This is a genomic window from Yersinia sp. 2466 StPb PI, assembly GCF_041538325.1.
Classification (GTDB): Bacteria; Pseudomonadota; Gammaproteobacteria; order Enterobacterales; family Enterobacteriaceae; genus Yersinia; species Yersinia enterocolitica_E.
The window spans coordinates 1,153,429-1,211,099 of sequence record NZ_JAULSL010000001.1; the positions used below are offsets into that span (position 1 = coordinate 1,153,429).

The following is a 57,671-nucleotide window of genomic DNA, read 5'->3' on the forward strand; positions in this document are numbered from 1 at the left end:
TATTATCTTTCGATAGTTGTAATGTAATCCATATGGCGTCAGCACCATTAGACAGTGCTTTATCGATAGCCGGTAAGGTATTTTCTGGCGCATCAGCCGTTCCTGCACGGTGGGCAATAATTTGTGGCGCTGCAAGGGTAACAGATTGGGCGTTAACAACAAAGGTAGCGGAAAGGAGTAGGGTAGCCATTATATAATTTCGCATAATATATAGTTTCCATTCATTATCTAATAATGAATTTTATGAGGTGAAGGTTAATCATATAACTAACATTTTTCGACCTTGTCGAATTTAATGGTTTTTTATTAAAAATAAATGACAAAATGCAAAAAAAAACCAATAACAGTATTCAATTCTGTTATATACGTAATTAGTTGGTGTTTTGATTAGGATAATTATGACTCATTGCGGTGGTTATCTTGATATGAATAAATAGGGTGGTATTCATCAACGATAGAATTACATACTGATATTGATGATGTTTATTCCCTGTCGCGGAGTGAGAAAATTCTGTATAAATCTTAAAAACCATTAGTTAAGCAGACAAAGATTGTATTAGTGTGAGGTGAGATTTCACTGGGTTGTTGCACCTTTAAGTGCCAGATTTTAAGAAGGAATACTGTGTGTCGAAATTGCGGGTTGGTGTGATTTTTGGTGGTAAATCGGCTGAGCATGAAGTGTCGTTGCAGTCGGCTAAAAACATCGTAGAGGCGATTGATAAGGAAAAGTTTGATGTCACGCTACTGGGTATTGATAAACAGGGGAAATGGCATGTTAACGATGTATCCAGCTATTTGTTAAATGCAGAGAATCCAGCGCTGATCTCCCTGAATCACTCAAACAGAAATGTAGCGTTGATTCCCGGTCAAGAGCGCCAGCAACTGATTGCGGCGGATAATGCCACAGCATTGGCGCAACTGGATGTTATTTTCCCGATAGTACACGGTACATTAGGCGAGGATGGTTCTTTGCAAGGCTTGCTGCGCATGGCCAATATCCCCTTCGTTGGGTCCAGCGTGCTGGGATCTGCGGTCAGCATGGATAAAGATCTCACCAAGCGGTTACTGCGTGATGCCGGGTTGAATATTGCCCCTTTTATTACGCTGACACGGACAAATAAAGATAATTACAGTTTTGAGCAGATAACGGCAAAACTTGGCTTACCTTTATTTATCAAACCGGCAAATCAAGGCTCCTCGGTTGGGGTGAGTAAAGTACGCAATGCGGCTGAATACCAGCAGGCTGTTACGCTTGCGTTTGATTTTGACCATAAGGTATTAGTTGAATCAGCTATTGTTGGGCGCGAGATTGAATGTGCGGTACTGGGTAATGATAACCCTCGAGCTAGCCTGTGTGGTGAAGTGGTCGTCAGTGATGAATTTTACTCCTACGATACCAAGTATATTAATGAAACCGGTGCTCAGGTGGTTATCCCTGCAGTGATAGACAATGCAGCCAGCGACAATATTCGCGCAGTAGCATTAGCCGCGTTTCGTACGCTTGAATGCCGTGGTCTGGCACGGGTAGATGTCTTTTTAACGCCAGAAAATACCGTTATTATAAATGAAATCAATACACTACCTGGTTTCACTAATATCAGTATGTACCCCAAACTCTGGCGCGCCACGGGAGTCGGTTCTACAGAGTTGATCACAACACTGATTGAACTGGCGTTAGAACGGCATCAGCAAGATAAGTCATTGAAGAGTTCTATTTTTAGCGACCACTAAATGAAGATTGTGGTTGAACCCAGCGGTTGCCTGTAGGCAGCCGTTGCGTTTGGTGATCAGTTCGATCTGCGCGGCAAACGGGCTGGTGTGATTCTTTCGAGAGGTAATGTGGATTTAGGCCGTCTAGCCAGCTTTATCGGCGGGACTTGCTGATATTGGAGAGGACTGAGTAAACAGCTAGCAGGCTAGCCTCCGATAAGCAATCTGAGGCGGGTTGAGGATTAGGATAATCTTGAATTTTTCCGATTTAACTGTATCTTTATACAGTGGTTTGGTTGGGGAAAGATAACATGCGTAAGATTATTCATGTCGATATGGATTGCTTCTTCGCGGCAGTGGAAATGCGCGACGATCCCAGTTTGCGTGATATTCCCATCGCGATTGGCGGCAGCCGCGATCGGCGTGGAGTGATCAGTACGGCCAATTACCCTGCCAGACGTTATGGTGTTCGTAGTGCTATGCCAACGGCGATGGCACTTAAACTCTGCCCACAGCTTAAAGTTATTCCTGGCAGAATGGCGGCTTATAAAGAGGCGTCGCTGCATATCCGCGAAATTTTCGCTCGCTATACCCCGCTGATTGAGCCGCTCTCGCTGGATGAAGCCTATCTGGATGTTTCTGATTGCTCCGCATGCAGTGGTTCTGCCACTTTAATTGCTCAGGAAATCCGTCAAGCGATTTCTGATGAACTGAGTCTGACCGCCTCCGCCGGTATTGCCCCGATAAAATTTCTGGCCAAAATTGCGTCAGATCTGAATAAACCGAATGGTCAATATGTCATCACCCCTAATCAGATTCAGCCTTTCCTGCATGATTTGCCGTTGAGTAAGATTCCTGGCGTGGGGAAAGTGACCGCTAAACGTTTACAAGAACTCGGGTTGGTTACTTGCGGCGAGGTACAAAACTATCCGCAGGCTGAACTATTAAAGCGTTTTGGCAAATTCGGTCATGTGTTGTGGGAGCGTAGCCACGGTATTGATGAGCGGGAAATATCCCCGGACAGATTGCGTAAATCGGTCGGTGTTGAAAGAACGCTGGCGGAAGATATTCATGACTGGGAAAGTTGTGAGGCATTGATTGAACAGCTTTATATTGAACTGGAAACTCGATTACGTAAAGTGAGGCCGGATCTGCATATTGCGCGTCAGGGTATTAAATTGAAATTTCATGATTTTCAACAAACTACGCAGGAGCATGTCTGGCCGGAACTGAATAAGACTGATCTGCTACAAGTGGCGCGCACTGCATGGAATGAACGGCGAGCCGGGCGGGGAGTTCGCTTGGTAGGGCTACATGTCACTTTACTGGATCCACAACTTGAGCGGCAATTATTGCTTAGTTGGGAATAGTATATGCAATAAAAAACGGCGGGTCGAAGCACCGCCGTTATCACATAAAGATCAATCAGATTTGTTTATGCCCGTTCTGGAATGGCTTTTAGCAGGGCGGTCAGTAACTGCCAATATTGACCCACGCTTTCGATATGAACTTGTTCATCCGGTGAATGTGGGCCGGTCATGGTTGGCCCAATCGACACCATATCCATATCCGGGTAAGGTTTTTTGAATAAACCACACTCCAGACCCGCGTGGATAACCATGATGTTCGGTGTTTTGTTGAACAGTTTTTGGTATGTTTCCCGTACCAATGCCATGACAGGAGAGGTTGGGTCCGGCTGCCAGCCAGGGTAACCGCCTTTCGGTAGCGTTTGTGCACCAGCTAACTGACCAATTGCCGTCAGCATGCTCACCACGTAATCTTTGCCGCTGTCGATCAGGGAGCGAATCAGACAGATGATTTCTGCTTCGTTCTCATTCATGGTAACCACACCGACATTCAGTGAGGTCTCAACCACGCCTTTAACGGCATCACTCATGCGAATTACACCGTTTGGCGTGGCATTCAGCAGTGCCACTAAACGCTGCTGTGTGTCTTTAGTCAGCGCTTTTGTCTCAGTGGATACCGGTTCGAGCAGGAGTGCCAGATTTTTTTCCACCGCCGCCAGCTCGTTTTTCAACGTTGCCAGATACGCCTGACTAAGGCTTTTCAATTGATCGACTTTATCTGCACTAACTGCCAGGATCACCGAACCCTCACGCGGGATAGCGTTACGCAATGTACCGCCATTGAGATCCAATACGCGCAGATCCAGATCTTTTGCGTGTTCAAACAGGAAGCGGGCCAGCAGCTTGTTGGCATTGCCTAAACCTAAATGGATATCCGCACCGGAGTGACCACCTTTAAGGCCTTTTAAGGTCAGTTTCAGGGTTTGGAACCCAGCAGGAACGGCTTCGCGCTTCAGGGCCAGAGTGGTGATAAAATCAATACCACCAGCGCAACCCATATAGATTTCACCTTCCTGTTCAGAATCGGTATTAATCAGAATATCGGCTTTCAACCAATTAGGTTGCAGGCCGAAGGCACCATCCATACCGGCTTCTTCGGTCATGGTCAGTAACACTTCCAGTGGGCCATGTTCAACGCTGTCATCAGACAATACGGCCAGCGCAGAAGCCATACCAATGCCGTTATCCGCACCCAATGTGGTGCCACGGGCTTTAACCCATTCACCGTCGATATATGGTTGGATAGGATCTTTGGTAAAGTCATGTACCGTATCATTATTCTTCTGCGGAACCATATCCAGATGAGCTTGCAGCGCAACTGGCTTACGGTTCTCCATCCCTTTGGTAGCAGGCTTACGCAGCAAGATATTACCGACCTTGTCACGCTCAGCGTGCAGACCTTTTTCTTTGGCCCACGTCATAATGTGCTGCGCCAGCGCTTCTTCATGGTAAGACGGATGGGGGATTGAGCAGATTTTTGCGAAAATATCCCACAACGGCTGAGGCGAAAGTTGAGACAGTTCAGACACTGTAAGTCTCCTGTAACAGCATGCTCATATCGGCAACCTCAGGATGAAGATGTCAGAGATGCTATCGGGTTGATGACTAAAGATTTTAAGGGTAGTGACAAACCGCCATCGGAATGGCGAGATGGTTTGAGAATATCACTTTCATCGGCATTACGCGCGTTTCGCCGCACAATTACCGCATTAGACCCGATTAATTAACCCGATAATTGCTGGTTTTTATCCGGCTGGCTCACTATAATCTCGCGCAACCTTTTTTCCCCTTCTGATACATGGCAAGCCACTCCTTTACTGGCTGGGATTACACTTTATGAGCGAAAAATACGTCGTTACCTGGGATATGTTGCAAATTCACGCCCGCAAACTGGCACAGCGTTTACTGCCAGCCGATCAATGGAAAGGGATTATTGCGGTAAGCCGTGGTGGTTTGGTGCCTGCGGGTATTCTGGCGCGTGAGCTGGGTATTCGTTATGTCGACACCGTTTGCATCGCCAGTTATAACCATGATAACCAAGGCGAGCTTAAAGTCCTGAAACGTGCTGAAGGTGACGGCGAAGGCTTTATTGTGATTGATGATTTGGTTGATACTGGCGGCACTGCGAAAGCTATCCGTGAGATGTATCCGAAGGCACACTTTGTTACTATTTTCGCCAAACCTGCTGGTCGCCCATTAGTTGATGATTATGTGGTTGATATTCCTCAGGGCACCTGGATTGAGCAGCCGTGGGATATGGCTGTAACCTTTGTTGCTCCTTTAAGCGGTAAGTAATTTAGTTGGCTTTAAACGCCTGGTCAGCTCCGGGCGTTTCATTTTCTCCGCAGTATGAGTACACTTGACCCCATCTGACCAGCCCTTATCGGGCCTGAATCACGGCTTATGGAGGCTATCGTTACCATGGCACAAGCCAACCTCTCTGAAATTCTGTTTAAACCAAAGTTCAAGCATCCTGAAACTTCAACTCTCGTGCGGCATGCTCACTGCAACCATCCTATGACGGTACATTCTGCCTTGGACGGTGATACCACCAGCCATTGGTATCGGATGATCAACCGTTTGATATGGACCTGGCGCGGTGTTGATCCCCTTGAAATAGAAGAAGTGTTGTCACGCATTGCCTGTTCAAAGGCAGAACACAGCGATAACGAACTGCTAGATACCGTGGTGGGCTATCGCAATGGTAACTGGATTTATGAGTGGGCCCATCAGGGGATGCTGTGGCAGCAAAAAGCCATGGAAGAGACTGACCCATTGAATGCTGGTCAATACTGGTTAAATGCGGCCAATTTATACAGCATTGCGGGTTACCCACATCTGAAAGGTGATGAGCTGGCCGAGCAAGTCGAGGTGTTATCAAACCGCGCCTATGAAGCCGCCGCTGAACACCTGCCGTATAACCTGAAAGAGCTTAATTTCGCGATTTCAGATGGCGGTACGCTGGCGGGGTTCCTGCATATGCCGACTGTTGGCAGTGCGCCATTCCCAACGGTATTGATGTGTGGTGGGTTGGATACATTGCAAAGTGACTATCATCGCCTGTTCCGTGACTATCTGGCCCCGAAAGGGATAGCCATGTTGACGGTGGACATGCCATCGGTGGGGGCTTCGTCGCGTTGGAAGTTAACGCAGGACACCAGTTATCTGCATCAGCAAGTATTGCAGGCATTGCCGGATATCCCTTGGGTTGATCATCAGCGAGTCAGTGTTTTCGGTTTCCGTTTCGGTGCCAACGTAGCGGTGCGCCTGGGGTATTTAGAGCCGCAGCGGGTGCGTGCTGTGGCATGCCTTGGGCCGATTGTGCATTATCTTCTGTGTAACGCTGACAGCCAGCGCCAGGTGCCAGATATGTATATGGATGTTATGGCCAGCCGATTGGGAATGGCTGATGCGGCAGATGAAACGCTTAGAACAGAAATGAACCGCTATTCGCTGAAAACACAGGGGTTGCTGGGGCGGCGTTGCCAAACACCTATGTTGGCGGGCTACTGGGAAAATGATCCATTCAGCCCGAAAGAAGAGGCGAAGTTAATCTGTTCTTCCTCGGCGGATGGCAAGCTATTACCTATATCATCAACGCCGCTGTACGACAATTTCCACCGTGCATTATTGCAAGCCAGTGAGTGGTTAGAAGATAAAATGCGTTAATGAGTTGCTAATTTTTAACAGTTTGCTAAAAAGGATCGTCTATATAAGGAGATTTAAGAATGACGTCGACCAGTGCTCATCCTAAAAGTAAGCTTATGAAACGTTTTGCCGCTTTAGGACCATATCTGCGTGAAGGGCAGTGCCAGAGTGACCATTTTTTCTTTGACTGTTTAGCTGTTTGCGTCAATGTGAAGCTTGCCCCCGAGAAACGTGAGTTTTGGGGCTGGTGGATAGAGTTGGAACCGGCAGAAGACCATTTTACCTACGTTTACCAGTTCGGCCTGTTTAATAAAGAAGGCAGTTGGAAAGCGGAAAAGATTAAAGATCCTGAAATACAAGAGAAACTGGAGACCACGCTGCGTGGTTTCCATAAACGCCTTGCTGAGATGTTGACTTCAATTGAAATGAGATTGGAGCCAGCGCAGCATTTTAGCGATCAGCCGCTGAAGTTGTCCGCTTAGAAGTCTGTTTGTTAATGCCTAATTAAATAGAATATTCCCCCTTTAGCACAATAAAAGGGGGAATTTCTCATTCTGACTGTTGGCATTATGCCTCCCGCCTGCTACAAAGACCCATCCCCTTCGTACATAGAGCCGCAGGGTTGTTAGCTACGTTCATTCACCCGAGTCACATTTGTTCTTACATGAATAAGCTCATCGGGATGAGTTCGCTGGCAGCCATACTGCAACTCCAATTACTTTGGGTATATATTGTTTCTTTAATTCATCCCAATGGCAGAAAAATTATGAGTGGCAGCCAGACATTGGTTGTGAAATTGGGGACGAGTGTTCTGACCGGCGGTTCCCGTCGTCTTAACCGTGCCCATATTGTTGAACTGGTGCGCCAATGTGCCCAGCAACACGCAAAAGGTCATCGTATTGTTATTGTCACCTCCGGGGCGATTGCCGCCGGGCGTGAACACTTGGGTTATCCAGAATTGCCTGCCACTATTGCCTCAAAGCAACTGTTAGCCGCAGTCGGGCAAAGCCGGCTAATCCAGCTCTGGGAACAGCTGTTTTCCATCTATGGCATCCATATCGGTCAGATGTTACTGACCCGTGCTGATTTGGAAGACAGAGAGCGTTTTCTCAATGCCCGTGACACCATGAATGCCTTGCTGGATAACCGCATCGTGCCGGTAATCAATGAGAATGATGCTGTCGCCACCGCTGAAATCAAAGTAGGCGATAACGATAATCTCTCGGCACTGGCAGCCATTCTTGCCGGTGCCGATAAGCTACTGTTACTGACCGATCAGGCGGGGTTATACACGGCTGATCCGCGTAACAATCCTGAAGCTGAGCTTATTCGCGAAGTGCATGGTATCGATGATGCTTTGCGCGGAGTTGCTGGCGATAGTGTCTCAGGCCTTGGCACTGGTGGTATGGCCACTAAACTGCAAGCAGCAGATGTTGCCTGCCGCGCTGGTATTGATGTGATTATTGCCGCGGGCAGTCAGTCCGGTGTTATTGCGAATGTGATTGATGGCACGCCGGTTGGTACTCGCTTCCATGCACTGGAAACCCCGTTGGAAAACCGTAAACGCTGGATTTTTGGTGCACCGCCAGCGGGTGAAATTACGGTCGATGATGGGGCTGTAGCCGCTATTATGGAGCGCGGCAGTTCGCTGCTGCCCAAAGGTATTCGCAGTGTTCAAGGGGATTTCTCCCGTGGTGAAGTGATCCGTATCCGCAATCTTGGCGGGCGGGATTTGGCCCACGGTGTATCACGCTATAACAGCGATGCGCTGCGCATGTTAGCGGGGCATCACTCGCAACAAATCAGTGAAATCCTCGGGTACGAATATGGCCCGGTGGCGGTTCATCGTGACGATATGATTGTTAGCTAAGGAGCGAGCATGAGCATGCTGGAACAGATGGGGAAAGCCGCCAAACAGGCTTCCTGGCAGTTGGCAATGTTGAGCACGGCAAAGAAAAATCAGGCGCTGGCAGTAATAGCTAACCTGTTGGAATCTGAAAGTCAGGCTATTTTGCATGCCAACGAGCAAGATATGCAGGCTGCACGTGATACGGGCATGAGTGAGGCGCTGCTCGATCGGCTGTTATTGACCCCGGCACGCTTAGCGGCTATTGCTAATGATGTGCGTCAGGTATGCCGCCTGAATGACCCTGTGGGCCGCGTTATTGATGGCAGCCTACTTGACAGTGGCTTAAAGCTGGAACGCCGCCGTGTGCCTCTGGGGGTGATTGGTGTCATTTATGAAGCGCGTCCTAACGTTACGATTGATGTCGCCAGCCTCTGCTTGAAAACCGGCAATGCCGTGATTTTGCGGGGTGGCAAAGAGACTCATCACACTAATCAGGCAACCGTGAAGGTTATCCAGCAGGCACTGGAACAGTGCGGCTTACCCGCGGCGGCAGTGCAGGCGATTGAAAGCCCTGATCGGGAATTGGTAAATCAGTTACTGCGTATGGATCGCTATGTCGATATGTTGATTCCACGGGGTGGGGCTGGTTTACATAAACTGTGCCGTGAGCAATCAACCATTCCGGTGATTACCGGTGGTATTGGGGTTTGTCATACCTTTGTGGATGAAAGTGCTGATTTTGAGAAAGCGTTATTAGTGATTGAAAACGCCAAAGTTCAGCGGCCAAGTGCGTGTAACTCATTGGAAACCTTGCTGGTTCATCAAGCTATTGCAGAGCGCTTCCTGCCTGTACTCAGTACCCGAATGCATGCCTTTGGCGTGACACTGCATGCCAGCCCGCAGGCGCTGCCGTATCTGACCGAAGGTAAGGCCAAGGTAGTGGCTGTTGAAGCTGCTGATTATGACGATGAATGGTTATCTCTGGATTTGAATGTGGAGATTGTGGCTAATATCAATGCTGCTATTGACCATATTCGCGAGCATGGCACCAGCCATTCTGATGCTATTCTGACCCGCTCACTCAGTAGCGCGGAACATTTTGTCCGGGCGGTGGATTCATCGGCAGTTTATGTCAATGCCAGCACCCGTTTCACCGATGGCGGCCAGTTTGGTTTAGGCGCTGAAGTGGCAGTAAGTACGCAAAAACTTCATGCCCGTGGCCCGATGGGGTTGGATGCATTGACAACCTATAAGTGGATTGGTTATGGCGACGATTTAGTGCGTAGCTAATTACCAGATAAAACATATACAGTAAAACGACATCTGGCTGCTGCTGCTGTCGTTTTATTTTTTTCTCTGGTTAATCTCCCTGTGAAGTATCAGCCTTTAAGTGTGAAATAGATCATTATTCGATGTAACGCGTTTATGGCTATTCATCAATTTACCTACCCAAAAATAGACAACCAAACACTTGTTGGGTTGCTTCTGCGTGTATTGTTATCCTCTTGATTATCTATCTTTATTTTTAGTGGAATATACTTCCTGTCAGAATATTACTATTTAAAACTTATTTTCCTATCGGAAGAACTTGAGTTACCTCACAGAAAATGTGCTGTAACTGCTTGAAAACACGCTTACGATCGTTCTCTCAACTTTGAAATAGAGTAATAAAATACGCTTTACTCTATTTAGTCAAAATAATAAAACAAGCACATGTTTAAAAACAAACAAGTGTCCATTATGACCAGCCGAGAAAAACAAATATTGCAGCTTCTGAGACGAGATCCATTGATCCCCCAGCAAGAAATTGCCGATATTCTAGGCATTAGTCGCTCGGGGGTGGCGGGTCACATTATGAATCTAATGCAAAAAGGTTATATCAAAGGAAAGGGATATATATTATCTGAGCACAGTTATGTGGTGGTGGTTGGCTCGGTAAATATGGATGTTTGTGGTTATGCAGCCAGTAAGCTCATTTATGAAGATTCCAACCCAGGGAAAATAAAATGCACCCCAGGCGGTGTTGGGCGAAATATTGCTGAAAATATTGCGCTATTAGGCAAAGAGTGCCATCTCATCTCGGTGGTGGGAGATGATTTTTATGGTGCGACCCTGATTGATGAGGCTAAACGCGCCGGTGTCAATGTCAGTAATTGCCACAGTTTGCACGGTGAAAATACCTCTACTTATGTTTCGTTACTCGATGATGGTGGCGAAATGTTGGTGGCGATTAATGATATGCGCATATTAGAAAAACTAACGCCGTCATTATTAGCAACCACCAAAGAGATAATTCAACACGCGGGAATATTAGTCGTCGACTGTAATTTAACCGAAGAAGCCCTCTCATGGATATTTACCAATGCCGGTAATGTTCCTGTATTCGTCGATACGGTTTCAGCATTCAAAGCACCCAGAATTAAAAACTGGTTATCCCATATTCACACGCTGAAACCTAATCGTCTGGAAGCAGAGATACTCAGTGGCATGAAAATTAACAGCCACGATGATATTCCGGTGGTGGCGCACTGGTTTCACCAACAAGGCGTCCAGCGCCTGGCATTAAGTATGGGAAAAGAGGGGGTTTATTTCAGTGAAATTGATGGACAGGTTGGCTGGTCATTGCCACTGAATATCAACATTGTGAATGTTACCGGGGCCGGAGACGCGATGATGTCTGGTTTAGCAAGTTGCTGGCTGGATGACATGGAATTTGCTGAGAGTATCCGTTTTGCTCAAGGGTGCTCAGCATTAACGCTCTCTTCGGAACTGACTAATAACCCCAATCTGTCAAATGGCAGTGTTAAAAAACTATTGGAATTACAACCATGACAAATAACGCAATGGCACAATCTTATTTAGATATATCACCAGAGGTTGCACAGGCTTTGGCGCAAAATAAAGCCGTCGTCGCATTAGAATCTACCATTATTTCTCATGGGATGCCTTACCCACAAAATGTAGAAACAGCGTTACTGGTAGAGCAGAAAATTCGTGAGAATGGCGCTGTGCCTGCCACTATTGCCGTTATAAACGGCCGGATGAAAGCGGGCCTATCCCGTGACGAAATAGAATTGCTGGGCAAGGAAGGCCATAGCATTATGAAAGTCAGCCGTCGTGATTTGCCTTTTGTGATAGCAAATGGACAACATGGTGCTACAACAGTGGCTTCCACCATGATTATTGCACAAATGGCGAAGATTAAGGTTTTTGCGACCGGCGGTATTGGTGGTGTACACCGTGGTGCGGCCACCACATTTGATATTTCCGCCGATTTACAGGAGTTGGCGAAAACTAATGTGACGGTGGTTTGCGCCGGCGCTAAATCTATTTTGGACTTAGGTCTAACCATGGAATATCTGGAAACTAATGGGGTGCCGGTTATTGGTTATCAGACTCGGTCACTGCCCGCTTTTTTCTGTCGGACCAGCCCGTTTGAGGTCAGTATTACCTTAGACAGTGCTGAGCAAATTGCGGCAGCAATGAATGCCAAATGGAGTATCGGCCTGCGTGGAGGAATGGTTGTTGCCAACCCCATCCCACCACAATATGCTTTACCCGAAGAGATGATCAATGCTGCCATTGATCAGGCAGTAAAAGAATCAGAAGAGCAGGGGGTTATTGGTAAAGAAAGTACGCCATTCCTGTTGGCCAGAGTAGCTGAATTAACCGGTGGTGACAGTTTAAACGCTAACATACAGTTGGTATTTAATAATGCGCAGTTAGCTGCCAAAATTGCCTGCTCCTATCAGAGCATTATTTAATAAAGAACGGTAACACGCTTTAAATATTGTCCTTATTACAAAATACTTGCTCATATCTTTGAGGTGCCCTGACACATTTGTTGTCCGAGGGGCACCTTTTCGAGCATGAGCTATCTATATAGGAACTTCGAGGTACTTCGGGGGGGTTATGGATTTATTGCGTAGTTTGGCGGGGATATGCATTTTATTGTTTATCGCCTATGTTTTTTCAGTAAATAAAAGAAAGATAAGATTACGGACCGTCGGGGCTGCATTATTATTGCAAATAACATTGGGTGCAGTCATGCTCTATGTTCCTGCTGGAAAGTGGTTTATCTCTTCGATTGCTAATACAGTGAATAGAGTTATTTCATATAGTGACGCAGGTAGCGCATTTATTTTTGGTGGTTTAGTTAGCCCAAAAATGAATGAGTTATTTGATGGCGCCGGTTTTGTTTTTGCTTTTCATGTCCTGCCGGCCATTATTTTCATCACTTCATTAATTTCTATTCTTTACTATCTCGGCATTATGGGATGGCTAATTAATATTCTCGGTTCTATATTTCAAAAGTTACTCGGTATCAGTAAAGTAGAGTCATTTGCCGCTGTCACCACTATCTTCCTTGGTCAGAATGAGATCCCAGCGGTAGTTAAACCCTTTATTAATAAGATGAACAGCAATGAACTGTTTACCGTCATCTGTAGCGGTATGGCGTCCATTGCAGGTTCTATGTTGGTGGGCTATGCCGGGCTTGGGGTCCCGATTGAATATTTATTGGCTGCTTCGTTAATGGCTATCCCTGGCGGGATATTATTTGCGCGTATTATCAGCCCGGCGACAGAAGAGTCAAAAGTTGAATTCAACGAGATGACATTCAGTGACAAACGCCCTGCCAGTATTATTGAAGCGGCAGCCAGTGGCGCGATGCTGGGATTGAAAATTGCGGTCGGGGTTGCCACCGTGGTGATGGCATTTGTTGCATTGATTGCGTTAATTAACGGCATTATTGGCGGAATTGGCGGCATCTTTGGTTTCGAACAGCTCAGTCTGGAAAGTATCCTTGGCTATGTGTTCTCGCCTCTGGCTTATATTATGGGCGTATCTTGGGAACATGCTTCACTGGCGGGTGGTTTTATCGGCCAGAAATTAGCCATTAATGAGTTCGTAGCCTATTTGAGTTTCTCTCCTTATCTGAAAGAAACCATAGCGACATTAGATGTAAAAACGATTGCAGTTATCTCTTTTGCGTTGTGTGGTTTTGCCAACTTTGGCTCAATTGCTGTCGTGGTGGGCGCTTTCAGTGCTGTTGCACCCGAAAGATCATCTGAAATTGCGCGCTTAGGATTCCGTGCGCTACTGGCGGCAACATTATCTAATCTGATGAGTGCCACAATCGCCGGGCTATTTATTGGTTTGGGGAGTTTATTACCGGGCTAGGCTTATTGATATTTCTTCTGGTGCATTAATCTACTGATAAAAAGGATTAATGCACTAATCAACCCTTTAATCTAGCGGATGGCGCTTGAGATAGTAACTGACTTTATAATCAACCGGATTAAAGGTTATCACCGAAAAATCTACCACGACTCCGTCAGTTCCATTGGATACGGCGAGTAATTGCAGCAGCAGGGTACGTGGGTCGCAATGGAGTTGCAGGGCAAACTCCTGACTGGCGACAATAGGTAAAAATGTCTGCCGGCAACCTTCAATCTGATAATTAGCATGTTTTTCAATAAAGTCATATTTAGATGATTCAAGATGATGGTAAGTTAAATCCGGCATCAGAGAGACTGGCAGATAACTCTCTTCTATCTGAATAATCTGTTTGTCAGCATAACGTAATCGTTTGATATAATATATTTTATCGTCTTGATTGATGTTTAACTGACTGGCAATGTCTTGCGATGCCCTAATAATTTTGAACTCAGAAACTTCAGTATGTGGTGTCTTGCCGAGCATTTTCATCTGTTCGGTGAAACTGTTCAGATGATTATTATCATGTTTAAGATCTTTCCCGATAATAAATGTCCCTCGCCCTTGTTGCCGTTCCAGTAAACCATCTTGAATTAAGACATCCAGTGCTTTTCTGACTGTCATTCGTGATGCACCAAAACGCTCTGCTAACTGAATTTCTGATGGTAAGCAATCACCCAGCGAAATATCCTGATGATTTATTAATTTTCGAATATTTGTTACCAGATTTTTATATACCATTTTTATACCTATTCAGAGGGCGGCTTGTATCATGAATATTTTTGTAATTCATTGATAATTAATTATTAAAATTTCATTGGTATAAAAAATGACTCAAATGTCTAATTTGAGCGTTAATAATGTACAAGTCAGACTGATGATTTAATGCTGCCTGGATCACAAATTTTTATCAATTGCCACGTTCTCTCTCTAGTGCTCTCCGTTTAAGATTAGTTGTAAAGGATATTGGTCTGGTTCAGTCCAACAGCGTATTCAAAGCCTATGCGGGTTTCTTATATCTTGAAATCCTGGGGTGGAAATTAAACTTTCGGTTTTTTTATAAAAATAATTAAAGTAATTCAAGCATCTGCCGATAACCATACTGATACTTATATGCTCATTAAAATAATCTGGGTAGCCAGAGCAATAAATTAAAGATGGGGAATGGCAGGTGAGCGAAACGTCTAAAGAAAATTTTGTCAAAACGAATAAATTAGCGATCTGTGCAATTCTTCGAGATTTAAAGAAGAACGATACCGCAGTGATGGTTATGCATGCGCGCGGACAATTTATCAGCCGTATTCTGGATGTGGTACCTGAGACGAATCAGTTTATTTTTGATTTTGGTAGTGTAGAACACGAGAACCGTCTGGCCCTTGCTGCTAATCAATTGACTATTATTGCAGAACCTACGGGCGCAAAAATTGAATTTACTTGTAATTCACTGAAAGAAATAAAATATTTATCACTACCTGCCTTTAGCTCGGCTATTCCTGAGCAGCTTTATTTTATCCAACGGCGGGAATATTTTCGTGTAAACATTCCTCAATGGCCCCCTTATTATTGTTCTGGGAAATTTACTGATGGCAGTAATTTCTCGTACACATTAGGGGATATTTCCCTGGGGGGCATGGGTCTGTATGCAGTGAAAGGCAGTGAGTTCCCCCTTCAGGAATGCGGTATATTACGAGATGCCTCAGTGGATTTATGTGGTTTTGGTGTTTTTAAGCTGGACCTGCAGTTTATCCGGGCCATTGATAAACAGGTAGTGAATAACAAAGGTGAAACCCTCACAGTACAACGCTTGAGTTTTAAATTTCCTCGTCTGAGTCCAATCCAAGAAAAAGGGCTGCAACGCGCCATTTTTGAGTTAGAGAAACAGCAAACTGCCAAGGCACGAAAATTTCAAGACAGCATCTAGTTTCTGAAAGTATGGGGTGATTACCAACAGTCTGTGTAATAGTGGCAAGGCGGCAGGTATTTAAATTACAGTACCTGCTGTTAATGTAACCTTTTGATTTATTTCTCTCATTTTATGCCCTGATCCTTAATTTCTCCTTTGGGCTATAGTTAATACTATTCAGCTTTTTTGCTGTCGTACGTTTATTGCGTATCGTCAGCCTTTACTCGCCCCTTTTTTATGACTGGATACTTTGGTGTATCCGTCTTTTGCTTTCCACCTTCACTCGGCATTTTTGACAGCATTCTGCCTGTAAGGCGTTTTCTGCTCAATATCACGCGGCTCGCACGGCTCAGGAAGCTCACCTGAGCAATCCGTTTGGATACGCCTTTTAACGGCTATTCCCGACTTTTCATTATGCAGATTGCCATCAGACTGTATGAGCACCCGACCAGAAAGGTACCTATGAAATTATTTCTAAAGGCTATTCTTGGATCACCCACCGCAGCGACTCCCCCTTGGCATGATACTGCACCTGTAAGGGATGAGCTATTCAGTGTGGAGCGATTGGAACAGCATGCTGAGAGCCTTGCCAAAGCGCAGTCGATAACTACCCACCCACCACGGGTATCTACTCTGCATGCCCGCCTGAATGATAATGCCAATACGCTGCTGGCAGCATATCGGGCCAGTGCCGCAGAACTGGAAAAGGGCCGCGCAGTAGTCCCTGCGGCTGAGTGGCTGTTGGATAATTATCATCTGGTTGAAGAGCAGATCCGCGAGATCCGTGATGATTTGCCGCCGGGTTATTACCGTCAATTGCCGAAGCTGGCCGACGGCCCCTTCGCTGGCTATCCACGGGTATTTGGCATTACCTGGGCTTTTGTGGCGCACACTGACAGCCATCTGGACCCGGATGTATTATGCCGTTTTATTATGGCGTATCAGCGTGTTCAACCGCTGACTATTGGTGAACTCTGGGCGGTGGCGATTACGCTGCGTATTGTGCTGATAGAGAATTTACGCCGTCTGGCTGATCAGATAACTCAAGGTCGTAAAGATCGGGCAGATGCTGAGGCGCTGGCGAATCGCTTATTGGACGCCGGCGATAGCCGATTGGCTCTGGAGTCTGATATTACGGTGCGATCCAGTGAGCCTTTATCTGAGCAATTTGCATCTCAATTGGCAAAGCGGTTACGTGATCAAGACCCACGCACCACGCCAGCATTGGGCTGGCTGGAAGATCGCCTTCAATTACAAGGGCTATCGATTAGTGAAGTTGTACAACGAGCTCAACTACGGCAGGGGTCATCTAACGTTTCGGTCCGAAATGTTATTACCAGTATGCGGTTGATCTCGGATATTGACTGGGCTGATCTGTTTGAGAGTGTAAGCCTGGTCGATGAATGCTTACGCCAGGGCAGCACCTTCGCCAGTATGGATTTTCAAACCCGCAATTTGTACCGCAGTGCCATCGAACAATTATGCCGAGGTTCCACCTTCACTGAACTGGAAATTGCCGCTCTTGCCCTGCAAGTCGCACAGACTACAGCTGAGGCCGCAGAACCAGAGAATGTCGAACGTTGCCGTGACCCAGGCTATCACTTGATTGGGGCGGGAAGGCGTGAATTAGAGAATCAACTCAGATTCAGTCCTTCAATACGTTTGTGGTTTAGCCGCTTGAGCGTCAGCTTTGGTGTTGGCGGTTTTATGGCGGCCATTTTCCTGGTCACTGCCGGATTACTGGCATTGGTGCTGTGGGCACTCTCTTTCCCCGGACTGGCGACGGGCTGGCTGGTATTATTTACCTTAATCGCATTTATCCCTGCGACAGATGTGGCAACTGCCCTGGTAAACCGCGTTATCACCTGGAGCTTTGGTGCCACGATTTTACCGGGATTGGAGCTAACCAGTGGCGTACCGGATGGATTGCGTACCTTGGTGGTGGTGCCCACGTTGCTCACCAGTAAAAGCGATTTATTGGAGCAAATCGAGCAGCTAGAAGTCCATCATTTATCGGGGGCTACAGGTTCTCTTACCTTTGCTCTGTTGTTGGATGGGGTTGATGCAGACCAGCAAGTCATACCGAGTGATGGTCCACTACTGCTATTAGCCGATGAGGCTATTGCACGGCTTAATCAACGATATGGCCCCGGTCCTGCCGGGCCGCGCTTTCTGCTGTTGTACCGTCAGCGAAGGTTTAATGAAAGTGAAAACCGTTGGATGGGCTGGGAGCGTAAACGGGGCAAGTTGCATGAACTTAACCGCCTGTTACGGGGGGCGACGGACACCTCATTTATTGCCACCGCCGCCGGTGAACCACAGGTGCCAACCGATGTGCGTTATGTCATTACGCTGGATGCCGATACCCGACTGCCGCGCGATGCTGCCCTGCGCTTGATTGGCAAAATGGCGCATCCGCTGAACCAACCACGCTTTAGTGCAGACCAGCAGCGGGTCATCGATGGTTATGGCATCCTTCAGCCGCGTGTGACGCTGGCATTGCCGATGGGCAAAGGTGGATCGTTATACCAACGGGTATTTTCTGGTCCTGGGGGGATGGACCCTTACGCTGCCGCAGTTTCAGATGTTTATCAGGATATGTTTGGCGAAGGCTCTTATACCGGCAAAGGTATTTATGATGTTGATGCGTTTGAAGCCTCGCTGGCCGGCAGGGTGCCAGAAAATGCCTTACTCAGCCATGATCTGTTTGAGGGGATTTTTGCCCGTGCCGGATTGGCTTCGGATATTGAAGTGGTGGAAGAGTCACCCGCCCGCTATGACGTAATTACCAAGCGTCAGCATCGCTGGACGCGGGGTGACTGGCAATTATTGCGTTGGGTGGTCAGGAACGACAAAGACAGCAAAAATGTTCCATTGCTGGGCCGTTGGAAAATGGTGGATAACTTGCGCCGCTCACTGGTTGCTCCTTTTGCGCTAATGTTGCTGGGTTGCAGTTGGATGCTACCCATGCCTGCTGCGTGGGTTGGGGTGCTGGTAGTCATCTTGCTGATCGCGTTCCCCTCTTTTCTACCCATTTTGTTCTCATTATGGCCGGCTCAGAATACTCGGCTGAGTAACCATTTACGCTCTTTACTCGATGATACTAAACGAGCAGGCAGTCAGACGTTGTTGTCATTGATTTTCCTGGCTGACCACGCCTGGCAGATGGTTGATGCTATTGGCCGCACGCTAATTCGCCTATTTATTACCCATCGTAATTTACTGGAGTGGACCACCGCCGCACAATCTGCCGGTAAACCCCACCCCGGTGTCGCCGGTTTTTATCGCCATATGGCGGGTGGAACGCTATTAGGTTTGCTGATGGCCGCCATTGCATTGATGGTTTCGCCCTTGGCCTGGCCACTGATTTTACCCTTTGCCATTATATGGTTTTTCGCTCCGGCCATCGCGTTGTGGGTCAGTCGCTCCCATCAGGTAGCACAACATAAACCGATAACGGCGGAAGATATCCCCGAGTTGCGTCTGACCGCCCGGCGCACTTGGCGCTTCTTCGAAACCTTTGTTACGCCTGATGAAAACATGCTGCCGCCTGATAACTTTCAGGAAGATCCAAAACCTGTGGTGGCACACCGCACTTCACCGACCAATATGGGATTGTATTTACTCTCGACTGTGGCTGCTCGCGATTTTGGTTGGGCGGGTACCTATCGCACCTTGATGCGGCTGGAAGCAACTTTTGAAACCTTTCATAAACTGGCGCGTTTCCGCGGGCATTTCTTTAACTGGTATGGCACGCAGGATCTACGGGCGCTGGAACCGGCTTATGTTTCTTCGGTCGACAGTGGCAACCTGGCCGGGCATTTGATTGTGCTGGCCAATACCTGTGAAGAGTGGGCGGCAGAACCGCTGGCGACTAACGGCGCTAAGGGGTTGATGGATAACCTGTTGTTGGCCGAGATATCCTTTAACGCGTTACCCGCGGGTGATGCTGATTTTAAACGTAAGCTGTGGGCAGTTTTAGAACAAATCCGTATGGATTTAAAGGGAGTCGGTGACACTGAAATGTTACCGCTGTCGTTAAAACCGTTATTGGTCAAAGCCTCAGCGATGGTGCATGGTGTCGCACGCTCTATTGATGATAATGCATTTATTGATTTGAGTTATTGGATTGAAGTACTGATTTTGGCGGCCGCTGAACATGAATATGACCAGCAACTCACGCAGGAGATGCAGGAGCAAGTTAATGATCGGTTGTTGAAATTGGCTGCTGAATCCCGCCATATGGCGCTGGCGATGGATTTTGCTTTCCTGCTTGATCCCGAGCGTAAATTATTATCCATCGGTTATTCGTTGGTGGATAACAGCCTTGATCCGAGTTGCTACGACTTACTGGCCTCAGAGGCTCGCCTTGCCAGTCTATTTGCTATCGCCAAAGGCGATGTACCGACCCGTCATTGGTTCCGTCTGGGGCGAGCGGCGACCCCGATTGGTAAAGGGGCTGCGCTGATTTCATGGTCTGGCTCGATGTTCGAATACCTGATGCCCTCACTGGTGATGCGCGCGCCGGCGGGCAGCTTGCTGGAACAAACGAATCAACTGGTGGTTGAACGGCAGCAGGTTTATGGCCGCAGCTTGAATATCCCGTGGGGCATTTCTGAGTCGGCGTACAGTGCACGTGATATCGAGTTTACTTATCAATATTCTAACTTTGGTGTCCCTGGGTTGGGGTTAAAACGTGGTTTATCAGAAAATACCGTAATCGCGCCTTATGCTACCGGGCTGGCAGCTATGATTGATCCACACGGTGCGCTGCAAAACTATGAAAAACTGGCGGAGATGGGTGCGTTAGGCCGCTATGGTTACTATGAAGCACTGGATTTCACCCGCTCGCGCTTACCGGAACATCAGCAGGTGGTAATTGTACGCAACTATATGGCGCACCATCAGGGAATGACCATTGTTGCTATTGCCAATACCTTACAGCAAGGACGGATGCGCAACCGTTTTCACCATGAGCCAATGATTCAGGCTTGCGAATTACTGTTGCAGGAGCGGATGCCTCGCAATGTGGCGATTGCTTATCCTCGGACCGAGGAGGTGTTGCTTTCAGCGGTGGCAGACAGTGCATTACCAACCATTCGCCGCTTGTCCTCACCGGTTATTGGAGCACCCGTGACTCACCTGTTATCCAATGGCCGTTATGCTGTGATGCTGACCAGCGCGGGGGCTGGCTACAGCCGATGGCTGGATGTCGCGGTCACTCGCTGGCGGGAAGATACTACTTGTGATGATTACGGCTCCTTTATTTTCCTGCGTGATTTGCGCAGTGGCCGCAGTTGGTCTGCCGGGGCGCAACTGGCCGCCAGTGATAATTCCCATCGTGAGGTGATTTTCAGTGAGGATCATGCCGAATTTATATGCCGCGACGGTACGCTGACCAGCACCATGGATGTGCTTATCTCCAGTGAAGATGATGGTGAAGTACGGCGGATCTCGTTACTTAACACGGGTCGCCGTGCGCGGGAGATTGAACTGACCTCTTATGCTGAAGTGGTACTCACTGCGGCCGCAGCAGACAGTGCGCATCCGGCATTCGCCAAAATGTTTGTGGTTACTGAATATCTGGCGGAATTGGGTGCATTAATTGCGACGCGGCGGCCCAGAACAGCACAAGAACCGCAAGTCTGGGCGGCGCATTTCTTGGTTGCTGATGGCCTGCCGATGAGTGAGCTGCAATATGAATCGGATCGGGCCAAGTTTATTGGTCGCGGTAACCGGGTTATTAGCTCGGCTGCCATGCAAGTGGGAGTGGCACTGTCAAATACCGTGGGTACAGTGCTGGATCCGATATTCTCACTGCGCCAGAGCTTGCTGGTACCGGCGGGCAAGACGGTTACGGTTTCCTTCTGGACACTGATTGCTTCATCGAAAGAAGCTTTGCTGGATATGGTGGATAAACACCGGGACCGCAGTGCGTATGATCGTGCTAAAACATTGGCTTGGACCCAGGCTCAGGTGCAGTTACGCCATTTGGAGATTAAAGCTGAGGAGGCGGCAGATTTTCAGCAACTGGCCGCGCCTATTTTGTATGCCGATGCCCGCTTCCGTTCGCCATCGACAACTATCATACGTGGTGCAGGGGTCCAATCAGCATTATGGACTCAATCCATATCGGGTGATTTGCCGATAGTTCTGCTGCGTATTGATGATATCGAAGACATTGATCAGGTGCGGCAATTACTGCGCGCACATGAATACTGGCGCATGAAACGTTTGGCGGTTGATCTGGTTATCATCAATGAACGGGCGTCTTCTTATGTACAAGATTTGCAAATCGCTATAGAAACCGCAGTGCGCAGTAGCCAGTCACGGCCACACTTGGGTGATCAGCTACGACAAGGTTCGGCCTATGCCTTGCGTGCTGATCTGATGAGTGCAGAGACTCGATCGCTACTCCGTTCGGTTGCTCGGGTGGTGTTATCAGCCCGTTATGGCACATTGGGTAATCAACTCAACCATCTGTTATTCACTCTGGACAAGAAAATTGTTCCTTCAGATAAAAAGCTGTTCGCATCGGATAAAAAGTTATTCACATCAGATAAGCGCCTGTTAGCACAGGATAAAAAGTTATTAACAGCAGATAAGAAAGTCAGTTTCTCACTGGTCAAACCGGTTAACTTGCCGACGGCAACCTTATTACCCTTACCTGAAAATCTGGAGTTCTTTAATGGTCTGGGAGGGTTTGGCTTGCAAGGGCAGGAATATATAACTTGCCTGAATGATGGGGAAAATACCCCCGCGCCCTGGGTGAATGTGATTTCCAATCAGACCTTCGGTTTTCAGGTTTCGGCTACCGGTAGTGGCTATACCTGGGCTGAAAATAGCCGAGAAAACCAGATAACGCCGTGGCTCAATGATCCCGTTATCGATTCGTCTGGCGAATGCCTGTATCTGCGCGATGAAGACTCTGGGCTGCTCTGGAGTCCTACGGCACAGCCGATCCGCGATGGTGGCACCTATATCGCTCGCCACGGTCATGGCTATAGTCGGTTTGAGCATCAGGCTAATGGTATTGGCATGACGCTGCTGCAATTTGTGCCGCTGGCGGATCCTATCAAGATATCCCGTCTGACATTGCGCAATATGTCGGATAAACCACGGCGTATCTCAGTGACCGCCTATGCCGAATGGGTACTGGCGACTTCTCGCGGGGCGACCGGGCCATTTATTATTACCGAAATGGATGAACCAACCGGTGCCATGTTGGCGCGAAATCCCTGGAGCACCGCCTTCCCCGGCAGAGTTTCCTTCGCTGACTTAAATGGACAGCAAACTAGCTGGACCGCCGATCGTAGCGAGTTCCTCGGACATTATCGAGACAGCTCTGCACCGTTAGCCCTATCGGCAATAATACCGCTTTCCGGTACGACCGGTGCCGGGTTTGATCCCTGTAGTGCGCTGCAACAAACGATTGAACTGGCGGTGGGTGAACAGGTCGAGGTGGTGTGGTTTATCGGCCAGTGTGCTTCAGTGAGTGAGGCACAAGCTTTAATTACCCGTTACCGTACGGCAAATCTGGATGCGGTGTTGAGTGACGTCACCGATTACTGGCGTACCTTGCTGAAGGCTATCCAAGTGAAAACGCCGGATCGGCAGATGGATATCATGCTCAACGGCTGGCTGCTTTATCAAACGCTGGCATGCCGTGTTTGGGCAAGGTCGGCATTTTATCAGGCCAGTGGCGCTTATGGTTTCCGCGATCAATTACAAGACGGCATGGCGCTAACCTTTGTTCAACCGGATACGACGCGACATCACCTATTGCGCGCCGCCGGGCGACAATTTATCGAAGGTGATGTACAGCACTGGTGGTTGCCTCACTCCGGGCAGGGGGTGCGAACTCGCATCTCTGATGACCGGGTTTGGCTCTCTTTTGCCACCGCCACGTATATTCTTGCAAGCGGTGATAGCGGTGTGCTGGATGAAACAGTACCGTACCTCGAAGGGCCGATATTGCACCCAGGCGAACACGATGCTTTCTTCCAGCCACTGGTGGCACAGGAAAGCGCCTCACTGTTTGAACATTGTGCCAAAGGGTTGGATCAATGCATTGAATTGACCGGAGAGCTTGGTTTACCGCTGATGGGGACCGGTGACTGGAATGATGGCATGAATCGAGTCGGTGAAGGGGGAAAAGGGGAGAGTGTTTGGTTGGGTTGGTTGCTGGTGGCAACGCTGAAAATGCTCATTCCGTTAGCGAGCGAGCGTGACCCTCGACGGGCCAGGCAGTGGCAGGAACATCTCAGTGGTTTAATCGAGGCATTAGAGCGGGAAGCATGGGATGGCGACTGGTATCGCCGTGCAACCTTTGATAATGGCAGTTGGCTGGGATCTAAAGCGTGCAACGAGTGCCGTATTGACTCTATTGCCCAGTCGTGGGCGGTGCTATCGGGGGCCGCCGACCCACTACGAGCCGTACAAGCAATGGCTTCACTGGAACAACATCTTATTCGTCCCGATGATGGGATGGCACTGCTATTCACTCCGCCTTTTGACAAAACGCCAGATGATCCTGGTTATATCAAAGGCTATCCGCCTGGTTTACGGGAAAACGGGGGGCAATATAGCCATGCTGCCATGTGGGTGATTTTAGCCTTTGCTGAATTAGGTGAGGGGGATAAGGCCCGCAACCTGTTTGCATTGCTCAATCCGATAAATCATGGCAATACCCCTGCGGGGATTGCGCGTTACAAAGTCGAACCCTATGTGGTCGCAGCCGATGTCTATTCAGTCGCACCTCATGTTGGGCGCGGTGGCTGGACGTGGTATACCGGTTCTGCGGGCTGGATGCAGCGCGCGGGTATGGAAGGTATTCTGGGGATCCGGCGTGAAGGCGGGGAACTGGTGATTAATCCTTGCATACCCGCCAGTTGGCCGGGATTTGAGGCGACGGTTAATCTGGCTAACACGCGCTATGTTATTCGTGTTGAAAGTCCGGCCCAGCGCTGTCAGGGGATTAGTTCGGCGACATTGAATGGTTTGGCACTCGCCTATCAATCCGACGGGGTACGAGTTGCTCTGGATGGTGGCGAATACGAACTGATTATTATTTTATAACCAATATCGATTCAGTCGGGGTAGTCAATTAGCACTATCTTGACTGAACAAAATAAAAACTGAAAAATATGTTGAATTATCATGCAACTGCCCCAATATTATACACTTGTCACTAAGGAGGTTGCGCATGGGAATTAGCGAAGAAGAGAGTATCCGCCGTCTGACTGATGAGAAAAGCTCTATTGGTCATTCGGCTAAATGGGTGGCAATCATTTCTGCCATCTATTTCATTATAATGCTGTTTTATCAGCATGAGTTAGGTGTGTTAACACTGGCGGGCGGGATTTTTGTTGTATCGTTTTCCATTTGGATGAAGAAACGCCAAAAAGTGAAATCTTACAAAAACCAACTGCAACAGATGGGCGACGATAAAGCAGTTTAACGCAGGCCACCATCTGATGAACCGTTAGTCCGATGTTCCGGCTTTTATTTTTCGTTTGCAGTGATGCAAGCGCTATCTGCTTATTGTCTTTCGCCTTGTAGTCGCCTGTTTATCCCTATGGTTTTCTTGCCAGTGATTTGGACATATTAAATCCTGTTACTACAAATGCCATTTGCTCATACAATCTTTTCGCTTGTGGATTATCCGCAGCGACCCGCAGTTTTATCTCAAATATGCCCTGAGCGACCAGTATATTTTCTAATTCCTGTAAACACGCAGAACCATAGCCTTTACGCTGATGTTGCGGCAGAACATAGAAATCTTTAATAAAAGCTGCGCTATCATTGTTAGCCTGGCCGTACCATAAATAGCCCACCAGTGCATTATTATCGCTCTCGCCATCCTTATTTTCGATGCAATACAGACGGTCACCGGGAGTATTAACACCCTCTGGTAAGTAACCATCAAAAATTTGCGTTGCATGATCCAATGCTTGCTCGATGCTATAACCACTATTGGATGATAAATCTTGCGCATACTCACTAATAAAGAGATTCCGATAGTCGTTTAGCTCTTCGGTATGCATTGCTCTGAGTGTGACCATAATATTCCCTTGGTATTTGAAGTGCTAAGGGGGTTAGCGGCGCTCTCACCCCTGAATAAGCTTATGGAGATGCGTTTACTTGCGGTCTGCCTACAACTCCAATAGCTTTGTGTATATAGTAGATTTAGTTTGAGATAAACATAGTAACGTTTTGTAGGAAATAGGATACATAAATTAAATCAGAAGGTTAAACCATAAAAGGGGATGTAATGACCATGCAGAATAGCCATAAAGATGCCGTTGAGCGGCAATTTGGCGATCAAGCCAATGCTTATCTGACCAGTGCGGTTCACGCTCAAGGTAAAGATTTACAGCATCTGGCTACACTATTGCAATCTGATGGCGATGCCCGTTTACTTGACCTTGGATGTGGTGCCGGACATGCCAGTTTTACCGCTGCGGCAGTGGTGAAATCTGTAGTTTCTTATGATCTTTCAGCGCAAATGTTGCAAGTGGTCAGTCAGGCGGCAACAGATAAAGAACTGACTAATATTGAAGTACAGCAAGGATTAGCAGAGTCATTGCCGTTTAATGATCAGAGTTTTGATATTGTTATCAGCCGTTATTCTGCCCATCATTGGCATGATGTCGGCCAAGCGTTACGAGAAGTTAAACGTGTATTACGCCCCGGCGGAAAGATAATCTTTATGGATGTAGTTTCCCCCGGTCATCCGCTGCTGGATATTTATTTGCAGACCGTGGAGGTGTTACGTGATACCTCACATGTGCGAAATTACTCTCCCGGCGAATGGCTGGCACTAGTGACCGATGCCGGGTTAGTGATAAATGAAGTCACCTCCGATAGACTCTATTTGGAGTTCAGTAGTTGGATTGCCAGAATGCGTACTCCACAGCATTTTGCTATCGCGATCCGTGAGTTACAAAAATCAGCATCTGATGGTGTAATCAAGCATTATGAGATCCAAACTGATGGTTCATTTACCAGTGATATTATGATGATTGTAGCAAAGCGTGACTGATACCCGTCACCTTTCAAGCCGCCTGCATCTTGCAATATATAGGGTCTACCAGCAGGCGGCGGTGTTAATGCATCGACGATTTCCCATAAATATTTGTGATTTATTTTTCTAATGACACAAATTAATTTATTTTCTCCTTATTACTCTCACAATGATTGAGCTTCTTTACATTGCATTACGTCACCTTGCGTTGGTCCGCCCATAATTAACCTCAGCAAGACGTTACATATAACCCGTCAGTTGGAGCATATTATGAAACTATTACCTGTTATCATCGCTGCACTTATTACTACCACCTCATTCGCCACTCTGGCCGCGCAAGAAATTAGCTCAGAACAAGCCACTAAATTGCAAAGTATGGGGGTGATTTCTCTTTCTAATGTTAGCGGTTCACCCATGGATGTGGAATCAGCATTGAATACCAAAGCGAGCGCTGATGGTGCCAGCCACTATCGGGTCATTGGTATCAGTAACCCTGGTGATTCCAGCCATTACAACGCCAGTGCCGAGATTTATCGTTAATGTTCTAAGCCTAAGTTAGTGTGAGTGAAATATTTAGATACTATATTGATATGGCAATATTTTTTTAATCAGACTCTAAAAATAGGTTAACAATAATGGGTCATTGTTAACCTAAGACTGTACATTTCATTATTACCCATCGGTACTATCAATTTATCTGCTAAAAATAATTAACTCTTAGAGCAATCTTAATGCGCTCTTAATAAATATAAGGTGTTATTGTGGTCCATTCGGGTTTCCGAGGAGAGGCTATGCTAAACACTGTCCGGCGTAATTTTAAAAGTCAGTTTTCCTATTTACAGCGCTTTATTGCCTCACCACGTACCGTTGGTACGTTAGCTCCTTCTTCGCCTTGGTTATGTCAGGCGATGTTGAATCAGGTAGATTGGACCCAACACCTTAATATTGCTGAATTAGGGGCTGCTGATGGTGTACTGACAAAGCGTATTTTGTCACATATGTCAGCAAAGTCTCATTTACAGGCCTACGAGATTCAGCCACACTTTGTTCATGCATTACACCAGATTAAAGATTTACGTTTGCAGGTAGCTGATCGTTCAGCCGAACAGTTGGATCAGAATTACGATGTGGTATTTTGTTGTTTGCCATTACTCTCGATCCCAACCAAAATCAGTATTAGAATATTGCAGCAAACTCAGCAGCGCTTACGCGCTAACAGCGGAGTGTTAGTCTTATTTCAATACAGCCACCTTTCCGAGCCACTGTTATCTCGTTATTTCACGTGGAAAAAGATACGCGTGGTACGTAATTTCCCTCCTGCATTGGTGTATATTTGTCAGCCCCGTTAATGGTCTAACCTTGATAGTCACCTCATATTACCTGTGCAATAGCCTCTGGTTTGCCAGAGGATTATCAGGTAAAAAGCCCAATCATATTGATCAAATACACGCTTGAGTGTGACTTTCAGCGACTTTTCGCTCTCATCCAAATGCCTTCCCAATTCAATTGAGCTGATAGATAAGTAGGTTGTACTGGCAGGTTTACGTTTCGATCAGTTTGATGCTTTCGCCGGTAAAGGGCGGCCTTTCGTCATCAATCCCGATAGCTCTGATAGTCAATTGGTCCCTCGTACCGGTGTGGTCTATAAGCTGACACCGAAAGTTTCTCTTTATGACGCTTACAGTGGATCCTTCAAACCTAATTTGTCTATTGCCAACCAGATTGATTGCCACCGCAGCAGGGGTAATCTTGGGCGGTTGGCAGTAAAGTAGAATGGCTAATGATGTATCGTTAATTTTACGATGCTGTAAAGTTTGCACTACCTTTAATTATCGGTATGATTCGCATCTACAGTGTAGAGCTGAGTGTTAATACTATTTTAGCTGGTCGACAATAGTGGCCAGTTTTTTGATGCCGAGAATTTATCCTCAGAAGTTGATGCGAAAGGACTTTCAAGTAATGACACAGACTATCTTCATGGTAGGCGCGCGCGGTGCGGGTAAGACAACGGTAGGGAAGGCGTTGGCACAGGCGTTGGGATATCGTTTTATAGATACTGATCTGTTTATGCGGCAAACCTCACAGTTGAGTGTTGCTGAAGTGGTTGCTCGCGAAGGCTGGGAGGGTTTCCGCCAGCGGGAAAGTATGGCTCTACAGGCTGTCACTGCGCCTAAAACTGTTGTTGCAACCGGTGGCGGTGCGGTGCTCGCTCTTGAGAATCGTACTTTTATGCGTAAGCATGGGCAGGTTATCTATTTACGCGCATCAGCGAATGTGTTGGCTGAACGATTAGCCGAAGCCCCGGAAGATGCCCAGCGACCAAGTCTTACAGGTAAACCGATCGTAGAGGAAATGCAGGATGTGCTGGCTAGCCGGGAAGCTCTGTATCAAGAGGTTGCCCACTATGTGCTGGATGCGACTCAAGCGCCGCAAGATGTTGTTGAACAAATTTTGCAGCTTCTGACTGATGAAACCGTAAAGTAGCTGGGAAAGTAAGCGTAATTTATCCGATGAATAATTAGCCCACCTGATTGCCTGATAATTATACGAAGCGTACAATTATCACCTACGTAATCATTTCAGCGTAAATCGTTTGCGTTGATAAATGCCCCTTAAGGCAAGGCCGATCAAGGCGGGCCGATGAAAACCTTCAAATCCTTTATTCACCAACACACCAATTTTATGCCAGCGTTCTGGTCAATATTGATTGTGATTTTTGAAACCTCGCTGGCGCTGTACATCTTACGCAACCTCTAATACCACTCTTATTTCGATAAATGAACCTTCACGACAACTGTGAAGGTGTTTGCTATGGCTAATTTTCAACCATATGGCAGCTATTTACCGGCCCCAATAGGGCTATTTGCCGCTAAATTGTACGCTTTATCCACAACTTCGGGAGTGAATCCGGCGATGATCCCATTTCGCCATAATAATCAGTGACAGAGCGTTTATAGAAACCCTAATATGAAAGCTCAATCTTGATTAAGACGCGGGTACAAAACTATGCTGAAATTTAATGAGTATTTTACCGGGAAAGTGAAATCTATTGGTTTTGACAGTGACAGCATTGGGCAAGCTAGCGTTGGGGTGATGGAAAAGGGAGAGTACACCTTCAGTACGGCTAAAGCGGAAGAAATGACGGTGATCACCGGCTGCTTAAAAGTACTGATTCCTGGTTCGGCTGGCTGGGAAGTGTTTAAGCCAGGTGAAACCTTCTACATTCCAGGGGAAAGTGAGTTTAACCTGCAAGTTGCTGAAGCATCTTCGTATCTGTGTAAATATTTGAGCTAAAGAATTCAGATACTCGCCCTCTCATCGCGAAAGGGCGATATCAGCTTAAGCTGTGTTATGCACCTAAGTTAGTGCTGAGCCTCGCCACCCAAGGCTTCAATCAGATTTTTAATTAAGGCGGCCAGTTCACTGGTCATCAGAATAAAATCGGCATCGAAGCGCTGCGCAAAATCATCCCGATCAATATCATCATTCTGTTCACGCAGCGTGTCAGCGAATTTCAGGCGCTTAAGTGAGCCATCATCGGACAGAACCAATTGAACGCGTTCCTGCCAATCCAGTGCCAGTTTAGTGACCAGCTTGCCCGCTTCAATATGTACTGCGATTTCATCACTGAATAGATCCTGCTTCTTGCAACGGATCACGCCGCCGTCTTCCAGAATGGCTTTCAACTCAGCTTCATCCATCAGCGCAAATCCGGCGGGCAATTCTTTACTACGCACCCACTCGGTTAACGTCAGCTCGATAGGGTTTTCTAAGGTCAGTGGTACCACCGGCAAGGAACCCAGACTTTTACGCAACAATGCCAAGGTGTCTTCAGCCCGTTTAGCGCTGGCAGCATCAACCATAATCAGATCGTTGACGGTATCAATCCACAAAAAGGTTTGGTTAAAGCGACTGAATGCGCGTGGCAATAAACTGTGCAAAACTTCATCTTTTAATGCGTCTTTTTCAGTTTTTTTCAGTTTACGATGCTGTTCACCTTCCAGGCGCTCAATTTTGGCTTGCAACTCTTGCTTAATCACTGGTGATGGCAAGATTTTCTCTTCTTTGCGGGCACAAATGACAATCTGGCCATTAACCGTATGGGTTAATGCATCGCTATGCGACCCCATCGGTGATACCCAGCCCGTTTTTGCCATATCCTGACTGCCACACGGCGTGAAACTGAGGGCGCTTAACTGTTTCTCCATTTCATCCGCAGATAGTGAAACTTCCCGGCTCAAACGGTAAACCATTAAATTCTTAAACCACAACATAGTGTTATCCCTGGCTCGGGCGCGCCTGGAGCGCGCGAGTTAATCAAACGCAGGGCGGCATGATAACGAATTGACGCCTCGGCCCCTAGTAAAAAGAATAAGAAAAAAACAGAGCCAACCGCTCATCTGCTGAGCGCTATTTTAATCCACAGGGATTCAAACACGACAGAATGCAAAATAGCAGGCGACAAAGATTGTGTCACTGGGGTGTATTGTCCAAACTGAAAGAAGAAGATTTTTTTGTCGTCACGTTTTTGGCAAGCAGGGCCTTATTTTTTGATAAAATCGGTTATCACCAACAATAAATTTTCCTGTCAATGAGGTAAAGCGCTATGCGCATTGGTATAGATCTGGGTGGCACCAAAATAGAGGTCATCGCATTGGCCAACGACGGGCAGGAGTTATTTCGTAAACGGGTTGATACACCCCGCCACGATTATCAAAATACCTTGCAGGCGATTGCAACGTTAGTTGCAGATGCGGAGCAGGCGACGGGCCAGCAGGGGAGTGTGGGGGTGGGTATCCCAGGGACTCTCTCTCCGTTTACAGGCAAAGTAAAAAATGCCAATTCAGTGTGGCTGAATGGTCAGATGGTAGATAAGGATTTATCAGAACTACTCTCCCGCCCAGTGCGATTGGCAAATGATGCTAACTGTTTGGCGGTATCAGAAGCTACCGATGGTGCGGGGGCGGGGAAACATCTGGTATTTGCGGCCATTATTGGTACCGGCTGTGGCTCTGGTATTGCTATTGATGGCCGGGTACATGCTGGCGGCAATGGTATTGCGGGTGAATGGGGCCATAACCCTTTACCGTGGCAAAATGATGAAGAGCGGCAATATCAACAGGAAGTAGCCTGCTATTGCGGTAAAAAAGGGTGTATTGAGACTTTTGTCTCCGGCACCGGCTTTGCGACAGATTATTTTCGTATGAGTGGCAAGCAGCTTAAAGGCCACGAAATTATCGCCTTAGTAGCACAAGGGGATGCCATCGCAGAGCAAGCAATGAGTCATTATGAACAACGCTTTGCCAAGTCGTTAGCCCATGTCATTAACCTGTTTGACCCAGATGTGGTGGTATTAGGAGGTGGCATGAGCAATGTTGAGCGGCTATATGCAACCTTGCCCGCGCTAATCAGCCCATGGATATTTGGTGGTGAGTGCCAGACCCCGGTACGCAAAGCACTTCATGGCGATTCTAGTGGTGTGCGTGGGGCCGCTTGGTTGTGGCCTGCTATTACCCAGCATCCTTGACACTACAGCGTTGTTAGCGGCTCTCGCGCACCCGAATCACTTACTTGTGTAAGCTCATCGGGACTTACTCGTTTGCTGCCTAGCTGTAATGCCAATGCTTTTGGGTAATACTCTTTGTCCTTGACACGACAGCATTGTTAGCAGCTCTCGCGCACCCGAATCACTTACTTGTGTAAGCTCATCGGGACTTACTCGTTTGCTGCCTAGCTGTAATGCCAATGCTTTTGGGTAATACTCTTTGTCCTTGACACGACAGCGTTGTTAGCGGCTCTCGCGCACCCGAATCACTTACTTGTGTAAGCTCATCGGGACTTACTCGTTTGCTGCCTAGCTGTAATGCCAATGCTTTTGGGTAATACTTTTTGTCTTTGACACGACAGCGTTGTTAGCGGCTCTCGTGCACCCGAATTACTTACTTGTGTAAGCTCATCGGGATTAATGAGCCTCATCCTTGAGGCTCACCCTGCGGGCTAGCATAAATGCTGTTCAAATCGGTTCCCGACCGATTTGTAGCTCGTTTGCTGCTAATGACGCTGGTTAATATGCAGTTTTGCTATACCTACTTGACCTGGAAGATACTGTCTAAGCGGCTAACACCCAGTCCGTTGACTTTCTTCACTTTAATCTGCACTGGAATCCGGTCTTTCATTGCTTCAACATGACTGATGACTCCAATGGTTTTGCCCGACGCATTCAGGCTATCCAGAGCATCCAGCGCAGTATCCAGTGTTTCAGCATCGAGCGTACCAAAGCCTTCATCAAGAAACAGAGAGTCAATGCTGGTTTTATGGCTGACCAGATCCGACAGCGCCAGAGCAAGCGCCAAACTGACTAAAAAGCTTTCGCCCCCAGATAAGGTGCGGGTATCTCGTATTGCATCCGCCTGCCAGGTATCCACAACTTGCAGCTCTAATGCATCGCTGGTTTTGCGTTGTAACAAATAGCGGCCATGTAAGCGGCTGAGCTGGTTGTTTGCCAGATAGACCAGATGATCGAGTGTCAGACCCTGAGCAAATTTGCGGAATTTATCACCCTCTTTGGAACCAATTAAATGATTGAGATAGCTCCAATCTTCATATTGCTGCTGACTGTGCTCAATTTGCTCAAACAGTGCATGCTGGTTACTACGGCGCGCTGTATCGCTTTCTAACTGATTGCGTAACTCGCCTTGCCGTAATGTATTGGCCTTTAGTTGCATCAACAATTGCTCTGATTGCTGTTGCAATACCACCAATTCAGATGCTTTATCGACACCCGCCGGACACTGCTGTAATAGTTGCTCCAGCGCTTCACTGGCATGTTGCTGGCGGATGTTGATTTGTTGTTGTCGCTCGCTCAATTGCTGTTTTAATTGCTGCAAACGTTGCCTTTCCTCTTCATCCAGCAGTGCGGCGTTTAAGGCGGCTTCGTCCTCGAACTCGCTGATCGCCAGTGCTTGCTGTAATTGAGCTTGAGCGGTGGCAGCGCGCTGCTGATTATGCTGATATTGTTGCTCTAAGCCCGCCAGCTCCCCCGTTAATCGGTTTAGCTGGGACTGAGTCTGTTGCAGGATTTCTGCCGCATTCTGTTGTATCAACTCAGCTTGCTGTTGTTGTTGGCGCAACACCTGACGAGCCTCAGTAGTACTGATATCACCAAACAGTGCCTGACGTTGCTGACTCTGTTGTTGTAATAGGGTTTCAGCCTGTTGGTGTTGTTGGGTGAGCGCCGATAACTGGTCAATGCACTCTTGTAAATGGCGACGCTCTTCTTCAATCCGCGTTTCCAGTGTTTTTTGCCCCAGAACCAACTGTTGTTGTTCTTGCTGATTCTGCTGCCAACGCTGGTATTCCTCTTCCCGCAGAGTCAGCCAACTCTGCTGCTGGTCTGCTGCTGGTACTGATAATGATAAATCAGCCAAACTATTATTGAAGTCTTGGCGCATCTGAGCTAAATCATCTTGCTGGCGTTGATGCTGTAACTGCAGTTTCTGTTGGGCTTGCTGAGTATCTTGCTGGCGCTGAGTGATTAATGCCAGTTGTTGCAAGTGTTTTTGCTGCTGTTGTTCTGCTTGAGCCAGAGCATCTTTAGCTTGTTGGTATTGCTGGTTTAGCCGCTCATATTCAGCCAATTTCCGCTGGCAGTGTTGCTCTGATTGTTCCTGCTGTTCCAGCCAATCCATTAATGCTGCATGTTCATGTAATGCAAATGTCAACGCCAGAGGTTGCGCCAGCAGCTGCCAGCGCTGTTGATAATCGGCCAATTGCTGGCGGCTGTGCTGTAACTCTTGCTCTAGATGCTGCTGCTGTTGCTGCATACTGTTTTTTTGTGCGCTTAATTCTGAGCCTTCAGTGGCGAGTTGTTCAACCTGACGGCGCAGTTTCTCGAGGCGTTCGGCTGTTTCCGACGGTTTTACCGCCTGATACTCAGTGATAGCGGGGTGATCCAATGCGCCACATAGTGGGCAGGCATCTCCCGGTTGGAGTTTGGCTCTTTCCGCTTCCAGTCTGACTATCTGATTTTCGCGTTCCCACAAGGCTTCCAGATCAGCATGATGTTGTTTTTGATGTTTGTAGCGCTGACGTTTTTCTTCTAACTGCTGTTCAAGCTGTTTTAATTGCTGCTGTTGGCTGGTGAATTGTTGCTGTTGTTTATCGTGCTGTGCCTGAACTTGTTGTGCTAAAGGCGATAATGTGGCGAGTTGTTGCCGGGCCGGTCGCTGTTGCTGCAACTCGTCAAGTTGTTGGCGCAATTGTGTTGTGGGCTGTTGCTGCTCGAATGCTGCTAATTGCTGCTGGATGCTACCTGCTTGCGAGGCCGCGTGTACTAATACGGCCTGTTGCTGTTTATCCTGCTCATTTAATGTGGTCGCTTGCTGTTGCAAGCTGCTCAGTAATAAGGCTTGCTGCTGTAATTGCTGCTCGTTAGCCACTGACTGCTGGTGCTGTATGTGCAATTGGCGGAACTGTTCGCGCCATAACGGTAGGTACTTAACCCAGTGTTGATGGTGGGGATATTGCTGTGCATATTCAGCTAATTGTTGCAGGCGCTGATGCGTCTTTAGCAACTGCTGCTCATTTAACTCAAGTTGCTGTCTACCTTGTTGTTCTTTGCCGCGCAATTGCTGCAATTGAGTGGCAAATTGCGCTAATGAGTGCTGTTGTTGCGCGATAAGGTTATCCAGCGGTACCACTTTTTGCTCAATCAGTGTTTCTTGTTCATGCTGCTTGGCCGCCTGTTGTTGGCGTGCGGTATTGGCTTGTTCCAGAGCTTGAGCCAGGGGGGTTAGTTGGCTCTGAAGCTGTTGCTGCTGTTGGGTCAGCGCGGTGATACGCAGCTGTGTCTGTTGTGCATCCTGTTGGCTGAGTGAGCAGTCACGCAGTAAAGGGCGCAACTTCTCAGCCGGTTCACTACGGGCCAGCCGGTGTAATTCAGGTTGTGCCTGCTGATATTCTTGTTCAATAATTGTTTGCTGCTGCTGATATTCTTGTAGATTCTGTTGCTGTCTTTGCCAGCCGGTTAACCAGTTTATTTGGTTTTGACTCGCTGATTGTGCTGAAACAAGCTGCTTTTCTTGTTGGTGGAGATCATCGATTTGTTGCGTTAATGCCAAGCGCTGTTCTTCATTGAGCAGTTCAATACCACTGGCACGTTGATGTAAAGCATCCAGATTGGCCTTGGCCTGTTTATGTTGCTCAAAGACATATTCAGATAGCCGCCCGTAGATATCAGTCCCCGTTAGCTCTTCCAATAATTCGGCACGGTCATTGGCATCGGCATTGAGAAAAGCAGCAAACTGCCCTTGCGATAACATCATTGATTTAGTGAAACGGCCAAAATCCAGGCCGGTGATCGCTGCAACCATCTCCAACTTATCACGCACTTTATCGGCCAGGATTTTACCGCTGTCGCATAGCGCCAACTCAACTTTAGGGGCTTGCAGATTGCCTTCCGGGCTGTTTTTTGCCCGCCGCTGGCTCCAGAATGCACGATAGCAGATGCCTTTTACTTCAAACTCAACTTCGGCTAGTGACTCCGCTGTGTGGCGTGTCATTAGCTCATTTTGGCTGGGCGTGACAGTCAAACGTGGTGTTTGGTGGTATAGCGCAAGGCATATGGCATCCAGCAGTGTGGTTTTACCTGCGCCTGTCGGGCCAGTGATAGCGAATAAACCGTTGCTGGCAAAAGGTTCGGCGGTGAAATCTATCTTCCACTCCCCTTGCAGAGAATTAATGTTTTTTAGACGTAAGCTTAAAATCCTCATGCAGGCTGCTCCTGTGCGGCATCTTTATCTTGCGTGATGTCATCAACCACCTGATTGAACATTTGACGCATCCGCTGTTGGCGCGGCTCGGCTAAGTCTGGCTCCAGCGCCAGCCTGCGTTCAAACACATCGGTAACACTCAGCTCATTGAGTGTCTCTTTTTCCTGCCGCTCGATACTGTTGTTACGTTGTTCTTTACTGCGACGTAACAATACAATTTCAACCGGTAGCTCTGTGGTCAGAGCCTGAATACGGCGTTGGATATCAGTAAGATAGTCTTGGGTGGCAACTTCTATATCTAGCCATACGGGTAAGCCTTGATGCTCAGAGAATTGAGCCAGTTGCTGCTCTATTTGCGCTAAATCCCCTTTAATTAATTGCATTGGCTGAAATTGTGGGATGAAGAGAGGGGTAACTGATGCCAGTGCCTGTTGGTGGAATTCCACCAGATAGACGCTTTTCTCCTTGCTCAATTCATCAAAACTGAGAGCAATGGGGGAGCCGCTATAACGGATATGTTCAGTTTTAGCCACTTGCTGGGCGCGATGAATATGGCCTAAAGCAATGTAATCTGCTGGTGGAAATGCCTGCGCGGGGAAAGCATCCAATGTACCAATATAGATATCGCGAACCGAGTCTGTCGTGGTGACGCCAACGGTAGTCAGGTGCCCGGTGGCAATAATGGGCAGTAGCAAACCCAGTTCGGTACGCAATTCAACCGCCCGCTGATACAGTGCCTGGTAGTGGCCCGCGATCGCTTCTTGTAAAGCCAGTTGTTTTTGCCCTCCAGATTCACCCGCCTGACTGGTGACTAAGTCCCTTGGCCGTAAAAACGGGATCGCACACAGCAGAGCCGCAGGTTGATGTTGGCGGTCTTTTAGAATAATGATTTGTTGATCGAGATTGCTGTTGGCGCACGAAATAACGGTGGTATTGAGATAAGAGAGCAAACCCCGTGATTCATTCAGTGTTGACACAGAATCGTGATTACCCCCCAATACCACTAACTGACAGCCAGTGGGTTGGAGCTCAACCACGAAACGGTTATATAGCTCACGGGCGTAACTGGGCGGGGAGCCAGTATCAAAGATATCACCTGCTACAATTAGCGCATCTACCTGATTTTCTTCGATCTGATTAATGAGCCAGTGCAGAAATGCCTGATGCTCAGCAGCGCGGCTTTTAGTGAAGAAATGCTGGCCTAAATGCCAATCAGAGGTATGAATAATGCGCATAAATCTCCCACACGGCAGGTTATCAGTCAAAGATAATGGCGCTGATTATAAACGCTGCCCGCCGGATGTCGCGGCTAAAAAAAGGCTAGGAGGAAAATCTCCGAGACGTCTCGCAAACTTGACTGCTGTGTTTTGCAATTATCATGAAATTTATCACTATGCTTATTGCTAGTAGAAGCGTGATGTTTTTCATAAAAATGTCACAAAACTGACGCATAATGGCTCCCGAAATCAAATAGTGACCACTAACATACTGGCAGGGTTGATGATGGCAAGACGCATACTTGTGGTGGAAGATGAAGCGCCAATCCGTGAGATGGTGTGCTTTGTGTTGGAACAGAATGGTTACCAACCATTAGAAGCCGAAGATTATGACAGCGCAGTAACTCGTCTGTCGGAGCCTTTCCCTGATTTAGTGTTGTTGGACTGGATGTTACCTGGCGGCTCGGGTATTCAGTTCATTAAACATATGAAACGTGAAGCGTTGACCAGAGATATTCCGGTGATGATGCTGACGGCCCGTGGCGAAGAAGAGGATAGGGTGCGCGGTTTGGAAGTGGGCGCAGATGACTATATTACCAAGCCGTTTTCGCCGAAGGAGCTGGTTGCGCGTATTAAAGCAGTGATGCGCCGAATATCGCCGATGGCTGTTGAGGAAGTTATTGAAATGCAAGGGCTAAGCCTTGATCCTTCCTCACATCGGGTTATGGCCAATGAGCAAGCGCTGGATATGGGGCCGACCGAGTTTAAGTTATTGCACTTCTTTATGACCCACCCGGAGCGCGTTTACAGCCGTGAACAGTTGCTTAATTATGTTTGGGGCACTAACGTTTATGTAGAAGATCGTACGGTTGACGTGCATATTCGTCGGCTACGCAAGGCGCTTGAAATTGATGGTCATGACAGAATGGTACAAACTGTCCGGGGAACTGGATACCGTTTCTCAACGCGCTACTGAGTTTTCAGTGCCGGAGAATTCGTTGTGTTAGAACGCTTATCATGGAAAACGCTGGCTCTCGAGCTGGCTCTTTTTTGTCTGCCTGCATTACTCCTGGGTGCCTTCATCGGCTATCTTCCGTGGCTATTGCTGATTTCAGCTGTCGCGGCGCTGGTTTGGAATTTCTATAATCAACTTAAGTTATCTCACTGGTTGTGGTTAGACCGTAGCATGACACCACCTGCTGGTCACTGGAGCTGGGAGCCTTTATTTTACGGCTTGTACCAAATGCAGTTGCGAAATCGTCGGCGTCGGCGCGAACTGGCTTTGCTTATCAAACGTTTCCGCAGTGGTGCCGAATCATTGCCTGACGCGGTAGTTATTACCACAATTGATGGCAATATCTTCTGGTGTAACGGTTTAGCTCAGCAGTTGTTAGGGTTTCGTTGGCCGGAGGATAACGGCCAACATATCCTTAATTTATTGCGCTACCCGGAATTCAGCCAATATCTGCAACAACAAGAGTTCTCCCGCCCGTTGACTCTGCAACTGAACAATGGTTATTACGTCGAATTTCGTGTGATGCCTTATTCAGAAGGGCAATTATTGATGGTTGCCCGTGATGTTACTCAGATGCGGCAGTTGGAAGGTGCAAGGCGTAATTTCTTTGCCAACGTCAGTCATGAATTGCGTACGCCACTGACGGTGTTGCAAGGTTATCTGGAAATGATGAATGACCAAGAGCTGGTTGGGCCATTACGGGATAAAGCACTGGGGACCATGCAAGAGCAGACTAAGCGAATGGATGGATTGGTAAAACAGCTCTTGACGCTATCACGAATTGAAGCGGCACCTAATGTGGATATGAATGAGCGGGTGGATATTCCGTTGATGCTGAAAGTGTTACAGCATGAAGTTCAGGCTCTCAGTAACGGACGACATGAGATTACCTTCCGGGTTAACGACCAATTAAAAGTGTTTGGTAACGAAGACCAACTGCGCAGTGCGGTATCAAATCTGGTTTATAACGCCGTCAATCACACGCCTGTTGGTACCCAAATTGAGGTGTGTTGGCAGCAAACGCCACAAGGTGCACAATTTCAGGTCAGCGATAATGGGCCGGGAATCGGTCCTGAACATGTTCCACGGCTAACGGAGCGGTTCTATCGGGTGGATAAAGCCCGATCACGGCAAACGGGGGGCAGTGGATTAGGGCTGGCAATTGTGAAACATGCATTGAGTCATCACGATGCACGTTTAGAGGTCATGAGCGAAGTCGGTCTGGGGACTCGATTTATCTTTACCTTGCCGAATCGATTGATTGTTCCCGCAGTTTTAGCCGAGAATGCAGTCAAATCCTAAAAACTGCATGGATACCAAGCTGATGAAATGGGCAAAACTGACGTTGTTGCATGTCATGCTATGGTTTAGCCATGCCGTTTTAGCGCAATCTGAAGCGGTATTTTCCCCTCCGGTTGCTGTTTTGCCGATGGCTTCCGTGCCTGCCACCAATACCTTATCAGGCAACCTCTCCAGTGTGGGTTCTGACACCTTAGCCAATCTGATGTCCTTGTGGGCAGATGATTTTAATCATCACTATCCTGGTGTTAATTTGCAAATTCAGGCGGCAGGTTCCTCTACTGCCCCTGCGGCGTTAGCTGTCGGTGCCGCCCAGCTTGGTCCGATGAGCCGCCCAATGAAAGCGGGTGAGATCAACGCATTTATTCAACGTTATGGCTATCCACCACTGGCAGTTCCTGTGGCAGTTGATGCATTGGTGGTGTTTGTTCATCAGGATAACCCACTGAACAAACTGACTTTACCTCAGCTTGATGCTATTTTTTCGCAAAATCGCCGATGTGGAGAGCCACACCAGATTCAGCGCTTTGGTGAGTTGGGATTGGAAGGGGCGTGGGCGGCGCGTTCCTTACAACGTTATAGCCGGAACTCAGCTTCGGGGACCTATGGATACTTCAAACATAAGGTACTGTGCGATGGTGATTTTATAAATAATGTCAATGAGTTGCCTGGGTCCGCCTCTGTGGTACAGGCGGTGGCTGGCTCATTGAATGGCATTGGCTATGCCAGTATTGGTTTTCGTAACAGTGGTGTTAAACCGTTGTCACTGGCGGCGGTGGGGCAAGATTTTGTGATGCCAACTCCTGAGAATGTTAAAGATGGCCGCTACCCTTTATCACGTTATCTGTATATTTATATCAATAAAGCTCCGGGCCAGCCACTGGAGCCATTGACTGCGGCGTTCCTTGAGCGGGTTCTATCACCTGAGGGGCAAAAGAGGGTCACCCATGACGGTTATCTCCCCCTGCCTCCCGAGATACTGATTCACACCCGAAAAGCGTTAGGTTTTACTGATTAAGGTGTTTCAGTCGTCGTTTTTTGCCTATGCAATCTTGCATCATTTCTGTGCGTAAAATGATCAACCTCTCCTGAGTATTCGTCACCAGATTGGCGGTAAATTGTTAACGACTGGCTACAAATAATACAAATCATATGGCGTGTATTTCTTAAAACATGGCATGATTAACTGGTTTGATAACATTATCTGGATGATGGCTCTGCTTTTATGATCCCGACTTGCCTTTCTCCGCTATAAACGGTCTACTTAGCGCCGTTGTTGGCCTATTCCACCTGCAAATAACTTCAAAAACACTGCATACTGACGAAATAGATTGCTTATTAACCGCCGGAGTTTGCGTTTATCAGAGCTTTGTATCGTTTCGATCACGTAGGAAAGACCACAACTTAGAACTTTTCCTTTTGGTCATTTAACTAGGCAACGCACATCACTATGAGTCATCGTTTATCGTCTAAAGATATTATGGCATTAGGTTTTATGACCTTCGCCTTATTCGTTGGAGCTGGCAACATCATCTTCCCGCCGATGGTTGGTTTACAATCGGGTGAACATGTATGGTGGGCAGCTCTTGGCTTCCTGATAACCGCGGTTGGCTTACCGGTTATTACCATTATCGCACTGGCCCGGGTGGGCGGGGGGATTGATGCCCTGAGTAGCCCAATTGGCCGTAGTGCTGGTTTGGTACTGGCTACCGTCTGTTATTTGGCTGTCGGCCCACTGTTTGCCACGCCACGAACCGCAACAGTTTCCTTCGAAGTGGGCATCGCCCCTTTGACTGGTGATGGCCCGTTGCCGCTGTTTATTTATAGTGTGGTTTATTTCGCGCTGGTGATTGGCATTTCGCTCTATCCGGGGCGTTTGCTGGACACCGTCGGTCATATTCTGGCCCCACTGAAAATTCTGGCGCTTGCTATCTTGGGTATCGCGGCGTTGATTTGGCCTGCCGGTCCGTTGATTTCAGCCACTGATGCCTATCAGAACGTGCCTTTCTCCTCCGGTTTCGTTAATGGTTATCTGACCATGGATACCTTAGGTGCCTTGGTCTTTGGTATCGTTATCGTCAATGCGGCCCGTTCGCGTGGAGTGGTTTCCGCAGGGCTGCTGACGCGCTATACCATTTGGGCAGGATTGATTGCCGGTATCGGTTTGACGCTCGTTTACTTGAGCTTGTTTAAACTTGGCAGTGGCAGTGGCAGCCTGACGCCTGACGCACAGAATGGCGCAGTCGTGTTGCATGCTTATGTTCAGCACACCTTTGGTGGTTTGGGCAGTGTGTTCCTGGCCGCATTGATTTTCATTGCCTGTATGGTGACCGCTGTGGGCCTAACGTGTGCCTGTGCTGAATTCTTTGCTCAGTACTTGCCGCTGTCTTATCGGGCGCTGGTATTCATTCTCGGTATCTTCTCAATGATGGTATCGAATTTGGGCTTGAGTCACCTAATTCAGATTTCCATTCCGGTACTGACAGCGATATATCCACCATGCATCGTGCTGGTTTTGATGAGCTTTACTTTGCGCTGGTGGCATCATGCCTCACGTATCGTGGCTCCGGTTATGCTGGTTAGTTTGCTGTTCGGTATTCTTGATGCGGTGAAGGCTTCTACGTTCGCGCACTTCCTGCCTGAATGGACTCAGCATCTGCCATTGGCTGAACAAGGTCTGGCGTGGTTATCGCCTTCCCTGCTGGTATTCGTCGTCGTAGGGTTGTACGATCGCCTCTGCTGTCGCCAGGAAGTTGCTGCTAAGCAATAACGGCACAGTTATAGGATTTTTTTAGCCACGGCTCATCCCCGTGGCTTTTTGCTGAAAAAAGACGGGGCAATGTACATGGAATTACCAGTCAAAAATAAGCTGAAACGGGGCCTGACGACCCGTCATATCCGCTTTATGGCATTAGGGTCAGCAATAGGTACCGGCTTATTCTATGGTTCGGCTGATGCGATAAGAATGGCAGGGCCTAGTGTGTTATTGGCATACCTGATCGGTGGCGTGGTGGCATTTATCATTATGCGTGCGTTGGGTGAGATGTCAGTGAATAACCCACAGGCCAGTTCTTTCTCGCGCTATGCACAAGATTACCTTGGGCCAATGGCGGGCTATATCACCGGCTGGACGTATTGCTTTGAGATTTTGATTGTTGCTATTGCTGATGTGACCGCCTTCGGTATCTATATGGGGGTCTGGTTCCCGGACGTGCCTCATTGGGTATGGGTGCTGAGTGTGGTGCTGATTATTGGCGCAGTTAATATGATGAGTGTCAAAGTCTTCGGTGAGCTGGAGTTCTGGTTCTCATTCTTTAAAGTTGCCACCATCATCATCATGATTCTGGCCGGGTTTGGTATCATTATTTGGGGTATTGGTAACGGTGGACAGCCGACCGGTATTCATAATTTATGGACTAACGGCGGCTTCTTCAGTAACGGTTTCGTCGGCATGATCCTATCATTGCAACTGGTGATGTTTGCTTATGGTGGTATTGAGATTATCGGTATTACCGCCGGAGAAGCGGAAAATCCAAAAAGCTCCATTCCGAAAGCAATTAACTCAGTGCCGTGGCGTATCCTGGTGTTCTACGTCGGGACCCTGTTTGTCATCATGTCTATCTACCCTTGGAATCAGGTGGGCACGAACGGTAGCCCATTTGTACTGACCTTCCAGCATATGGGGATTACCGTTGCGGCAGGTATTCTCAATTTTGTGGTGATCACCGCTTCATTATCTGCCATTAACAGTGATGTCTTTGGTGTCGGGCGTATGTTGAACGGAATGGCGGAACAGGGCCACGCACCAAAAGCCTTTGCGGCAATATCCAAGCGTGGTGTGCCTTGGGTGACGGTGTTGGTGATGATGTTTGCCATGCTGATTGCGGTTTATCTGAACTACATCATGCCGGAAAATGTATTCCTGGTTATCGCATCGCTGGCGACTTTTGCCACTGTATGGGTATGGATCATGATTTTGTCTTCCCAGATTGGTTTCCGGCGTTCATTAAGCAAAGAACAGATTAAGGCGCTGGATTTCCCACTGCGTGGCGGCACCTTTACTTCGGTGCTGGCAATCATTTTCCTGGTGTTTATCATCGCTCTGATTGGCTGGTTCCCGACAACCCGCATTTCACTGTATGTAGGGTTAGTGTGGATTGCATTGTTGTTGGTGGGGTATTACTTGAAAGTGCGCCATCAAAAGAAACAGCTAGAGCTTGCCAAAGAAACTGAGTAATACTGAGTCAATACCTACTATCAAGCCGGGAGATTTCTCGGCTTTTTTTTGCTCTATACAATCTGGGGCATTCTGCTATTTACCCACATACTTCTCCTCCCCCAATCTCATCCCTGATATTTATAGTGACAGATGAGGGGGAAGCAGCCACTACATGACATTATTTATATCGGCGAGCTGTATATTCAGATAAATCGCCTATCTCAGGTGAATGTGTCGCGGCGTTAATGTCTGCACCAGATAGCCTTAACAGGAATGGTTTTGGTTAACGCAGGAGAATTTTATGCTTAGTGGTTGGCATCTTCCGGTCCCGCCTTTTGTTCGTCAGCGAGGCGACGCATTACAGATTACTTTATGGTTGCATGGCGAATGGTTGCATGGCGACACATTACCAGCACAGGTTTTCTTACGCTGCGAACCGGATAATGAAGAATGGCTACTGACGATGAAAGGCCAACAGCGTGATGGCTTTTGGTGTTATCGCGCGACGCTGCCTTTACATGAAGGGCAACCTACACGGCGCTACTGTTTTAAACTGTTATGGGATGACGACCAACAATGGTTCGGCCCGCTGGGATTCTCGCGGGTTCCTCCGGCGCAACTGGCTCAGTTTGCCATTGATATGCCCGACAGTGGCCCTGACTGGGTGGCCGACCAAGTCTTTTATCAGATATTCCCCGATCGGTTTGCCAGTAGTCAGGGTGGGCACGGCGTGCAAAATGCGAGTTATCATCATCACGCTGCGGGTCATTCGGTGGCTCGTCGTGCATGGCAACAACCATTGGATGACACTAATGCCGCTTCAACATTCTATGGCGGTGACCTGGCGGGTATCAGCCAAAAAATCCCTTATTTGCAACAGCTTGGCGTTACTGCGTTGTATCTAAATCCAATTTTTACCGCACCCAGCGTACATAAATATGATACGCAAGATTATTATCAGATAGATCCCTATCTGGGCGGCGAGGCGGCTTTTCTGCAATTACGTCTGGCTACCCGTGAGGCCGGCATAAAATTGGTACTTGATGGGGTGTTTAATCATACCGGTGATTCCCATCATTGGTTTGATAGGCACCAGCAAGGGGATAATGGTGCTTGTCATCATCAGGACTCACCTTATCGGGGCTGGTTTAATTTCTTCCCCGATGGGCGAGCGTTGGATTGGAAAGGTAATGCCAGCTTGCCAAAACTCAACTTCGCGAGTGAGGACGTGGTAAATCAAATCTATCGGGGCGACGATAGTGTGGTGCGTTATTGGTTACGCCCCCCTTACAGCATTGATGGTTGGCGGTTAGATGTGGTGCATATGTTGGGGGAGGAGGGCGGAGCAAAAGGGAATTTGCGCCATTTAGCCGGTATTTATCAGGCAGCAAAAGAAGAAAATCCGCAGGCCTATATTCTGGGGGAACACTTTGGTGATGCACGTAATTGGTTACATGCCGGTGTAGAAGATTCGGCAATGAATTACATGGGTTTTGCATTACCGGTGCGTGGCTTTTTAGCGGGCCAGGATGTGGCTTATCATCCAATAAAACTCAACGCTGAGGATTGTGCCTACTGGATGGATGAGTACCGAGCCGGATTGCCGCACGGCCATCAGTTGCGTTTATTTAATCAACTGGACAGCCATGATACTGCTCGTTTTATCACGCTACTAAATAATGATAAAGCCCGGATGCAGATGGCGCTGGTGTGGTTATTTAGCTGGATTGGTGTGCCTTGCTTATTTTATGGCGATGAAATTGGTGTTGATGGTGGCAATGATCCGTTCTGCCGCAAACCCTTCCCGTGGGATCAGGCTCAGTGGGATAATGACCTATTGAAGTTATGCCAACGACTGGCGGCTCTACGGCACAAAAGCATGGCGCTGCGGCGTGGTGGTTGTCAGGTGGTTTATGCCAATGGTGACACTTTGGTGTTTATTCGTAGCTACCAACGTGAACGAGTGATGGTCGCGATACAACGTATTAGTGATATCAATGTTTCGTTGCCAGCATCCCCTTTACTCAATGTCGCTAAGTGGCTGCGTCTGGAAGGCTCATCTGAGCTGGATGGCACTGAGTCAGGCGTCAATCTGCACTTGGCTGGCGAGAGTGTCACTTTGTGGCGTGGTGTTGGTGAGCGCTAACTTAATCGTTAGCCAGCAGTGATAGCGATTAAAAGCGGCCAAGCGCCGCTTTTCCTTTTGTTGAGATATTATATATATGATAGGTAATCGTATGGCTGGCCAAACAGTGGGCAGGTAATATTCAGCAAAGGGAAAATGATATGAGCACAATTAAACGAAAGGCATTGATCATTGGCGCCTCAAGAGGTTTGGGACTGGGGCTGGTTGACGAACTTAATCGCCGTGGTTGGTCAGTGACTGCGACGACACGCGGTGTTGCGAAAGATACCGCAGCCCATGCCGCCCATTGGCTAACATTGGATATTAATAAACCTGAAAGTATTAAGCAGTTTTTGCCACAGGTACAGGGGCAGATATTCGACCTGATATTTGTTAATGCGGGTATCTCTGGGCCGCAGCATCAATCAGCTCTTGAGGCGCAACCGGAAGATATTTTGGAATTATTCCAAACCAATGCCGTTTCACCTATCCGTATCGCTCAGCATCTGCTGGCACAACGTAATCCAACTCAAAGTGTATTGGCCTTTATGTCTTCTCAGTTGGGGAGTATTGGTCACAATGCCTCCGGCCATAAACCTCTCTATTCAGCCAGTAAAGCCGCACTGAATATGATGACCCGTAGTTTGGTTGCTGAAGTGGCCGATCCGGCTCTGACGGTGCTATCGATTCATCCCGGTTGGGTAAAAACGGATATGGGCGGGGATGCGGCACCCCTGACTATTGCGACCAGTGTGAAGGGTGTGGTCGACCAAATTGAGCACGCTTCGGGTAAAGGGGGGCATGGATTTATCGATTATCAGGGGCAGTCATTACCCTGGTGATATATACCCGTCATACTTCAAGCTGCATGTGCGTTGGCTGCTTTCGTTCACCCGAATCACTTACCTGAGTAAGCTCATCGGGATTTACTCGATTGCCGCCTTCCTGCAACTCGAATTATTTAGGGTATATAATGAAGTGGTAAATTCCTCCATCGATATATTGATGGAGGATGAGTTACATTAGTAAGCCATTACTATCAGTAACCGATGGCGGCACCGGCAGGGCGACGGACATCGTTAGCGCCGTACAGGTAACCTTCACGAACTTTGCCGGAAACTGCCGAGTCATTCCCCGAGTTGGCCGGGCTGACACCCTCCACTCCGGCCAAACCCACCAGAATCAGCTCGGCTGCACCCCATGGGTTCTGTTCGACCATCTTATATCCCATGTTTTTCAGCAGATTAAGGCTATCTGCGGATACGCCACGTTGTTCGTAATATACCTCATCAGGTAGCCATTGGTGATGGATGCGTGGTGCATCTACCGCCTCTTGTGGTGCCATGCCATGGTCAATGACATTGAGGGCTGTTTGCAGGGTGATGGTGATAATTCGGGAGCCACCCGGAGAGCCTAACACCATAAATGTCTTACCGTCTTTGGTCACTAATGTTGGGCTCATAGACGATAGTGGGCGCTTACCGGGGGCGATGGAGTTGGTTGCCCCCTGTACTAAACCATACAGGTTTTGCTCGCCCACTTTGACGGTGAAATCATCCATTTCATCATTCAGGAAGAAGCCAGTACCTGGGGCAATCACCACGGCACCAAAGCGGCCGTTAACCGTGTAGGTGGTGGAGACCGCATTACCTTCATTATCGACGATAGAGTAGTGGGTAGTTTCTGGTTTTTCATGAGGTTGCATCCCCGGTTGTACTTCTACCGAAGGTGTCGCTTTGTTGGCAACAATTTGCTTGCGGATATCGGCGGCGTAGCTTTTGCTCAACAGGCGATCAATCGGATTCTTAACAAACTCGGGGTCACCGAGGAAAGTATTGCGGTCCATATAGGCATGGCGCATGGCTTCTGTCAGTGTATGAATGTAAGCAGCCGAATTAAAACCCATGCTTTTTAAGTCATAGCCTTCAAGCACATTCAAGGTTTCACATAATGTCACTCCACCGGAACTGGGTGGTGGTGAGGAAACAAATTTATAACCGCGATAACTACAAGTAATAGGGGCAGTTTCAGTGATTTTATAGTTGGCGAAATCAGCGGCAGTGAGGATACCTCCGCCTTTTTTGGCCGCGGCTTCTACCGCTTGAGGTATTTTACCTTGATAGAAAGCATCCGGCCCTTGCTCCGAGATTGCGCTCAGGGTTTCAGCCAGATCAGCCTGAACTAAACGATCTCCCGGTTGCAGTGCTTCACCATCTTTGCGCAAGAAAATACGCGCGGATTCAGGGTCTTGACGGAAACGTTTGACGGTAGTGTCCAGAATGTCAGTATCGGCACGCGTCAGTACAAAGCCCTCACGGGCCAGTTTGATTGCTGGAGCCATCACTTGCTGGCGCGTCAATTTACCGTATTTCTTCTGCGCGCTATCCATTCCCAATACCGTGCCAGGGACGCCGGCTGCCAGATAACCATACAAGCTGGCATCTTTAGTGACTTTTCCCTCTTTATCTAAATACATATCGGCGCTGGCAGCCGCTGGTGCAGTTTCACGGAAGTTTATAAATGTGTCAGTTCCATCGGCAAGGTGAATGGTCATAAAACCACCCCCACCGATATTGCCACAGCATGGGTTTACGACAGCCTGTGCATATCCCACCGCCACTGCGGCATCAACGGCATTGCCACCCATTTTTAAAATATCAGTCCCCACTTGTGAAGCGAGATATTGCGAGGTCACCACCATGCCATGTTTTGCTTCCACCGCCGGTGTAGAGGCCGCATGCAGTGTACCACTGACCAGTAAAGCCAATACAGCCAAGGGTTTGTTCCATTTTTTTAACAACATTCTGACTCCTGTTAGTTCCTGCCCGCCAGGGATGACCTGATCATTTTTGTCTGGCAGCTTAAAAGCGCTGCTTATGGTGTGTGCAAAAAACACACCAGTAATAATTAATAGCAGAATTAATGTTTATGGCTGCTAATTAATTGGCGGCGAAAGGAGAGTTTGTCAGTTGTTGCCTGGCAGATAGGTTGATTTATGCTTGAAAGGAGCCAAGATAAATAAAAATAACTTATTGAAAATAAATAAGTATTTACGGGTTTGATACGCTGGGAATGGAAAAGATTATTATATAGACTCTGCGGCGGGTGCTTGAAGCTGTCTTGCTTTGGGCATCGTTTGAACCAGTGCTGTAAGTGCCTTGGTAAAAACAGTTGTTGTCATAAAGCAGATAGGAAAAAGCCCCGTACTGAGGTTAATCAATACGAGGCTCCCTAATGCCTAGCAACATTACGGTAGCTTCTTACCTGCTGAAAGGCAAGGCAAGGCAAGGCAAGGCAAGGCAAGGCAAGGCAAGGCAAGGCAAGGCAAGGAGGCTGAATATGCCACAAAAATATCCCCTTCTTACTTGAAGTTACAGCGTTGTTAGCTGCTCTCGTTTACCCGAATCACTTACTTATGTAAGCTCATCGGGATTTACTCGTTTGCCGCCTAGCTGCAACTCCAATTACTTTGGGGATATATCAGTATTGTTGGTATGTCGTCGTTTGGTTTTATATCAGTATAAAAAAAGCCAGTCAGGGTGAACTGACTGGCTTGATACCCCCGAGTAAATCAGGGGCGGCATAAACTGTTATTACAGTTTAGAGGCGTTTTCAGACAGGTATTTAGCTACGCCATCTGGTGATGCGCCCATACCTGCTTTACCTTTCTCCCACTGAGCAGGGCAAACTTCGCCGTGTTCTTCGTGGAATTGCAGTGCATCAACAGTACGGATCATTTCGTCGATGTTACGGCCGATTGGCAGGTCGTTAACGATTTGGCTGCGAACGATACCATTTTTGTCGATCAGGAATGAACCGCGCAGTGCAACGCCAGCTTCTGGGTGTTCAATGCCGTAGGCTTTCTGAATTTCACGTTTGATATCAGCAACCATTGGGTATTTAACTTCACCAATGCCGCCTTTATCAACTGGGGTTTTACGCCATGCGTTGTGCACAAACTCAGAGTCAAAAGAAACACCAACAACTTCAACGCCACGTTTCTGGAATTCTTCGTAACGGTGGTCGAAAGCGATCAACTCTGAAGGACAAACGAAAGTGAAGTCCATTGGCCAGAAGAACAGGACGGCAGGGCGGCCGTTCAGGTGTTTTTTCAGGTTGAAGTTTTCAACGATTTCGCCGCTACCAAGAACAGCAGCTGCTGTAAAATCAGGGGCTTGACGAGTTACCAGAACCATAAATTACTCCTGTTAATAGGGATGGATTAACCAGTTGTCTTAAAAGTATCGGCACAGCATAGGTATTTAAGCGCAATGAATAAAGGGATAAATACCAATCGCTGTGATAGCTTTTACCTATCGTTACGACGTTTTTAGTTTCGTAGTCTTGCTAAGATACCCATTCTGGCAGAAAGCGCAAGTGACTTAGTAGTAATAACCATACAAATAAAGATGTTTTAAGCTAGATTTGTTGGCGTTGTGCCTGCAACATCATGGCAGGATAAAACGCCCAAAACAGTTGTTCTAACGGCTGATAGTGTTGTTCTATATCCTGAAAAGAGCCAGCAAGTGCTGCCAGTTTGGGCCGCCGATTAGCCATACCTTGTAACACATCAGCTATAAAGGGTAGTTCAGCATAGCGTTCCAGCCAACGCTCCTGCCACAGATAGGCATTAAGGTGCTGAAAGCGCGCGGGTGTCTGTGGTAAATGGGGCACAATCTGGTTTTGCGCATGCTGGATAAACCCGGGCAGCGTGTAGTCCGGCACCAGTTTATCCCAATTACGTGCCAGAAAATGATCCCACAGCACATCCAGAGTGATAGGGGCAACTCGGCGGTAATCAGCACTAAAATAGCGACGGGCTTCTTTGACCAGCGGCTGTGCGTCGGTCATGACATCAACGCGGCGATGCATCATAATCCCAGCCACAATCTCAGGGGCATATTCATCTTGTGGATTACCACGGACGAAATCTGCCAGCAGATTGCCCAGTAGGGAACTGTCAGCCAGTGTGGCTAAATGGAGGTGAGCGAGAAAATTCATCTGCAAAGTATATCCCTTCTTACTTGAAGTTGCAGCGGTGTTAGCTGCCGTCATTACGCGGTCAATTTCCTGGCCCACCTCTGCGAAGCTACTGTAAGCCGTGCTCAAATCCGCATCTGGCAGATTTGCCAACTGAATCACTGGTGGGAGTCAGCTTATCGAGATGCGTTCATTTACTGCCTGGCTGCGACGACAATTATTTTGGCTATAGCAAATGACCACCAATTGTCCTTATTTCTTGCAGCCAGCCCTTGAGGGCTCTAGACTAGCGGCCTGTTTTTGTGAACCGGCTCCAATCATACTCGTGAGCTGGGTCTGTTCTGATATCAAGTGGAAAGCTATGCGTGTTGCCGATTTTTCTTTTGAGCTGCCGGAATCTCTGATTGCCCATTACCCCCAGCCCCAGCGTAGCGGTTGCCGCTTACTGTCACTGGATGGCCCTACGGGAACGTTAACGCACGGCATTTTCACCGATTTGCTGGATAAACTGACGCCCGGCGATCTGCTGGTATTTAACAATACCCGCGTTATTCCAGCGCGCTTGTTTGGCCGTAAAGCCAGTGGCGGTAAGCTTGAAGTGTTAGTAGAACGTGTTTTGGACGATCATCGTGTACTGGCCCATGTAAAAGCCTCCAAAGCACCTAAACCGGGCGCTGAGCTGCTGTTGGGCGATGACGAAAGTATTCGAGCCACGATGTTGGCACGCCATGACACCTTGTTCGAGTTGCGTTTTGACGATGAGCGGGATGTTTTTACTATCCTAAATGCCGTCGGCCATATGCCTTTGCCTCCTTATATTGACCGCCCTGATGAAGATGCTGACCGTGAATTGTACCAAACAGTCTACAGTGAGCGCCCTGGGGCAGTCGCCGCACCAACGGCCGGTTTACATTTTGATGAGCCAATGCTGGCCGCACTGCGCGAGAAAGGCATTGCGATGGCTTTCGTTACGCTACATGTCGGCGCGGGGACGTTCCAACCCGTGCGTGTAGACACCATTGAAGAGCACATCATGCATTCCGAGTATGCAGAGGTACCTCAAGATGTGGTAGATGCTGTTTTGGCTTGTAAGGCGCGTGGCAATCGTGTCGTGGCGGTTGGGACCACCTCGGTACGCTCATTGGAAAGTGCCGCTAAGGCGGCAGAGAACAGCCTGATTGCTCCGTTCTTTGGTGACACCCGTATCTTTATCTACCCGGGTTATCACTACCAGGTTGTGGATGCTTTAGTGACCAACTTCCATTTACCTGAATCAACATTAATAATGTTGGTGTCTGCTTTTGCTGGGTATAAAAATACCATGAATGCATACCAGCAAGCGGTGGCGGAACAATACCGCTTTTTCAGTTACGGCGATGCGATGTTTATCAGCCGTAATCCACTGGCACCGCAAGAGACGGTTAACCTATAAATTTTAGGTCACACATATTGTGTGATCCGGCAATAACAACATTAGACTGTTTCTCTAATGCTGGAGGTTATGTGAAGTACGAATTACAAACAACTGATGGGCGCGCCCGTCGTGGTCGTCTAATCTTTGAACGTGGCGTGGTAGAAACCCCGGCATTTATGCCTGTTGGCACCTATGGCACAGTTAAAGGGATGACACCGGAAGAAGTAAAAGAGACCGGTGCGCAGATTTTGCTGGGTAACACTTTTCACCTGTGGTTGCGTCCAGGTCAGGAAATCATGAAGTTGCATGGTGACTTACATGATTTCATGCAGTGGCATGGCCCGATTCTGACTGACTCCGGCGGCTTCCAGGTATTCAGCTTGGGTGCGATGCGCAAAATCAAAGACGAAGGGGTGACATTCCAAAACCCGATCAACGGCGATAAAGTGTTCCTTAGCCCAGAAAAATCAATGGAAATTCAGTACGATCTCGGCTCCGATATCGTGATGATTTTTGATGAATGCACCCCCTATCCCGCGGACTGGGATTATGCCAAGCGTTCGATGGAGATGTCATTGCGCTGGGCGGCCCGTAGTCGCCAACGCTTTGATGAACTGAACAATAAAAATGCATTGTTTGGTATTATTCAGGGTGGCGTTTACGAAGATTTACGTGATGTGTCAGTAAAAGGGCTGGTAGATATCGGTTTTGATGGTTACGCTGTGGGCGGTTTGGCGGTGGGTGAGCCAAAAGAAGATATGCATCGTATTTTGGAGCATGTTTGCCCGCAGATTCCGGCGGATAAACCACGTTATCTGATGGGCGTGGGGAAACCAGAGGATCTGGTAGAAGGTGTGCGCCGTGGTATCGACATGTTTGACTGTGTGATGCCTACGCGTAATGCCCGTAACGGCCATTTGTTCGTGACGGACGGTGTGGTAAAAATCCGTAATGCCAAGCATAAGAATGATGTTGCAACGTTGGATGAACATTGTGATTGCTACACTTGTCGCAATTATAGTCGTGCCTACTTGCATCATCTTGACCGTTGCAACGAAATACTGGGTGCGCGACTGAATACTATTCATAACCTGCGTTACTACCAACGCTTAATGGCGGGTTTACGTCAGGCTATTGAAGAGGGTAAATTAGAGGTCTTCGTTGAAGATTTCTATGGTCGGATTGGGAAACCTGTTCCGCCATTAAATGCCTGATTTTAAAATTATTGCCTTTGTATTTGTAGATCTAACAGTTACGATTTACCGTTTCTGTTTTATCGCACTGATTTCACATTACTGATATTGATAACAATGAGGGAATTTTAATGAGTCTTTTCATTTCCGATGCTGTCGCATCCGCTGGGGCTCCGGCTCAAAGCAGCCCGTACTCCCTGGTGATTATGCTGGTGGTATTTGGTCTTATTTTCTACTTCATGATCCTGCGTCCACAGCAAAAACGTGCCAAAGAACACAAAAAACTGATGGATTCTATTGGTAAAGGTGATGAAGTGCTAACCACGGGTGGTCTACTTGGTCGTGTAACTAAAGTTGCGGAAACGGGTTATATCGTAATCGCACTGAACGACACCACTGAAGTGATGATCAAACGTGACTTCGTTGCTGCCGTTTTACCGAAAGGTACAATGAAGGCTCTGTAATTTTCGATTTTCCCGAAGGGAATTGCCGTGTTAAACCGTTATCCTTTGTGGAAGTATCTGATGCTGATCGTTGTGATCTTCATCGGTCTGCTATACGCACTTCCCAACCTTTATGGTGAGGATCCGGCTGTTCAAATCACTGGTGCGCGAGGAATCGCCGCCAGTGAAACAACGCTGGTCCAAGTCCGTGACGTTTTAGAAAAAGACAACATAGCGAGCAAGTCTATTGCGCTGGAGAACGGTGCAATCCTGGCTCGCTTTAGAGATCCTGACGTCCAGTTGCGTGCCCGTGAGGCACTGATGGCTGCGATGGGTGACAAATACGTTATCGCGCTGAATCTGGCTCCGGCAACACCCTCTTGGCTTGCCAAGTTAGGTGCAGAGCCGATGAAGCTGGGTCTTGACCTGCGCGGCGGTGTGCACTTCCTGATGGAAGTGGATATGGATACTGCGCTGGGCAAACTGCAAGAGCAAACGATGGATACCTTGCGCACAGATCTGCGTGAGAAAAATATCCCGTATGCCACGGTGCGTAAGCTTGATAACTATGGTGTTGAAGTGCGTTTTCGCGACGATAAAACCCGCGATGATGCCGTCAGCTACCTCTCTTCTCGCCACCGTGATCTGGTCATTGGCTCCAATGGTAGCAATACCTTAAAGGCAGTGATGACTGATGACCGTCTGCGGGAAGCGCGTGAATATGCAGTTCAACAAAACATTACTATCCTGCGTAACCGGGTTAACCAGTTAGGTGTAGCCGAGCCGTTGGTTCAGCGCCAGGGATCGGATCGTATTGTGGTTGAATTACCGGGTATTCAGGATACCGCGCGTGCCAAAGAGATTCTTGGTGCGACGGCAACACTTGAATTCCGTCTGGTAAATAGCAATGTTGATGCCTCTGTTGCTGCCTCCGGTCGGGTACCGGGTGATTCAGAAGTCAAAAATACCCGTGAAGGTCGCCCGGTTGTCTTGTACAAGCGCGTTATCCTGACCGGTGACCATATTACTGACTCAACCTCCAGCACCGACGAATATAACCAAGCTCAGGTTAATATCTCGCTCGATAGCGCCGGTGGTTCTCTGATGTCTAATTTTACCAAAGACAACATCGGCAAGCCGATGGCGACTTTGTTCGTAGAATATAAAGACAGCGGCAAAAAAGATGCTAATGGCCGAGCGATTCTGGTTAAGCAGGAAGAAGTTATCAACGTAGCGACTATTCAGTCACGCTTGGGTAACAGCTTCCGTATTACTGGCATTGATAACCCGGCTGAAGCTCGTCAGCTTTCCCTGTTGCTGCGTGCTGGTGCTCTGATTGCACCTATCCAGATTGTGGAAGAGCGTACTATCGGGCCAACTTTGGGGTCACAGAACATCACCCAAGGTCTGGAAGCTTGCTTGTGGGGCCTGGCGGTATCTATCCTGTTTATGGTGATTTACTACCGTAAATTTGGTGTGATTGCCAGTACGGCGCTATTGGCTAACCTGGTGTTGATCGTGGGTGTGATGTCCTTGTTACCGGGGGCGACATTAACCATGCCGGGTATTGCCGGGATCGTATTGACATTGGCGGTAGCAGTTGATGCTAACGTACTGATTAATGAGCGAATAAAAGAAGAGTTCAGGAACGGGCGGACGATCCAGCAAGCGATTCATGAAGGGTACAAAGGTGCCTTCTCAAGTATCGTCGATGCGAACGTAACGACGCTTATCACGGCAATTATTCTTTATGCTGTGGGTACCGGTTCGATTAAAGGCTTTGCCATTACAACGGCAATCGGTGTTATAACGTCAATGTTCACCGCTATAGTCGGTACTCGTGCCATCGTCAACCTGCTTTACGGCGGCAAGCGCATTAACAAGCTGTCTATTTGAGGAGTACGTTGTGGCACAGGATTATACTGTTGAACAACTGAACTATGGCCGTAAAGTCTATGACTTTATGCGCTGGGATTACGTCGCTTTCGGCGTCTCGTTGTTGCTGTTGGTGGCATCGATTGTGGTGATGTCCACTAAAGGGTTCAACTGGGGTCTGGATTTCACCGGTGGTACGGTGATTGAAATTAACCTGGAAAAACCTGCGGATCTGGATCAACTGCGTGACACGTTGGAAAAAGCGGGCTTTGAATCGCCAATTCTGCAAAACTTTGGTAGCACCCGTGATGTGATGGTACGTATGCCACCCGCCACCGGAACTGCCGGGCAGGAATTGGGCAACAAAGTCATCTCTGTTATTAATGAGTCAGTTGATAAGAATGCTTCGGTAAAACGTATCGAATTCGTCGGGCCAAGTGTGGGCAGCGATTTAGCCCAGGCAGGCGGCATGGCGTTGATAGTCGCGTTACTGTGTATTCTAGTTTACGTTGGTTTCCGTTTTGAATGGCGTCTGGCGCTGGGGGCGGTTATCGCTTTGGCCCATGACGTGGTCATTACCATGGGGATCTTGTCGTTATTCCAGATTGAGATCGACCTGACCATCATTGCTTCATTGATGTCGGTTATTGGTTACTCACTAAACGACAGTATCGTGGTATCGGACCGTATTCGTGAGAATTTCCGCAAAATCCGTCGCGGTACGCCTTATGAAATCATGAACGTGTCTCTGACCCAGACCTTAAGTCGTACTATTATGACCTCTGCAACTACGCTGATGGTGGTATTGATGCTGTTCATCTTCGGTGGTGCGATGCTGCAAGGCTTCTCACTGACGATGTTGATCGGTGTTTCCATCGGTACCGTTTCATCCATCTACGTTGCGTCCGCGCTGGCGTTGAAACTGGGTATGAAACGTGAACACATGTTGCAGCAGAAAGTTGAGAAAGAAGGCGCAGACCAACCTTCAATCCTGCCTTAAGTTGTAAGTGGTAGTACGAAAAGAAAGCCCTGATACAATTAGTATCAGGGCTTTTTTATTCGTGTATTAACCTAATGCTTCCGCCCCATTTATTTGCAGTGTAAATATTATCGCGTTATCTTTATTTTATTGAGTAATTTGTTTTCTCTATGAATATTTATTTAATTTTTATCCATGGTTTAATTGAGTAAGAGTAAAAAATCATTAATTTTATTTTTATAAAAACTATATAAGTAATTCGATAGTTAATTATTTTAATATTATTTATTATTCTAACTTGATTTATATGCTTAATGTAGTTGGATGATGTGAGTAAATTATCGGAGAATATATGAGTGATGTGAATTTTAACGGAGTTTACATAGCTAATGATATGATATATAAGTGTTTTGATGATATTC

At 47.7% G+C, this 57,671-nt stretch carries 43 protein-coding genes and 1 pseudogene (2 of these 44 only partly in view); 34 read left to right on the plus strand and 10 right to left on the minus strand.

All coding sequences use genetic code 11. From position 1 onward, the window contains the following. A protein-coding gene (locus Q2T72_RS05125) for a glycerophosphodiester phosphodiesterase family protein (RefSeq protein ID WP_372568748.1) crosses the window boundary here: on the minus strand, positions 1-205 show its 5' portion. Its footprint begins 728 nt before the window's first position; only the first 205 of its 933 coding nucleotides appear in the window; its start codon is at positions 203-205; its stop codon lies off the left edge, out of view. A 419-nt stretch (positions 206-624) separates the two neighbouring features. Here Q2T72_RS05125 and ddlA point away from each other — a divergent pair, with 419 nt between their 5' ends. Next, positions 625-1,731, plus strand: a complete 1,107-nt coding sequence (ddlA, locus tag Q2T72_RS05130; protein ID WP_372568749.1) for a D-alanine--D-alanine ligase — start codon at positions 625-627, stop codon at positions 1,729-1,731. A 290-nt stretch (positions 1,732-2,021) separates the two neighbouring features. Continuing rightward, a complete protein-coding gene (gene dinB / locus Q2T72_RS05135) occupies positions 2,022-3,080 on the plus strand; it encodes a DNA polymerase IV (RefSeq protein WP_083160127.1) in 1,059 nt (352 codons plus the stop codon). A gap of 65 nt (positions 3,081-3,145) precedes the next feature. On the opposite strand, the gene pepD is transcribed toward dinB, so the two are convergent. Continuing rightward, entirely contained in the window at positions 3,146-4,606 is a 1,461-nt protein-coding gene (pepD, locus tag Q2T72_RS05140) for a beta-Ala-His dipeptidase (RefSeq protein WP_083160125.1), read from the minus strand. A 307-nt stretch (positions 4,607-4,913) separates the two neighbouring features. On the opposite strand from pepD, the gene gpt reads away from it, so the two are divergent. From gpt to Q2T72_RS05180, 8 genes are all read left to right on the plus strand, one after another. After that, entirely contained in the window at positions 4,914-5,372 is a 459-nt protein-coding gene (gpt, locus tag Q2T72_RS05145; RefSeq protein WP_083160123.1) for a xanthine phosphoribosyltransferase, read from the plus strand. Positions 5,373-5,498: 126 nt separating this feature from the next. Next, positions 5,499-6,746, plus strand: a complete 1,248-nt coding sequence (frsA, locus tag Q2T72_RS05150) for an esterase FrsA (protein WP_372568750.1) — start codon at positions 5,499-5,501, stop codon at positions 6,744-6,746. Positions 6,747-6,805: 59 nt separating this feature from the next. Beyond that, on the plus strand, positions 6,806-7,207 hold the full coding sequence (gene crl, locus Q2T72_RS05155; RefSeq protein ID WP_083160119.1) for a sigma factor-binding protein Crl: 402 nt from the start codon (positions 6,806-6,808) through the stop codon (positions 7,205-7,207). A gap of 284 nt (positions 7,208-7,491) precedes the next feature. Beyond that, entirely contained in the window at positions 7,492-8,595 is a 1,104-nt protein-coding gene (gene proB, locus Q2T72_RS05160) for a glutamate 5-kinase (RefSeq protein WP_083163836.1), read from the plus strand. A 15-nt stretch (positions 8,596-8,610) separates the two neighbouring features. Beyond that, positions 8,611-9,864 carry a glutamate-5-semialdehyde dehydrogenase gene (gene proA / locus Q2T72_RS05165; RefSeq protein WP_193784836.1) on the plus strand — a complete coding sequence of 418 codons (1,254 nt, stop codon included), beginning with the start codon at positions 8,611-8,613 and terminating at the stop codon, positions 9,862-9,864. 423 nt (positions 9,865-10,287) lie between these two features. Then, entirely contained in the window at positions 10,288-11,406 is a 1,119-nt protein-coding gene (locus Q2T72_RS05170) for a PfkB family carbohydrate kinase (protein ID WP_372568751.1), read from the plus strand. After that, the gene (locus Q2T72_RS05175; RefSeq protein WP_083160113.1) at positions 11,403-12,338 is read left to right on the plus strand and encodes a pseudouridine-5'-phosphate glycosidase; all 936 of its coding nucleotides are present in this window, start codon (positions 11,403-11,405) and stop codon (positions 12,336-12,338) included. The genes Q2T72_RS05170 and Q2T72_RS05175 overlap by 4 nt, the downstream gene beginning before the upstream one ends. Before the next feature lie 148 nt (positions 12,339-12,486). Beyond that, on the plus strand, positions 12,487-13,755 hold the full coding sequence (locus tag Q2T72_RS05180) for a NupC/NupG family nucleoside CNT transporter (protein WP_083160111.1): 1,269 nt from the start codon (positions 12,487-12,489) through the stop codon (positions 13,753-13,755). A gap of 66 nt (positions 13,756-13,821) precedes the next feature. On the opposite strand, the gene Q2T72_RS05185 is transcribed toward Q2T72_RS05180, so the two are convergent. After that, entirely contained in the window at positions 13,822-14,532 is a 711-nt protein-coding gene (locus Q2T72_RS05185) for a GntR family transcriptional regulator (protein WP_083160109.1), read from the minus strand. Between the two features lie 430 nt (positions 14,533-14,962). Between Q2T72_RS05185 and Q2T72_RS05190 the strand changes: the two genes are divergently transcribed. The 3 genes from Q2T72_RS05190 to Q2T72_RS05200 all read left to right on the plus strand — a co-directional run bounded on the left by Q2T72_RS05190 (position 14,963) and on the right by Q2T72_RS05200 (position 25,154). Continuing rightward, entirely contained in the window at positions 14,963-15,712 is a 750-nt protein-coding gene (locus Q2T72_RS05190) for a flagellar brake protein (protein ID WP_083160107.1), read from the plus strand. 444 nt (positions 15,713-16,156) lie between these two features. Beyond that, complete coding sequence (locus Q2T72_RS05195) at positions 16,157-24,772, plus strand: GH36-type glycosyl hydrolase domain-containing protein (RefSeq protein WP_372568752.1); 8,616 nt, start codon at positions 16,157-16,159, stop codon at positions 24,770-24,772. Positions 24,773-24,899: 127 nt separating this feature from the next. Next, complete coding sequence (locus Q2T72_RS05200) at positions 24,900-25,154, plus strand: hypothetical protein (protein WP_083160103.1); 255 nt, start codon at positions 24,900-24,902, stop codon at positions 25,152-25,154. Positions 25,155-25,269: 115 nt separating this feature from the next. Here Q2T72_RS05200 and Q2T72_RS05205 read toward each other — a convergent pair whose 3' ends face one another. Next, positions 25,270-25,758 carry a GNAT family N-acetyltransferase gene (locus Q2T72_RS05205; protein ID WP_083160102.1) on the minus strand — a complete coding sequence of 163 codons (489 nt, stop codon included), beginning with the start codon at positions 25,756-25,758 and terminating at the stop codon, positions 25,270-25,272. Positions 25,759-25,967: 209 nt separating this feature from the next. On the opposite strand from Q2T72_RS05205, the gene Q2T72_RS05210 reads away from it, so the two are divergent. The 7 genes and pseudogenes from Q2T72_RS05210 (at position 25,968) to ppnP (ending at position 30,014) form a co-directional block, all read left to right on the plus strand. Beyond that, positions 25,968-26,738, plus strand: coding sequence for a class I SAM-dependent methyltransferase (locus Q2T72_RS05210; RefSeq protein ID WP_372568753.1), 771 nt, complete (start codon positions 25,968-25,970; stop codon positions 26,736-26,738). Between the two features lie 252 nt (positions 26,739-26,990). Further along, entirely contained in the window at positions 26,991-27,260 is a 270-nt protein-coding gene (locus tag Q2T72_RS05215; RefSeq protein WP_083160099.1) for a YdgH/BhsA/McbA-like domain containing protein, read from the plus strand. A 251-nt stretch (positions 27,261-27,511) separates the two neighbouring features. Further along, on the plus strand, positions 27,512-28,069 hold the full coding sequence (locus tag Q2T72_RS05220; protein WP_372568754.1) for a class I SAM-dependent methyltransferase: 558 nt from the start codon (positions 27,512-27,514) through the stop codon (positions 28,067-28,069). A 177-nt stretch (positions 28,070-28,246) separates the two neighbouring features. Continuing rightward, positions 28,247-28,447 (plus strand): annotated as a pseudogene (locus tag Q2T72_RS05225) (TonB-dependent receptor domain-containing protein); the annotation flags it as partial. A 232-nt stretch (positions 28,448-28,679) separates the two neighbouring features. Further along, positions 28,680-29,204 (plus strand): shikimate kinase AroL, encoded by a 525-nt coding sequence (aroL, locus tag Q2T72_RS05230; protein WP_083160095.1) that lies wholly within the window; start codon positions 28,680-28,682, stop codon positions 29,202-29,204. Positions 29,205-29,531: 327 nt separating this feature from the next. Continuing rightward, positions 29,532-29,663 (plus strand): hypothetical protein, encoded by a 132-nt coding sequence (locus Q2T72_RS05235; protein WP_265331634.1) that lies wholly within the window; start codon positions 29,532-29,534, stop codon positions 29,661-29,663. Between the two features lie 63 nt (positions 29,664-29,726). After that, a complete protein-coding gene (ppnP, locus tag Q2T72_RS05240; protein ID WP_005189270.1) occupies positions 29,727-30,014 on the plus strand; it encodes a pyrimidine/purine nucleoside phosphorylase in 288 nt (95 codons plus the stop codon). Between the two features lie 68 nt (positions 30,015-30,082). On the opposite strand, the gene rdgC is transcribed toward ppnP, so the two are convergent. Further along, entirely contained in the window at positions 30,083-30,994 is a 912-nt protein-coding gene (gene rdgC / locus Q2T72_RS05245) for a recombination-associated protein RdgC (protein ID WP_083160093.1), read from the minus strand. Positions 30,995-31,326: 332 nt separating this feature from the next. Between rdgC and mak the strand changes: the two genes are divergently transcribed. Then, positions 31,327-32,247, plus strand: coding sequence for a fructokinase (gene mak, locus Q2T72_RS05250; protein ID WP_372568755.1), 921 nt, complete (start codon positions 31,327-31,329; stop codon positions 32,245-32,247). Between the two features lie 559 nt (positions 32,248-32,806). Here the strand turns inward: mak and Q2T72_RS05255 are convergent. Further along, the gene (locus tag Q2T72_RS05255) at positions 32,807-36,490 is read right to left on the minus strand and encodes an AAA family ATPase (RefSeq protein ID WP_372568756.1); all 3,684 of its coding nucleotides are present in this window, start codon (positions 36,488-36,490) and stop codon (positions 32,807-32,809) included. Continuing rightward, complete coding sequence (gene sbcD, locus Q2T72_RS05260; RefSeq protein ID WP_083160087.1) at positions 36,487-37,725, minus strand: exonuclease subunit SbcD; 1,239 nt, start codon at positions 37,723-37,725, stop codon at positions 36,487-36,489. Before sbcD ends, Q2T72_RS05255 begins: the two co-directional genes overlap by 4 nt. Positions 37,726-37,993: 268 nt before the next feature. Between sbcD and phoB the strand changes: the two genes are divergently transcribed. From phoB to Q2T72_RS05295, 7 genes are all read left to right on the plus strand, one after another. Further along, entirely contained in the window at positions 37,994-38,683 is a 690-nt protein-coding gene (gene phoB / locus Q2T72_RS05265; protein ID WP_025377384.1) for a phosphate response regulator transcription factor PhoB, read from the plus strand. A 24-nt stretch (positions 38,684-38,707) separates the two neighbouring features. Beyond that, a complete protein-coding gene (phoR, locus tag Q2T72_RS05270) occupies positions 38,708-40,024 on the plus strand; it encodes a phosphate regulon sensor histidine kinase PhoR (protein ID WP_372568757.1) in 1,317 nt (438 codons plus the stop codon). A gap of 22 nt (positions 40,025-40,046) precedes the next feature. Then, positions 40,047-41,039, plus strand: a complete 993-nt coding sequence (locus Q2T72_RS05275) for a PstS family phosphate ABC transporter substrate-binding protein (protein ID WP_372568758.1) — start codon at positions 40,047-40,049, stop codon at positions 41,037-41,039. A 432-nt stretch (positions 41,040-41,471) separates the two neighbouring features. After that, positions 41,472-42,791 carry a branched-chain amino acid transport system II carrier protein gene (gene brnQ / locus Q2T72_RS05280; protein ID WP_083160081.1) on the plus strand — a complete coding sequence of 440 codons (1,320 nt, stop codon included), beginning with the start codon at positions 41,472-41,474 and terminating at the stop codon, positions 42,789-42,791. Positions 42,792-42,866: 75 nt separating this feature from the next. Next, positions 42,867-44,258, plus strand: a complete 1,392-nt coding sequence (gene proY / locus Q2T72_RS05285) for a proline-specific permease ProY (protein WP_372568759.1) — start codon at positions 42,867-42,869, stop codon at positions 44,256-44,258. 283 nt (positions 44,259-44,541) lie between these two features. Beyond that, positions 44,542-46,386, plus strand: a complete 1,845-nt coding sequence (gene malZ, locus Q2T72_RS05290; protein ID WP_083160077.1) for a maltodextrin glucosidase — start codon at positions 44,542-44,544, stop codon at positions 46,384-46,386. Positions 46,387-46,526: 140 nt separating this feature from the next. Further along, complete coding sequence (locus tag Q2T72_RS05295; RefSeq protein WP_372568760.1) at positions 46,527-47,207, plus strand: SDR family oxidoreductase; 681 nt, start codon at positions 46,527-46,529, stop codon at positions 47,205-47,207. Between the two features lie 197 nt (positions 47,208-47,404). On the opposite strand, the gene ggt is transcribed toward Q2T72_RS05295, so the two are convergent. The 3 genes from ggt to Q2T72_RS05310 all read right to left on the minus strand — a co-directional run bounded on the left by ggt (position 47,405) and on the right by Q2T72_RS05310 (position 51,366). Beyond that, positions 47,405-49,168, minus strand: coding sequence for a gamma-glutamyltransferase (ggt, locus tag Q2T72_RS05300; RefSeq protein WP_372568761.1), 1,764 nt, complete (start codon positions 49,166-49,168; stop codon positions 47,405-47,407). Between the two features lie 790 nt (positions 49,169-49,958). Next, entirely contained in the window at positions 49,959-50,561 is a 603-nt protein-coding gene (locus Q2T72_RS05305; RefSeq protein WP_004393160.1) for a peroxiredoxin C, read from the minus strand. A 223-nt stretch (positions 50,562-50,784) separates the two neighbouring features. Next, a complete protein-coding gene (locus Q2T72_RS05310) occupies positions 50,785-51,366 on the minus strand; it encodes an ACP phosphodiesterase (RefSeq protein ID WP_083163835.1) in 582 nt (193 codons plus the stop codon). 340 nt (positions 51,367-51,706) lie between these two features. Between Q2T72_RS05310 and queA the strand changes: the two genes are divergently transcribed. The 6 genes from queA to Q2T72_RS05340 all read left to right on the plus strand — a co-directional run. Then, positions 51,707-52,777, plus strand: a complete 1,071-nt coding sequence (gene queA / locus Q2T72_RS05315) for a tRNA preQ1(34) S-adenosylmethionine ribosyltransferase-isomerase QueA (protein ID WP_372568762.1) — start codon at positions 51,707-51,709, stop codon at positions 52,775-52,777. Between the two features lie 71 nt (positions 52,778-52,848). Further along, a complete protein-coding gene (gene tgt, locus Q2T72_RS05320) occupies positions 52,849-53,973 on the plus strand; it encodes a tRNA guanosine(34) transglycosylase Tgt (RefSeq protein WP_372568763.1) in 1,125 nt (374 codons plus the stop codon). Between the two features lie 110 nt (positions 53,974-54,083). Then, complete coding sequence (gene yajC, locus Q2T72_RS05325) at positions 54,084-54,416, plus strand: preprotein translocase subunit YajC (protein WP_005166605.1); 333 nt, start codon at positions 54,084-54,086, stop codon at positions 54,414-54,416. A 27-nt stretch (positions 54,417-54,443) separates the two neighbouring features. Beyond that, positions 54,444-56,291: a protein translocase subunit SecD gene (gene secD, locus Q2T72_RS05330; protein ID WP_083160067.1), complete on the plus strand. Its 1,848-nt coding sequence runs from the start codon at positions 54,444-54,446 to the stop codon at positions 56,289-56,291. A 10-nt stretch (positions 56,292-56,301) separates the two neighbouring features. Beyond that, positions 56,302-57,270, plus strand: coding sequence for a protein translocase subunit SecF (secF, locus tag Q2T72_RS05335; RefSeq protein ID WP_083160065.1), 969 nt, complete (start codon positions 56,302-56,304; stop codon positions 57,268-57,270). 331 nt (positions 57,271-57,601) lie between these two features. Beyond that, a protein-coding gene (locus Q2T72_RS05340; protein ID WP_372568764.1) for a hypothetical protein crosses the window boundary here: on the plus strand, positions 57,602-57,671 show its start. It continues 1,103 nt past the right edge of the window; the window shows 70 of its 1,173 coding nt (coding positions 1-70); its start codon is at positions 57,602-57,604; the stop codon falls past the right edge of the window.

What these genes read in the sequence shown, in the direction of transcription:
- dinB (WP_083160127.1), top strand. Translation starts at nt 2,022, where the DNA reads ATGCGTAAGATTATTCATGTCGATATGGATTGCTTCTTCGCGGCAGTG.
- gpt (WP_083160123.1), top strand. Translation starts at nt 4,914, where the DNA reads ATGAGCGAAAAATACGTCGTTACCTGGGATATGTTGCAAATTCACGCC.
- frsA (WP_372568750.1), top strand. Translation starts at nt 5,499, where the DNA reads ATGGCACAAGCCAACCTCTCTGAAATTCTGTTTAAACCAAAGTTCAAG.
- crl (WP_083160119.1), top strand. Translation starts at nt 6,806, where the DNA reads ATGACGTCGACCAGTGCTCATCCTAAAAGTAAGCTTATGAAACGTTTT.
- proB (WP_083163836.1), top strand. Translation starts at nt 7,492, where the DNA reads ATGAGTGGCAGCCAGACATTGGTTGTGAAATTGGGGACGAGTGTTCTG.
- proA (WP_193784836.1), top strand. Translation starts at nt 8,611, where the DNA reads ATGCTGGAACAGATGGGGAAAGCCGCCAAACAGGCTTCCTGGCAGTTG.
- Q2T72_RS05170 (WP_372568751.1), top strand. Translation starts at nt 10,288, where the DNA reads ATGTTTAAAAACAAACAAGTGTCCATTATGACCAGCCGAGAAAAACAA.
- Q2T72_RS05175 (WP_083160113.1), top strand. Translation starts at nt 11,403, where the DNA reads ATGACAAATAACGCAATGGCACAATCTTATTTAGATATATCACCAGAG.
- Q2T72_RS05180 (WP_083160111.1), top strand. Translation starts at nt 12,487, where the DNA reads ATGGATTTATTGCGTAGTTTGGCGGGGATATGCATTTTATTGTTTATC.
- Q2T72_RS05185 (WP_083160109.1), bottom strand. Translation starts at nt 14,532, where the DNA reads ATGGTATATAAAAATCTGGTAACAAATATTCGAAAATTAATAAATCAT.
- Q2T72_RS05195 (WP_372568752.1), top strand. Translation starts at nt 16,157, where the DNA reads ATGAAATTATTTCTAAAGGCTATTCTTGGATCACCCACCGCAGCGACT.
- Q2T72_RS05200 (WP_083160103.1), top strand. Translation starts at nt 24,900, where the DNA reads ATGGGAATTAGCGAAGAAGAGAGTATCCGCCGTCTGACTGATGAGAAA.
- Q2T72_RS05205 (WP_083160102.1), bottom strand. Translation starts at nt 25,758, where the DNA reads ATGGTCACACTCAGAGCAATGCATACCGAAGAGCTAAACGACTATCGG.
- Q2T72_RS05210 (WP_372568753.1), top strand. Translation starts at nt 25,968, where the DNA reads ATGACCATGCAGAATAGCCATAAAGATGCCGTTGAGCGGCAATTTGGC.
- Q2T72_RS05215 (WP_083160099.1), top strand. Translation starts at nt 26,991, where the DNA reads ATGAAACTATTACCTGTTATCATCGCTGCACTTATTACTACCACCTCA.
- Q2T72_RS05220 (WP_372568754.1), top strand. Translation starts at nt 27,512, where the DNA reads ATGCTAAACACTGTCCGGCGTAATTTTAAAAGTCAGTTTTCCTATTTA.
- aroL (WP_083160095.1), top strand. Translation starts at nt 28,680, where the DNA reads ATGACACAGACTATCTTCATGGTAGGCGCGCGCGGTGCGGGTAAGACA.
- Q2T72_RS05235 (WP_265331634.1), top strand. Translation starts at nt 29,532, where the DNA reads ATGGCTAATTTTCAACCATATGGCAGCTATTTACCGGCCCCAATAGGG.
- ppnP (WP_005189270.1), top strand. Translation starts at nt 29,727, where the DNA reads ATGCTGAAATTTAATGAGTATTTTACCGGGAAAGTGAAATCTATTGGT.
- rdgC (WP_083160093.1), bottom strand. Translation starts at nt 30,994, where the DNA reads ATGTTGTGGTTTAAGAATTTAATGGTTTACCGTTTGAGCCGGGAAGTT.
- mak (WP_372568755.1), top strand. Translation starts at nt 31,327, where the DNA reads ATGCGCATTGGTATAGATCTGGGTGGCACCAAAATAGAGGTCATCGCA.
- Q2T72_RS05255 (WP_372568756.1), bottom strand. Translation starts at nt 36,490, where the DNA reads ATGAGGATTTTAAGCTTACGTCTAAAAAACATTAATTCTCTGCAAGGG.
- sbcD (WP_083160087.1), bottom strand. Translation starts at nt 37,725, where the DNA reads ATGCGCATTATTCATACCTCTGATTGGCATTTAGGCCAGCATTTCTTC.
- phoB (WP_025377384.1), top strand. Translation starts at nt 37,994, where the DNA reads ATGGCAAGACGCATACTTGTGGTGGAAGATGAAGCGCCAATCCGTGAG.
- Q2T72_RS05275 (WP_372568758.1), top strand. Translation starts at nt 40,047, where the DNA reads ATGAAATGGGCAAAACTGACGTTGTTGCATGTCATGCTATGGTTTAGC.
- brnQ (WP_083160081.1), top strand. Translation starts at nt 41,472, where the DNA reads ATGAGTCATCGTTTATCGTCTAAAGATATTATGGCATTAGGTTTTATG.
- proY (WP_372568759.1), top strand. Translation starts at nt 42,867, where the DNA reads ATGGAATTACCAGTCAAAAATAAGCTGAAACGGGGCCTGACGACCCGT.
- malZ (WP_083160077.1), top strand. Translation starts at nt 44,542, where the DNA reads ATGCTTAGTGGTTGGCATCTTCCGGTCCCGCCTTTTGTTCGTCAGCGA.
- Q2T72_RS05295 (WP_372568760.1), top strand. Translation starts at nt 46,527, where the DNA reads ATGAGCACAATTAAACGAAAGGCATTGATCATTGGCGCCTCAAGAGGT.
- ggt (WP_372568761.1), bottom strand. Translation starts at nt 49,168, where the DNA reads ATGTTGTTAAAAAAATGGAACAAACCCTTGGCTGTATTGGCTTTACTG.
- Q2T72_RS05305 (WP_004393160.1), bottom strand. Translation starts at nt 50,561, where the DNA reads ATGGTTCTGGTAACTCGTCAAGCCCCTGATTTTACAGCAGCTGCTGTT.
- Q2T72_RS05310 (WP_083163835.1), bottom strand. Translation starts at nt 51,366, where the DNA reads ATGAATTTTCTCGCTCACCTCCATTTAGCCACACTGGCTGACAGTTCC.
- queA (WP_372568762.1), top strand. Translation starts at nt 51,707, where the DNA reads ATGCGTGTTGCCGATTTTTCTTTTGAGCTGCCGGAATCTCTGATTGCC.
- yajC (WP_005166605.1), top strand. Translation starts at nt 54,084, where the DNA reads ATGAGTCTTTTCATTTCCGATGCTGTCGCATCCGCTGGGGCTCCGGCT.